The organism is Stutzerimonas stutzeri (assembly GCF_024448715.1).
Classification (GTDB): domain Bacteria; phylum Pseudomonadota; class Gammaproteobacteria; order Pseudomonadales; family Pseudomonadaceae; genus Stutzerimonas; species Stutzerimonas stutzeri_AR.
The window spans coordinates 57672-114842 of the sequence record NZ_JAMOHZ010000009.1 but is presented as its reverse complement, the minus strand read 5'-3'; the positions used below and the strand labels follow the sequence as shown (position 1 = coordinate 114842).

General features: G+C 61.4%; 51 protein-coding genes (2 of these 51 running past the window's edge). 27 read left to right on the top strand and 24 right to left on the bottom strand.

Annotated elements, in window-relative coordinates; all coding sequences use genetic code 11:
• Together NAV33_RS18565 and NAV33_RS18560 are read right to left on the bottom strand one after the other, a co-directional pair.
• Window positions 1-652, bottom strand: the 5' end (the start) of a protein-coding gene (locus tag NAV33_RS18565) for a PAS domain S-box protein (RefSeq protein ID WP_255982783.1). Its footprint begins 1757 nt before the window's first position; the window shows 652 of its 2409 coding nt (coding positions 1-652); the start codon lies at window positions 650-652; its stop codon lies beyond the left edge, outside the window.
• 46 nt (window positions 653-698) lie between these two features.
• Window positions 699-1085, bottom strand: coding sequence for a response regulator (locus NAV33_RS18560; protein ID WP_255982781.1), 387 nt, complete (start codon window positions 1083-1085; stop codon window positions 699-701).
• Window positions 1086-1425: 340 nt separating this feature from the next.
• On the opposite strand from NAV33_RS18560, the gene desA reads away from it, so the two are divergent.
• Both desA and NAV33_RS18550 read left to right on the top strand, forming a co-directional pair.
• A complete protein-coding gene (gene desA, locus NAV33_RS18555; RefSeq protein ID WP_255982994.1) occupies window positions 1426-2616 on the top strand; it encodes a delta-9 fatty acid desaturase DesA in 1191 nt (396 codons plus the stop codon).
• 136 nt (window positions 2617-2752) lie between these two features.
• On the top strand, window positions 2753-3751 hold the full coding sequence (locus NAV33_RS18550) for a GGDEF domain-containing protein (RefSeq protein WP_255982779.1): 999 nt from the start codon (window positions 2753-2755) through the stop codon (window positions 3749-3751).
• Between the two features lie 71 nt (window positions 3752-3822).
• Here NAV33_RS18550 and aguA read toward each other — a convergent pair whose 3' ends face one another.
• From aguA to NAV33_RS18535, 3 genes are all read right to left on the bottom strand, one after another.
• Window positions 3823-4938: an agmatine deiminase gene (aguA, locus tag NAV33_RS18545; RefSeq protein ID WP_255982777.1), complete on the bottom strand. Its 1116-nt coding sequence runs from the start codon at window positions 4936-4938 to the stop codon at window positions 3823-3825.
• Between the two features lie 106 nt (window positions 4939-5044).
• The gene (gene aguB, locus NAV33_RS18540) at window positions 5045-5923 is read right to left on the bottom strand and encodes an N-carbamoylputrescine amidase (protein ID WP_255982775.1); all 879 of its coding nucleotides are present in this window, start codon (window positions 5921-5923) and stop codon (window positions 5045-5047) included.
• Between the two features lie 323 nt (window positions 5924-6246).
• Entirely contained in the window at window positions 6247-7623 is a 1377-nt protein-coding gene (locus tag NAV33_RS18535; RefSeq protein ID WP_255982773.1) for a glutamine synthetase family protein, read from the bottom strand.
• Between the two features lie 251 nt (window positions 7624-7874).
• Here NAV33_RS18535 and NAV33_RS18530 point away from each other — a divergent pair, with 251 nt between their 5' ends.
• From NAV33_RS18530 to NAV33_RS18495, 8 genes are all read left to right on the top strand, one after another.
• Window positions 7875-8621, top strand: a complete 747-nt coding sequence (locus NAV33_RS18530; RefSeq protein WP_255982771.1) for a gamma-glutamyl-gamma-aminobutyrate hydrolase family protein — start codon at window positions 7875-7877, stop codon at window positions 8619-8621.
• Between the two features lie 44 nt (window positions 8622-8665).
• Window positions 8666-10024 carry a glutamine synthetase family protein gene (locus NAV33_RS18525; protein ID WP_255982769.1) on the top strand — a complete coding sequence of 453 codons (1359 nt, stop codon included), beginning with the start codon at window positions 8666-8668 and terminating at the stop codon, window positions 10022-10024.
• 77 nt (window positions 10025-10101) lie between these two features.
• Window positions 10102-11460 (top strand): aspartate aminotransferase family protein, encoded by a 1359-nt coding sequence (locus NAV33_RS18520; RefSeq protein ID WP_255982767.1) that lies wholly within the window; start codon window positions 10102-10104, stop codon window positions 11458-11460.
• 262 nt (window positions 11461-11722) lie between these two features.
• Window positions 11723-12820, top strand: a complete 1098-nt coding sequence (locus NAV33_RS18515; protein ID WP_255982765.1) for a polyamine ABC transporter substrate-binding protein — start codon at window positions 11723-11725, stop codon at window positions 12818-12820.
• 231 nt (window positions 12821-13051) lie between these two features.
• On the top strand, window positions 13052-14137 hold the full coding sequence (locus tag NAV33_RS18510; protein ID WP_255982763.1) for a polyamine ABC transporter substrate-binding protein: 1086 nt from the start codon (window positions 13052-13054) through the stop codon (window positions 14135-14137).
• Between the two features lie 79 nt (window positions 14138-14216).
• Complete coding sequence (gene potA, locus NAV33_RS18505) at window positions 14217-15368, top strand: polyamine ABC transporter ATP-binding protein (protein WP_255982761.1); 1152 nt, start codon at window positions 14217-14219, stop codon at window positions 15366-15368.
• On the top strand, window positions 15365-16261 hold the full coding sequence (locus NAV33_RS18500; protein WP_255982759.1) for an ABC transporter permease subunit: 897 nt from the start codon (window positions 15365-15367) through the stop codon (window positions 16259-16261). Before potA ends, NAV33_RS18500 begins: the two co-directional genes overlap by 4 nt.
• Window positions 16262-16337: 76 nt before the next feature.
• Window positions 16338-17234, top strand: a complete 897-nt coding sequence (locus tag NAV33_RS18495) for an ABC transporter permease subunit (RefSeq protein ID WP_255982757.1) — start codon at window positions 16338-16340, stop codon at window positions 17232-17234.
• A 20-nt stretch (window positions 17235-17254) separates the two neighbouring features.
• Here NAV33_RS18495 and NAV33_RS18490 read toward each other — a convergent pair whose 3' ends face one another.
• Window positions 17255-17833 carry a DUF6436 domain-containing protein gene (locus NAV33_RS18490; protein ID WP_255982755.1) on the bottom strand — a complete coding sequence of 193 codons (579 nt, stop codon included), beginning with the start codon at window positions 17831-17833 and terminating at the stop codon, window positions 17255-17257.
• An 86-nt stretch (window positions 17834-17919) separates the two neighbouring features.
• Here NAV33_RS18490 and NAV33_RS18485 point away from each other — a divergent pair, with 86 nt between their 5' ends.
• A complete protein-coding gene (locus tag NAV33_RS18485) occupies window positions 17920-18858 on the top strand; it encodes an alpha/beta hydrolase (protein ID WP_255982753.1) in 939 nt (312 codons plus the stop codon).
• Here NAV33_RS18485 and NAV33_RS18480 read toward each other — a convergent pair.
• The gene (locus NAV33_RS18480) at window positions 18814-19635 is read right to left on the bottom strand and encodes a hypothetical protein (RefSeq protein WP_255982751.1); all 822 of its coding nucleotides are present in this window, start codon (window positions 19633-19635) and stop codon (window positions 18814-18816) included. The two genes, NAV33_RS18485 and NAV33_RS18480, sit on opposite strands and share 45 nt — an antisense overlap.
• 153 nt (window positions 19636-19788) lie before the next feature.
• On the opposite strand from NAV33_RS18480, the gene NAV33_RS18475 reads away from it, so the two are divergent.
• A complete protein-coding gene (locus tag NAV33_RS18475) occupies window positions 19789-20397 on the top strand; it encodes a 2OG-Fe(II) oxygenase (RefSeq protein ID WP_255982749.1) in 609 nt (202 codons plus the stop codon).
• 80 nt (window positions 20398-20477) lie between these two features.
• On the opposite strand, the gene dctM is transcribed toward NAV33_RS18475, so the two are convergent.
• The 9 genes from dctM to rfbB all read right to left on the bottom strand — a co-directional run bounded on the left by dctM (window position 20478) and on the right by rfbB (window position 30888).
• A complete protein-coding gene (gene dctM / locus NAV33_RS18470) occupies window positions 20478-21758 on the bottom strand; it encodes a C4-dicarboxylate TRAP transporter large permease protein DctM (RefSeq protein WP_255982747.1) in 1281 nt (426 codons plus the stop codon).
• The gene (locus NAV33_RS18465; protein WP_255982745.1) at window positions 21759-22385 is read right to left on the bottom strand and encodes a TRAP transporter small permease; all 627 of its coding nucleotides are present in this window, start codon (window positions 22383-22385) and stop codon (window positions 21759-21761) included.
• A gap of 225 nt (window positions 22386-22610) precedes the next feature.
• On the bottom strand, window positions 22611-23603 hold the full coding sequence (dctP, locus tag NAV33_RS18460; protein WP_255982743.1) for a C4-dicarboxylate TRAP substrate-binding protein DctP: 993 nt from the start codon (window positions 23601-23603) through the stop codon (window positions 22611-22613).
• Window positions 23604-24204: 601 nt separating this feature from the next.
• Complete coding sequence (locus tag NAV33_RS18455) at window positions 24205-25596, bottom strand: sigma-54-dependent transcriptional regulator (protein WP_255982742.1); 1392 nt, start codon at window positions 25594-25596, stop codon at window positions 24205-24207.
• 1 nt (window position 25597) lies between these two features.
• A complete protein-coding gene (locus NAV33_RS18450) occupies window positions 25598-27397 on the bottom strand; it encodes a sensor histidine kinase (RefSeq protein ID WP_255982740.1) in 1800 nt (599 codons plus the stop codon).
• Window positions 27398-27498: 101 nt separating this feature from the next.
• Window positions 27499-28410 carry a dTDP-4-dehydrorhamnose reductase gene (gene rfbD / locus NAV33_RS18445; RefSeq protein WP_255982738.1) on the bottom strand — a complete coding sequence of 304 codons (912 nt, stop codon included), beginning with the start codon at window positions 28408-28410 and terminating at the stop codon, window positions 27499-27501.
• A complete protein-coding gene (gene rfbC / locus NAV33_RS18440; protein WP_255982736.1) occupies window positions 28407-28952 on the bottom strand; it encodes a dTDP-4-dehydrorhamnose 3,5-epimerase in 546 nt (181 codons plus the stop codon). The genes rfbD and rfbC overlap by 4 nt, the downstream gene beginning before the upstream one ends.
• Window positions 28949-29821 carry a glucose-1-phosphate thymidylyltransferase RfbA gene (gene rfbA / locus NAV33_RS18435; RefSeq protein ID WP_255982733.1) on the bottom strand — a complete coding sequence of 291 codons (873 nt, stop codon included), beginning with the start codon at window positions 29819-29821 and terminating at the stop codon, window positions 28949-28951. The genes rfbC and rfbA overlap by 4 nt, the downstream gene beginning before the upstream one ends.
• Window positions 29818-30888: a dTDP-glucose 4,6-dehydratase gene (gene rfbB, locus NAV33_RS18430; RefSeq protein WP_255982731.1), complete on the bottom strand. Its 1071-nt coding sequence runs from the start codon at window positions 30886-30888 to the stop codon at window positions 29818-29820. The genes rfbA and rfbB overlap by 4 nt, the downstream gene beginning before the upstream one ends.
• A 334-nt stretch (window positions 30889-31222) precedes the next feature.
• Between rfbB and NAV33_RS18425 the strand changes: the two genes are divergently transcribed.
• On the top strand, window positions 31223-31531 hold the full coding sequence (locus NAV33_RS18425) for a hypothetical protein (protein ID WP_255982730.1): 309 nt from the start codon (window positions 31223-31225) through the stop codon (window positions 31529-31531).
• Window positions 31532-31645: 114 nt separating this feature from the next.
• Here the strand turns inward: NAV33_RS18425 and NAV33_RS18420 are convergent, their stop codons facing one another.
• The 4 genes from NAV33_RS18420 to NAV33_RS18405 are packed head-to-tail and all read right to left on the bottom strand — an operon-like array spanning window position 31646 to window position 35118.
• Window positions 31646-32275 (bottom strand): ABC-type transport auxiliary lipoprotein family protein, encoded by a 630-nt coding sequence (locus NAV33_RS18420; RefSeq protein WP_255982728.1) that lies wholly within the window; start codon window positions 32273-32275, stop codon window positions 31646-31648.
• Complete coding sequence (locus NAV33_RS18415) at window positions 32272-33210, bottom strand: MlaD family protein (protein ID WP_255982726.1); 939 nt, start codon at window positions 33208-33210, stop codon at window positions 32272-32274. The genes NAV33_RS18420 and NAV33_RS18415 overlap by 4 nt, the downstream gene beginning before the upstream one ends.
• Before the next feature lies 1 nt (window position 33211).
• On the bottom strand, window positions 33212-34000 hold the full coding sequence (locus tag NAV33_RS18410; protein WP_255982724.1) for an ABC transporter ATP-binding protein: 789 nt from the start codon (window positions 33998-34000) through the stop codon (window positions 33212-33214).
• Window positions 33997-35118 (bottom strand): ABC transporter permease, encoded by a 1122-nt coding sequence (locus NAV33_RS18405; RefSeq protein ID WP_255982992.1) that lies wholly within the window; start codon window positions 35116-35118, stop codon window positions 33997-33999. Before NAV33_RS18405 ends, NAV33_RS18410 begins: the two co-directional genes overlap by 4 nt.
• A 359-nt stretch (window positions 35119-35477) precedes the next feature.
• Between NAV33_RS18405 and NAV33_RS18400 the strand changes: the two genes are divergently transcribed.
• Complete coding sequence (locus NAV33_RS18400; protein ID WP_255982990.1) at window positions 35478-35885, top strand: VanZ family protein; 408 nt, start codon at window positions 35478-35480, stop codon at window positions 35883-35885.
• 20 nt (window positions 35886-35905) lie between these two features.
• Here NAV33_RS18400 and NAV33_RS18395 read toward each other — a convergent pair whose 3' ends face one another.
• The gene (locus NAV33_RS18395; RefSeq protein WP_255982722.1) at window positions 35906-36559 is read right to left on the bottom strand and encodes a DUF2238 domain-containing protein; all 654 of its coding nucleotides are present in this window, start codon (window positions 36557-36559) and stop codon (window positions 35906-35908) included.
• 155 nt (window positions 36560-36714) lie between these two features.
• Between NAV33_RS18395 and coxB the strand changes: the two genes are divergently transcribed.
• Genes coxB through NAV33_RS18365 form a run of 6 tightly spaced genes read left to right on the top strand, consistent with a single transcriptional unit; the run spans window position 36715 to window position 43138 of the window.
• Window positions 36715-37725 (top strand): cytochrome c oxidase subunit II, encoded by a 1011-nt coding sequence (gene coxB / locus NAV33_RS18390; RefSeq protein WP_255982720.1) that lies wholly within the window; start codon window positions 36715-36717, stop codon window positions 37723-37725.
• Window positions 37722-40268, top strand: coding sequence for a cytochrome c oxidase subunit I (gene ctaD / locus NAV33_RS18385; RefSeq protein ID WP_255982719.1), 2547 nt, complete (start codon window positions 37722-37724; stop codon window positions 40266-40268). Before coxB ends, ctaD begins: the two co-directional genes overlap by 4 nt.
• A complete protein-coding gene (locus NAV33_RS18380) occupies window positions 40265-40678 on the top strand; it encodes a hypothetical protein (protein ID WP_255982717.1) in 414 nt (137 codons plus the stop codon). Before ctaD ends, NAV33_RS18380 begins: the two co-directional genes overlap by 4 nt.
• A complete protein-coding gene (locus NAV33_RS18375; RefSeq protein ID WP_255982715.1) occupies window positions 40675-41304 on the top strand; it encodes a cytochrome c oxidase assembly protein in 630 nt (209 codons plus the stop codon). The genes NAV33_RS18380 and NAV33_RS18375 overlap by 4 nt, the downstream gene beginning before the upstream one ends.
• Before the next feature lie 4 nt (window positions 41305-41308).
• Window positions 41309-42529, top strand: a complete 1221-nt coding sequence (locus NAV33_RS18370) for a c-type cytochrome (protein WP_255982713.1) — start codon at window positions 41309-41311, stop codon at window positions 42527-42529.
• Between the two features lie 3 nt (window positions 42530-42532).
• On the top strand, window positions 42533-43138 hold the full coding sequence (locus NAV33_RS18365; RefSeq protein WP_255982711.1) for a DedA family protein: 606 nt from the start codon (window positions 42533-42535) through the stop codon (window positions 43136-43138).
• A 219-nt stretch (window positions 43139-43357) separates the two neighbouring features.
• On the opposite strand, the gene NAV33_RS18360 is transcribed toward NAV33_RS18365, so the two are convergent.
• From NAV33_RS18360 to NAV33_RS18350, 3 genes are read right to left on the bottom strand one after another with little or no spacing between them, the layout of a single operon-like run.
• The gene (locus NAV33_RS18360) at window positions 43358-44542 is read right to left on the bottom strand and encodes a polysaccharide pyruvyl transferase family protein (RefSeq protein ID WP_255982709.1); all 1185 of its coding nucleotides are present in this window, start codon (window positions 44540-44542) and stop codon (window positions 43358-43360) included.
• A gap of 8 nt (window positions 44543-44550) precedes the next feature.
• Window positions 44551-45609, bottom strand: a complete 1059-nt coding sequence (locus tag NAV33_RS18355; protein WP_255982707.1) for a nitroreductase family protein — start codon at window positions 45607-45609, stop codon at window positions 44551-44553.
• Window positions 45606-46934, bottom strand: coding sequence for a flippase (locus NAV33_RS18350; RefSeq protein ID WP_255982705.1), 1329 nt, complete (start codon window positions 46932-46934; stop codon window positions 45606-45608). The genes NAV33_RS18355 and NAV33_RS18350 overlap by 4 nt, the downstream gene beginning before the upstream one ends.
• Before the next feature lie 895 nt (window positions 46935-47829).
• Here NAV33_RS18350 and NAV33_RS18345 point away from each other — a divergent pair.
• From NAV33_RS18345 to NAV33_RS18315, 7 genes are all read left to right on the top strand, one after another.
• Window positions 47830-48993, top strand: coding sequence for an acyl-CoA dehydrogenase family protein (locus NAV33_RS18345; RefSeq protein WP_255982702.1), 1164 nt, complete (start codon window positions 47830-47832; stop codon window positions 48991-48993).
• Window positions 48990-49733 (top strand): hypothetical protein, encoded by a 744-nt coding sequence (locus NAV33_RS18340; protein ID WP_255982700.1) that lies wholly within the window; start codon window positions 48990-48992, stop codon window positions 49731-49733. Before NAV33_RS18345 ends, NAV33_RS18340 begins: the two co-directional genes overlap by 4 nt.
• A gap of 62 nt (window positions 49734-49795) precedes the next feature.
• Entirely contained in the window at window positions 49796-51853 is a 2058-nt protein-coding gene (locus NAV33_RS18335) for a response regulator (protein WP_255982698.1), read from the top strand.
• A 361-nt stretch (window positions 51854-52214) separates the two neighbouring features.
• Window positions 52215-52925 carry a (2Fe-2S)-binding protein gene (locus tag NAV33_RS18330; RefSeq protein WP_255982696.1) on the top strand — a complete coding sequence of 237 codons (711 nt, stop codon included), beginning with the start codon at window positions 52215-52217 and terminating at the stop codon, window positions 52923-52925.
• A 9-nt stretch (window positions 52926-52934) separates the two neighbouring features.
• The gene (locus NAV33_RS18325; protein ID WP_255982694.1) at window positions 52935-53921 is read left to right on the top strand and encodes an FAD binding domain-containing protein; all 987 of its coding nucleotides are present in this window, start codon (window positions 52935-52937) and stop codon (window positions 53919-53921) included.
• A gap of 26 nt (window positions 53922-53947) precedes the next feature.
• Entirely contained in the window at window positions 53948-56179 is a 2232-nt protein-coding gene (locus NAV33_RS18320; protein WP_255982692.1) for a xanthine dehydrogenase family protein molybdopterin-binding subunit, read from the top strand.
• A gap of 484 nt (window positions 56180-56663) precedes the next feature.
• Window positions 56664-57171, top strand: the start of a protein-coding gene (locus NAV33_RS18315) for a tyrosine-type recombinase/integrase (RefSeq protein ID WP_255982690.1). Its footprint extends 893 nt past the window's final position; 508 of the gene's 1401 nt are visible here — the first part of the coding sequence; its start codon is at window positions 56664-56666; the stop codon falls past the right edge of the window.

The following is a 57171-nucleotide window of genomic DNA, read 5'->3' as shown; positions in this document are numbered from 1 at the left end:
TCTGCTCTGGGTAGCCGAACAGGCGCTCGGCGGTCGGGTTGACGCCCGAGATCAGCCCTTCAGCTGTGGTGACCAGCATGGCGCTCGCGGCGCTGTTGAGCAGGGCCTGCTGCAGCGCCGCCTGTTCGGCGTAGCGGTGCGCCTGCAGCCGTTCTTCGAAGAGCCGCATGATCTGCCGGCTCAGACGTACCAGCGCCTCGCGCTGCGCATCGCTGAGCTGACGCGGCTGGCGGTCGATCACGCAGAGGGTACCGAGGTTGTAGCCATCCGGCGTCGTCAATGGGGCGCCAGCGTAAAAGCGGATGCTCGGATCGCCGGTCACCAGTGGATTGTTGTGGAAGCGTTGGTCTTGTTGCGCGTCGGTGACCTCGAAGATGCCCTGGCCTTCGATGGCATGGGTGCAAAAGGAGATCTCGCGCGGGGTTTCGCTGACGTTCAGGCCGAGGCGGCTTTTGAACCATTGGCGACGGTCATCGACTAGCGAGATCAATGCGATAGGGGTGTCGCAGATGTACGAGGCGAGTTGGGTGAAATCGTCGAAGGCGGAATCGTCGGGGGTATCGAGAATCTCGTAACGCAGCAGCGCAGCGAGTCGGGACAATTCGCGGGTTGGCAGAGGGGAGGGTGCCCGCATCGCTTTCTGTGAATCCATCTGGCTAGCCTATCTCGCTGGGTGAAGGGGCAGGTTGCCGGCGCGCCTATTGTAGGCTGGCTTCCCAGATTGCCTGGATCTGACCGGCCAGGCGCATCGGATCGAACGGCTTGACGATCACATCACGCGCGCCTAGGTTACGCAGGTGTTCGATTTCGACGGGCTGGACCTTCGCGGTCATGAATGCCACCGGCACCTGTGTCAGATCGATCCGCTCGCTGAGCCTGGTCAGGGTTTCCGTGCCGCCCATGCCGGGCATCATCACATCGAGCAGGATGAAGTGTGGGACGAATCGTTCGACTTCTTCCAGCGCCTGCTGGCCGGACGAGCAGGACAGCACCTGGTAACCGCCGACTGCCTCCAGCGCCACTTTTACAACCGCCTGGATGGACGGATCGTCCTCGACATGCAGAATCCGTTTTAACTCGATCATGCGGTGCCTCCGTCGACAGGTGGGTTATCAATCGGCCGAAAGTGGGCAGTTTGCCAGCTTGCTAGGCTGCTGACGTAGCGTTCGATGAAAATAGCCCACCGATATATGTCGCGGCAGGACGCCGACGCTTGCCGTCCAAGTTCGACTTTGCCCCCCGGCGATAATTCTCATGGCAAGTCGAGGTGCGGCTGCATTCACCCGCCCGGTGCGCGTTCCGTGGCACCTGTCGACAAACCACTCTTGTGCGACGGGCGGGTGCGGCAATACGCCGCCGTGAGAAGATAATGTCGTTGGCTGGCATCTGCCGACCATGGTTCCTTCACTGCGAGGCTGCAGCACTATGTGGTACACCGGTTTTCTCGATCTTTCTGCCTGGCAGGTGGTTGCAGCCACCTTGCTTATGACGCACGTGACCATCGTCGCCGTCACCGTTTATCTGCACCGTTATTCGGCACATCGCTCGCTCGAGCTGAACACTGGGCTCAAGCACTTTTTCCGTTTCTGGCTGTGGCTGACCACGGCAATGAACACCCGCGAGTGGACTGCTATTCACCGCAAGCACCACGCTAAGTGCGAAACCTCCGATGATCCGCACAGTCCGGTACAAAAGGGGCTGATGACCGTTCTGCGCAAAGGCGCCGAGCTCTATCAGGAAGAGTCGAAGAATCCTGAGACCCTGCGCATCTACGGCAAGAACTGCCCGGACGACTGGATCGAGCGGAACCTCTATTCGCGCTATCCCAATCTCGGCATCGTGCTGATGCTGAGTCTCGACCTGGCGCTGTTCGGCGTTATCGGCCTGACCGTCTGGGCCGTGCAGATGATCTGGATCCCGTTCTGGGCCGCCGGCGTGGTCAACGGGTTGGGGCACGCGGTGGGCTATCGCAACTTCGAGTGTCGCGACGCGGCCACCAACCTGTTGCCCTGGGGCATCCTTATAGGTGGCGAAGAGCTGCACAACAATCACCACACCTACCCGAATTCAGCCAAGTTGTCCGTGCGCAAGTGGGAGTTCGACATGGGTTGGGCCTGGATCAAGCTATTCAGTCTGTTCGGGCTGGCGAAGGTGAATCGCATTGCACCTATCGCGCACCGCGTCACGCCCAAGCCTCAGTTGGACATGGACAGCGCCATGGCGATTCTCAACAACCGTTTCCAGATCATGGCGCAGTACCGCAAGCTGGTGATCAAACCTCTGGTGCGCCTGGAATTGCAGCGCGCCGATGCGTCGGTACGTCATCAGTTTCGCCGAGCCAAGCGTCTGCTGGCGCGAGAACCGAGCCTTTTGCAGCATGAGCAACACGCGCGCATCGCGGTGATCCTCGAGCAGAGCCAATCGCTGCGAGTGATTTACGAGCATCGTCTGGCGCTGCAGCAGATCTGGACCCGCACCAGCGCCAACGGCCACGAAATGCTCGCGGCGGTCAAGCAGTGGGTGCAGGATGCCGAGGCCAGCGGTATCCAGTCGCTGCGCGAATTCGCCGATCACCTGAAAACCTATTCGCTCAGGCCGGCCGCCGCCCACGCGTGACCTTCTATCGGCGCGACCATCGGCTGGCGCGCCGCCTGGAACTTTGCTCAACCGGCACTCTCTGAACTGCAATCTTGTTGTCAGCGACAGCTAAGCGGGTCTCCGCCAGTGCCTGACGCTCTTTTGGAACGCAGGTATGAATCTGGTGAAGCAGCGAAGCGAAACGAGGGGTGGCATCGTCCCCCCGACCGAAGCGCAGACCCTTTTGGCGTTGATGCATGCTCGCGCCGAGGCCGATCGTCTGAGCGAACGCGAGCAGCTTTTCAGCACGCTGATGGGCGCCGTCAATGCGGTGCTCTGGGCCTTCGATTGGCAAGCCCAGCAGATGATTTACGTCAGTCCTGCCTACGAGCAGATTTTTGGCCGCTCCGCCGCGCTATTGCTGTCGGACTACGGCGAATGGCGCAACAGCATCTATCCGGACGACTTGGAATACGCGCAGAAGAGCATGCTCGACGTGCTCGACAAGGGCGCTGTCGAGGAGCGCGAGTACCGCATCATTCGCGCTGACGGGCAACTGCGTTGGCTCAGCGACAAGTGTTTCATCGCACGCAACGCGGACAGTACACGCGGGCCGATCATCGTCGGCATCGCCGAAGACATCACGGAAAAGAAGCAGCTCGAAGGCGAACTGCAACGTCTGGCCACCATCGATGTGCTGACCCAGAGCAGCAACCGCCGACACTTCTTCGAATGCGCCCAGCGCGAATTCGATCTGGCCCGGCAGTACGCCACGTCGCTGGCGTTCCAGCTGCTGGACATCGATGACTTCAAGCGGATCAACGATACCCACGGTCACCAGATGGGCGACCAAGTGCTGCAACGCGTTGCCCAGTGCGGCTCGTCGGTGTTGCGTCGGGGTGATCTGTTCGGGCGCATCGGTGGCGAGGAGTTCGCTCTGCTCTTGCCGGGCTGCCAGCCAGACCTCGCCGAACAGATCGCTGAACGCTTGCAGCGGGAGATCCAGCGTCTGGTCTTCTCCAGTCCAGATGGCCAGCGATTCGGCGTCACTGTCAGTCTCGGCGTGACCTATCTCCGGGCCAGCGATCCAGACCTCAGCTCACTTTTTGCGCGCGCCGACGCGGCGATGTATACCGCCAAGCGTCTGGGCAAAAATCAGGTGATTGTTGCCTGACGCTATCCATGGCCTACAAAAAACCGCGGCGAGCCTGAGGCCCGCCGCGGTTTCTGTTTGGCTGAGAGCAATTAACACTTGTGAGTCAATGTCGCGATCGGCTGCTGCTGAGTGATGCAATGGATATTGCCGCCACCCAGCAGGATTTCTCGGCCGGGCACCATCACCACCTGATGCTGCGGGAACAGTCTGGCAAGAATGGCTTCAGCTTCGGTATCCAGCGGGTCGCCGAAAGAAGGGGCGATGATGCCGCCATTGACGATCAGGAAATTGACATAGCTGCCGGCCAGGCGGATCGATGGATCGCGCGGTTGGCTACCAATCAACGGAACCACGCCAGCGCATTCTTCTTCGGTGGCGTGAAGCGGTCCAGGAATCGGCATTTTGTGCACGGTTAACTGCCGGTCCCAGGCGTCACGTGCCTGTTCAAGCACCTGCATGGCCGCCTGGCAGCGTTCGTAGTTGGGGTTGTCCCGATCATCGGTCCAGGCCAGCAGTACTTCACCGGGGCGCACGAAACAGCAGAAGTTATCGACGTGGCCATCGGTCTCATCGTTGTACAGGCCGTGCGGCAGCCAGATCACCTTGTCGATCGCCAGGTAATCGGCAAGAACCGCTTCGATCTGTTCGCGGGAGAGATGCGGATTGCGGTTGCGGTTGAGCAGGCACTCTTCGGTGGTGATCAGCGTGCCTTCGCCGTCGACATGAATCGAGCCGCCTTCGAGCACGAAGCCTTCGGTGCGGTAGCGGTCGCAGCGCTCGATCTCGAGGATCTTTTGCGCAACCTCGTCGTCGCGCTGCCACTCGCTGTAGAGTCCGCCTTCCAGCCCGCCCCAGGCGTTGAATGTCCAATCGACTCCGCGCAGTCCGCCCTTGCCATTGATCAGGAAGGTCGGTCCGGTGTCGCGCACCCAGGCGTCATCGGTGCTGATTTCCACCACACGAATGCGTGGATCGTCCAGCTGCGCCCGTGCCGTCTGGTATTGCTCGGCCGCAGCACACACCGTGACCGGCTCGAAGCGGGCGATGGCCTTGGCGACTGCGGTAAACGCTGCCTGTGCCGACGTGCCCTGGTCGCGCCAGTTGTCCGGACGCTGCGGCCAGACCATCCAGGTCTGGCTGTGCAGCGCCCATTCGGCAGGCATGTGGTAGTCGTCGGCACGCGGCGTGGTGGTGAGGGTGGTCATCGGTATTTTCCGTGAGAGCGCTTTGTAGGAGCGAGCTTGCTCGCGAACAGTTTGCATAGCCGAATTCGCGAGCAAGCTCGCTCCTACGATGGGTCAAAATGTTCGGTCAGGATTCCAGCGAGCCATCGAGTGTCTTGATCGGGCTGTACAGGTTCGGCCGGCGATCACGGAATACGCCCCAGGCGCTGCGGATGTGCTCCAGCTTGTCCAGGTCAAATTCGTGTACCAGCACGCCTTCGCTGGTTTCGTCCATTTCCTCGACCTTGGCGCCGAACTGGTCGGCGATGAACGAAGAGCCGTAGAACGTAATGTCGTAGCCGTCCTGCTCCTCGGTGCCGATACGATTGCTGGCAATCAAAGGCATCAGGTTGGCGCCGGCGTGGCCCTGTTGCACGCGCTGCCAGTGGTCGCGTGAGGTGATGTTCGGATCATGCGGCTCGCTGCCGATGGCGGTTGGGTAGAACAGCAGCTCGGCGCCCATCAGCGCCATGCTGCGGGCGGTTTCGGGGAACCACTGGTCCCAGCAGATCGCCACGCCGATCTTAGCGTAGCGGGTGTTCCAGACCTTGAAGCCGGTGTCGCCGGGGTTGAAGTAATACTTCTCGTGATAGCCCGGTCCATCCGGGATATGGCTCTTGCGGTAGACGCCGAGCATCTTGCCGTCGGCATCGATGATGGCGATGGAGTTGAAGCGCGCACGCCCGGCGACTTCGAAGAAGCTGATAGGCAGCACGACCTGCAACTCGGCGGCGACCTTCTGGAAGTGCTGAATGGCCGGGTTTTGCTCGACTGAAGTGGCCAGCTGCAGATATTCCGGATTCGGCTTCTGGCAGAAGTAGGGCGTCTCGAACAATTCCTGAATCAGGATGACCTGCGCGCCCTTGGCGGCCGCTTCACGGACCAGCTTGTCGGCATTGGCAATGTTGGCTTTGCGATCCCAGGAACAAGCCATCTGGGTGGCGGCGACGGTGACGATACGGGACATGACGGCCTCGAAAAAGATTGGCTTATAGAAAGTGGATCGATTTTACGCGATGGGGTTCGCTGAAGCCTGGAAAAGACGACGACAGCGCTGGAGGCTGGAAGGCCGGACGAAAAAGCTGCGCTGGTCGTGGGGCCTACCACAAATACCGGAGCCGTAGGGTGGGCTTCAGCCCACCGTTGCCGACCTTGTTGAGCTGAAACGGAACGCCGCCCGGCCTACCCTACGATTCCCAGCCTTCAGCGATCATAGGTGCTCAACGTTTCAGGCATGGCAACCACTCAACCGGCCCGCCTTGCCTTCCGCGCTTTTCGGCTTTCCAGCCGTCAAACCGTATGCAAATACCAGTTGTATTCCAGGTCTGAGATCGAGTGTTCGAACTCGGCCAGTTCGCTCTCCTTACAGGCGACGAAGATGTCGATATAGGTGGAGTCGATGTAGCGCGCCATGATTTCGCTGTCGTCCAGTTCCCGCAGGGCATCGCGCAGGTTGGTCGGCAGGCTCTGTTCGACCTGCTCGTAGGAGTTGCCTTCGATTGGCTCGTCCGGTGCGATCTTGTTGGTCAGACCGTGGTGGATACCAGCCAGCACGCTGGCCAGCAGCAGATAGGGGTTGGCGTCGGCACCGGCCACGCGGTGCTCGATGCGCACGGCGTCCGAGCTGTCGGTCGGCACCCGAAGGGCTACGGTGCGGTTGTCCAGGCCCCAGCACGGTGCATTGGGTACGTAGAACTGCGCGCCGAAGCGGCGATAAGAGTTGACGTTGGGGCAGAGAAAGGCCATCGACGCCGCCATGGTCTGCTGAATACCGCCGATGGCGTGGCGCAACGTTTCGCTTTCCAGGGGGTTGTCGGTAGCGAATATATTGTTGCCATTCTTGTCGAGCAGCGAGATGTGTACGTGCAGACCATTGCCGGCCTGGCCCGGATAGGGCTTGGCCATGAAGGTGGTGTCCATCTCGTGGTCGTAGGCGATGTTCTTGATCAGGCGCTTGAGCAGCACCGCGTAGTCGCACGCCTTGATCGGGTCGGCGACGTGATGAAGGTTGACCTCGAATTGCGCCGGGGCGCTTTCCTTGACGATGGCATCGGCGGGAATGCCCTGCTCCTTGGCGCCTTCGAGGACGTCCTGCAGACAGTCGACATATTCGTCGAGGTCATCAATCAGATAGACCTGGGTGGAATGGGGGCGCTTACCGGAGATCGGCGAGCGTGGCGGTTGAGGCCGGCCGTTCACGTTTTCCTGGTCGATCAGGTAAAACTCCAGCTCGAACGCGGCGCAGATGGTCAACCCCAGCTCGTCAAACTTGCTCACCACCTGGCGCAGCACTTCGCGCGGATCGGCGAAGAATGGTGAGCCGTCGCGCTCGTGCATGGTCATCAGCAACTGAGCGGTCGGACGCTTCTGCCAGGGTTCGTTGCTCAATGTATTGGGAATGGGGAAGCAGGTCCGGTCCGAATCACCGATATCCATGCCCAGTCCGGTGCTTTCCACGGTGATGCCGTTGATATCGAGTGCGAACAGCGAGGCGGGCAGGTTGATACCTTTTTCATAGACTTTGTGCAGACTGGCGCGCTCGATGCGCTTGCCTCGAACGACACCGTTCATGTCTGCGATCAGCAGGTCGACGTACTGGACCTCCGGATGTTCCTTGAGAAATGCGTTAGCTTCGTTGAGCTGAACGGCACGCGGCTGCGGGAGCATGATGAAGCACCTTAATTGTTAAAAATTTCAATCATCAGACAGCTTGCTTTGGAGTCAATCGAAAACCTCTGTCGGTGTCAATAGCGCTTAAAAAAGCACCATGAAGGCCAGCTTTGGGCACTTTTGGGGCATTCTCGGCCTTTACAAAAATGAGCGACCGCGACTTTGCGTTCAAGATTTCGTCGGCTATTGTCTATAAAAACGAACAAGACTACTCTCCGACGAGCCCCATCTGGAAAGACGAGTATCCCATGCCTCGCGTGCCATTGATCGGCGTTTCCGCCTGTACCAGGCAGATAGGCCACCACAACTTCCACATTGCCGGCGACAAGTACCTGCGCGCGGCGGCAATCGCAGGTATGCCGCTGGTCATTCCGGCGCTGGACGATCTGATAGACCCCATTGCTCTTCTAGATAGCGTAGACGGCCTGCTCTTTACCGGCTCACCCTCCAATGTCGAGCCTCATCATTACGGCGGCCCGGCCAGCGCTGAGGGCACGCCACATGATCCGTCGCGTGATCGCCTGACGCTGCCGCTGATTCGTGCGGCGGTGGAAGTGGGTATTCCGGTATTCGGTGTCTGCCGCGGCTTCCAGGAAATGAACGTGGCCTTTGGCGGCAGTCTGCACCAGAAGGTGCACGAAGCAGGTCCTTATGCCGATCATCGCGAGCGCGCCGAAGATCCGCTGGAGGTGCAGTACGGCCTCAGCCATGCCTTGCATGTTCAACCCGGGGGGGTGCTTGAGCGGCTCGGGCTGCCGCCGCAGATCGAGGTGAATTCGGTGCACGGCCAAGGTGTCGAACGGCTCGGCAACGGGCTGCGTATCGAGGCGCTGGCGCCCGACGGGTTGATCGAGGCCTTTTCCGTTGAGGCCGCGCGTACGTTCGCACTTGGCGTGCAGTGGCATCCGGAATGGAAGGTGCATGAATACCCGCATTACCTGGCGCTGTTTCAGGGCTTCGCCCAAGCCTGCCAGGAACGCGCCGAGCGGCGCTGAGCGCAGGCCGGCACGGCGCTCGTCTCAATAGTCCCGAGGTTGATATGTCCAGCAAGCTCGACCAGCTCACCGGCTGGCTGAAAGAACGCAAGATTACCGAGGTGGAATGCCTGATCAGCGACCTGACAGGCATCGCCCGCGGCAAGATCTCACCTACAAACAAGTTTCTCGACGAGAAGGGCATGCGCCTTCCCGAGAGTGTGCTGTTGCAGACGGTTACCGGCGACTACGTCGAAGACGACATCTATTACGAGCTGCTCGACCCGGCCGACATCGACATGTTCTGTCGGCCCGATGCAGATGCGGTGTTCCTCGTTCCCTGGGCTATCGAGCCCACCGCTCAAGTGATCCACGATACCTACGACAAGATGGGCAACCCCATCGAGATATCTCCACGCAACATCCTCAAGCGGGTGCTGAAGATGTATGCCGATAAGGGCTGGCAGCCCATCGTCGCGCCGGAGATGGAGTTCTACCTGACCAAGCGCTGCGAAGATCCGGACCTGCCGTTCCAGCCGCCAATCGGCCGTTCGGGCCGTCAGGAAACCGGCCGGCAGTCGTTCTCCATCGACGCGGCCAACGAGTTCGATCCGTTGTTCGAAGACATGTATGACTGGTGCGAGGCGCAGGGGCTCGATCTGGATACCCTGATTCACGAGGAAGGCACCGCGCAGATGGAAATCAACTTCCGTCACGGCGAAGCGCTGCATCTGGCCGACCAGATCCTGGTGTTCAAGCGCACCATGCGCGAGGCCGCGCTCAAGCACAACGTCGCCGCCACCTTCATGGCCAAGCCCATGACGGGAGAGCCTGGCAGCGCCATGCATTTGCACCAGAGCGTTGTGGACCTGGAAACCGGGCGCAACATCTTTTCCAACAGCGACGGCACCATGAGCCAGCTTTTTCTGCACCACGTTGGCGGCCTGCAGAAATACATACCCGAGCTGCTGCCGCTGTTTGCGCCGAATGTGAACTCCTTCCGCCGATTCCTGCCGGATACCTCGGCGCCGGTGAATGTCGAGTGGGGGGAAGAGAACCGTACCGTCGGCCTGCGGGTGCCGGATTCCGACCCGCAGAACCGTCGCGTCGAGAACCGGCTGCCGGGCGCCGATGCCAATCCCTATCTGGCTATCGCCGCCAGCCTGCTCTGTGGCTACATCGGCATGATCGAAGAGCTGCCGCCGAGCCAGCCGGTCAAGGGTCGTGGCTATGAGCGGCGCAACCTGCGCCTGCCGCTGACGCTCGAGGCGGCGCTGGAACGGATGGAGAACTGTAAGAAGTTGGAGAAATATCTGAGCCCCAAATTCATCACCGGCTATGTCGCGGTCAAGCGCGCCGAACAGGAGAACTACCACCGGGTAATCAGTTCCTGGGAGCGGGAATTCCTGATGTTGTCGGTATAAGCGGCTTCAAGCGTCGTAGGGTGGATGGCGCTTTTCTCATCCACGATAAGCAAACAAATATAGCCAAGAGGTGACTGATGAGCGATTCGCAAACCCTGCATTGGCAAGCCCTGAGCCGCGACCATCATCTGCCGCCGTTCACTGATTTCAAGGCGCTGAACGCCAAGGGCACGCGCATCATCACCCGCGGCGAGGGTGTCTATCTCTGGGACAGCGAAGGCCACAAAATCCTCGATGCCATGGCCGGACTCTGGTGCGTCAACCTCGGCTATGGGCGCGAAGAGCTGGTCGAAGCGGCGACCCGGCAGATGCGTGAGCTGCCGTACTACAACCTGTTTTTCCAGACCGCCCATCCGCCGGCCTTAGCGCTGGCCAAGGCCATAGCCGAGATCGCGCCGGACGGTATGAACCATGTCTTCTTCACCGGCTCCGGCTCGGAAGCCAACGACACCGTACTGCGCATGGTGCGCCATTACTGGGCAACCAAGGGGCAGCCTTCGAAGAAGGTCGTGATTGGCCGCTGGAATGGCTACCACGGCTCGACCATCGCCGGCGCCAGCCTCGGCGGTATGAAGGCGATGCACGACCAGAGCGACGGCCCGATTCCCGGTATCGAGCATATCGACCAGCCCTACTGGTTCGGCGAGGGCGATGATCTCGATCCGGAGGAATTCGGCGTTCGCGTGGCCGAGCAGCTGGAGCGCAAGATTCTCGAAGTTGGCGAAGACAAGGTAGCCGCCTTTATCGCTGAACCGATTCAGGGCGCGGGCGGAGTGATCATCCCGCCGGACAGCTATTGGCCGAAGATTCGCGAAATCCTTGCCCGCTACGACATTCTTTTCATAGCCGACGAAGTCATCTGTGGTTTCGGCCGTACCGGCGAATGGTTCGGTAGCGACTATTACGGCAACGCGCCGGATCTGATGCCCATCGCCAAAGGCCTGACCTCCGGCTATATCCCAATGGGCGGGGTAGTGGTGCGCGACGAAGTGGTGCATACGCTCAACGAGGGCGGCGAGTTCTATCACGGTTTCACTTACTCGGGTCATCCGGTGGCCGCCGCCGTAGCGTTGGAAAACATTCGCATCATGCGTGAAGAGAAAGTCGTCGAAAGGGTCAAGACGAAAACGGCACCTTATTTGCAGTCACGGTGGCAGGAGCTGGTCGAGCATCCGCTAGTGGGCGAAGCCCGCGGCGTCGGCATGCTCGGCGCGCTGGAGCTGGTGAAGAACAAGAAAACCCGCGAGCGCTTCGCCGATCCGGGCGTGGGCATGCTCTGTCGCGAGCATTGTTTCCGCAACGGTTTAGTGATGCGCGCGGTGGGCGACACCATGATCATTTCGCCACCGCTGGTGATAAACGAGGAGCAGATCGACGAGCTGATCGGCAAGGTTCGGCAATGCCTGGATGCAACCGCCAAGGATGCTCTGGCTTGACCGGCATGGGTGCTGGTCGCGGCGCTCTCCGAGCGGCATGTACTAATGTTACGAACGTATGTGCAAAGCTCGTTCGGGTTGTTGAAAAACAGCCATCGACCTTGCCAGACTGCGCGCGTGCTTTGGCCTGACTTACCGAGGGGTGTGTCGATGCCGGCACAGCCACTTAACTGTCCAGGAGCGGTGAGACCGGCGTTGATCGCCGCGCCAGCGTGACCTGTTCCTAGCCCCGACATAAACGATGACAACAGGAGCTGCACGGATGAAACCCTTTGCCAAGACCCTACTTGCACTGACGCTGACGGGCGCGGTCGCCGGCGCTGCGCAGGCCGAAGACAAGGTGCTGCACGTTTACAACTGGTCCGACTATATCGCCGAAGACACCTTGGAAAATTTCACCAAGGAAACCGGCATCGAAGTGGTCTACGACGTTTTCGACAGCAACGAAGTGCTGGAAGCCAAACTGCTCGCCGGCAGCTCCGGTTACGACGTGGTAGTTCCGTCAAACCCCTTCCTGGCCAAGCAGATCAAGGCTGGTGTGTTCCAGAAGCTCGACAAGAGCAAGCTGCCGAATTGGGAAAACCTCGACAAGGACCTGCTCAAGGCGTTGCAGCCGAGCGATCCGGGCAACCAGTACGCCGTGCCCTATATGTGGGGCACCATCGGCATCGGCTACAACCCTGCGAAGGTCAAGGAAGTTTTGGGTGAAGACGCGCCGGTCGATTCCTGGGATCTGGTGTTCAAGCCTGAGAACATGGAAAAGCTGAAAGCGTGCGGCGTGTCCTTCCTTGATTCGCCCACCGAAATTCTTCCAGCTGCGCTGCATTACCTCGGCTACGCACCGGACAGTACCAAGTCCGATGAGCTGAAGAAGGCCGAAGAGCTGTTCATGCAGATCCGCCCGAACGTAGCCTATTTCCACTCTTCCAAATACATCTCGGACCTGGCCAACGGCAACGTCTGCGTCGCTATCGGCTATTCCGGCGACATTTACCAGGCCAAGGCGCGTGCGGAAGAGGCGGGCAACAACGTCACGGTCAGCTACAACATTCCCAAAGAAGGCGCAGGCACCTTCTTCGACATGCTGGCCGTACCGGCCGACGCGAAGAACGTCGACAACGCCCATGTGTTCCTCAACTACCTGATGAAGCCCGAAGTGATGGCGTCCATCACTGACTACGTGCAATTCCCCAACGGCAACGCCGCAGCCACCCCGCTGGTGGATGAAGCGATTCGCACTGACCCGGGCATCTACCCGAGCCAGGCCGTGCTGCAGAAGCTCTACACCTTCCCGGACCTAGATCCCAAGACCCAGCGCACCATGACCCGCAGCTGGACCAAGATCAAATCGGGCCGTTGATACCGAAACCGGCTTGCCAGGCCCGATTGCGGGTCTGTGCAGTCGGCACCAGACCCTGAAGGGAGCTACGTACGAACCCGCAGCGCTGGCTTGCGATCCGCGTGCAGCACCTCCCTTCGGGCATGGCCGCATCGCCAGTTGCGTCTTGCCAGTTGATTTTTAGAGGTTTTTCCAATAAACAGCCCGCCTTTCGCCCGCTGATCGCGCGGCCTGCATCAAGAGGACACTCTCATGCGCTCGACATTGAAGTCACTTCTTATCGCCGCTGCGGTCAGCGGTGCTGCATCCGCTCAGGCTGCCACGGTGCATATCTACAACTGGTCGGATTACATCGGTGAAACGACGCTGGAAGAGTTCGAAAAGGAGACCGGCATCAAGCCCGTCTACGATGTCTTCGACTCCAACGAAACCCTTGAAGGCAAACTGCTCGCCGGCCGCACCGGTTACGACGTCGTTGTGCCTTCCAACCATTTCCTCGGCAAGCAGATCCGCGCCGGCGCTTTCCAGAAACTGGACAAGAGCAAACTGCCGAATTGGAAGAATCTTGATCCGGCATTGCTCAAGCAACTGGAAAAGAACGATCCGGGTAATGTCTACGCCGCGCCTTATCTCTGGGGCACCAATGGCATCGGCTACAACGTCGAGAAAGTAACCGCCGCGCTGGGCATCGAGAAGGTCGATTCCTGGGCCGTACTGTTCGAGCCGGAAAATGCCAAGAAGCTCGCTGACTGCGGCATCGCATTTCTCGATTCGGCCGATGAGATGATTCCGGCCATGCTCAACTACCTGGGACTGGATCCCAACAGCACCGATCCGGACGACTACGCCAAGGCCGAGGCCAAGCTGCTCGAAGTGCGTCCCTATGTACGGTATTTCCACTCGTCCAAATACATTTCGGACCTGGCCAATGGCAATATCTGCATCGCCGCCGGGTTCTCCGGTGATGTCTTTCAGGCTGCGGCCCGCGCTGATGAAGCGGGCAAGGGAATCGACATCGCTTATTCGATTCCCAAGGAAGGCGGCAACCTCTGGTTCGACATGCTGGCCATTCCGGCGGATGCGCAGAATGTCGACGAAGCCCATACGTTCATCAACTACCTGCTGAAGCCGGAGGTAATCGCTTCGGTTAGTGATTATGTCGGCTACGCCAATCCCAACCTCAAGGCCGGCGAGCTCATGGATCAGGAAGTGCGTAACGACGCTTCGGTTTATCCGCCGCAGGAAGTGCTGGACCGGCTGTATGTATCGGCTGAGTTGCCGCCGAAAGTGATGCGCCTGATGACCCGGACCTGGACGAAGGTCAAGTCCGGCCAATAGCAGGCTGTTGAAAAACTAGCTGCGTTGCCACCATTTCCCGGCACCGTCCGGGCCCATTTTTCCAATCGGGAGTTCGCGCATGGCTGTTGCCTCCAGCGCCTACAAAAAGGCCCTCACCGGTGAGAGCCAGAACAAGCAGGTGCTGCTGAAGATCGATCGCGTCACCAAGAAGTTCGACGAAACGGTGGCGGTCGATGATGTCTCGCTGAGCATCCACCAGGGCGAGATATTCGCGCTGCTGGGTGGCTCTGGCTCGGGCAAATCCACGCTGCTGCGCATGCTCGCGGGATTCGAGCGGCCCACCGAGGGGCGCATTTTTCTCGACGGTCAGGACATCACCGACATGCCGCCTTACGAGCGGCCGATCAACATGATGTTTCAGTCTTATGCGCTGTTCCCGCATATGACCGTCGCGCAGAACATCGCCTTCGGCCTCAAGCAGGACGGCCTGTCCAAAGACGAGGTGCAGACGCGCGTCGATGAGATGCTGACGCTGGTGCAGATGAGCCAGTACGCCAAGCGCAAGCCGCATCAGCTCTCCGGTGGCCAACGGCAACGTGTGGCTCTGGCCCGATCGTTGGCCAAGCGGCCCAAGCTGTTGCTGCTCGACGAGCCCATGGGCGCGCTGGACAAAAAGCTGCGCTCGCAGATGCAACTGGAGCTGGTGCAGATCATCGAGCGGGTCGGTGTGACCTGCGTGATGGTCACTCACGACCAGGAAGAAGCCATGACCATGGCCGAGCGCATCGCCATCATGCACCTGGGCTGGATCGCCCAGGTCGGCAGCCCGATGGACATTTACGAGACGCCCGCGAGCCGTCTGGTCTGCGAGTTCATCGGCAACGTCAATCTGTTCGAGGGTGAACTCGTCGAAGACATGGAAGACCATGCCGTGATCGCCTGCCCTGGCCTGGAAAATCCGATCTACGTGGGCCACGGCATCAGCACGCGCGCCCAGGACAAGCAGATTACGTATGCACTTCGCCCCGAAAAGCTGCTGATCGGCACCGAGCTGCCTGACCTGCAGCGGCCCGGCTACAACTGGGCCAAGGGCGTCGTTTACGACATCGCCTATCTGGGCGGGCATTCGGTCTACTACATCCAGATGCCGTCCGGCGGCATCCTGCAGGCGTTTATGGCCAATGCCGAACGTCACGTGAAGCTGCCGACCTGGGAGGAAGAGGTGTTCGTCTACTGGTGGGACGACAGCGGCGTGGTGCTGCAGGCATGAGCCGCTCACGCCTGAACGCGGGTCGCCGCCTGGTCATCGGCGTACCCTTCCTGTGGCTCGCGCTGTTTTTCCTGCTGCCATTCATCATCGTACTGAAGATCAGCTTCGCGGCGGCAGACGTGGCGATTCCGCCCTACACGGAGATTTTTGCCTACGCCGAGCAGCAACTGCAGGTGGTGATCAATCTCGGCAATTACATCTTTCTCAGCGAGGATGATCTGTACTGGGCAGCCTATGCAGGCTCGCTGAAGATCGCCTTTTTCAGCACCTTGATGTGCCTGCTGATCGGCTATCCGATGGCCTACGCCATCGCCCGCGCGCGCAAGGATCTGCAAACCGTGTTGTTGCTGCTGATCATGATGCCGACCTGGACCGCGATTCTGATCCGTGTCTACGCCTGGATGGGTATTCTCAGCAGCAACGGCATCCTCAACGGATTGCTGCAGGGCATGGGACTGATCGACGAGCCGCTGCGCATTCTCAACACCGATCTGGCGGTATACATCGGGGTGGTCTACTCCTACCTGCCGTTCATGATCCTGCCGCTCTACGCCAACCTGGTGAAGCACGACCTCAGCCTGCTGGAGGCGGCTTCCGACCTTGGCGCGCGTAACCTCACCAGCTTCTGGAAAATCACCGTGCCGTTGTCGAAAAACGGCGTCATCGCCGGCTGCATGCTGGTATTCATTCCGGTGGTGGGTGAGTTCGTGATCCCCGAACTGCTTGGCGGGCCGGAGACACTGATGATCGGCAAGGTGCTCTGGCAGGAATTCTTCAACAATCGCGATTGGCCGGTGGCGTCGGCGCTGGCGGTAGTGATGCTGGCGATCCTGTTGGTGCCGATCATTTTGTTCAACCGCAACCAAGCCAAAGAATTAGAGGGCAAGCTATGACTCACCTGAGTGGCTGGCTGCCCTGTTCAACCGGCTTTCTACCCACAAGAATGGCCAAAGAGCTGGAGGGCACGCTATGAAGCGCTGGAGCTTTTCCAACGTGATCCTGGTGCTCGGGTTGCTATTCATCTACCTGCCGATGGTGCTGCTGGTCATCTACTCGTTCAACGCCTCGCGGCTGGTGACGGTGTGGGGCGGCTGGTCGTTGAAGTGGTATGCCGGCCTGCTCGACAACAGCCAGTTGATGGGCGCGGTGATGCGCTCGCTGGAAGTGGCGACCTACACCGCGATCGCTGCGGTGGCGCTGGGGACCATGGCGGCGTTCGTGCTTACACGGGTCCCGGTGTTTCGCGGCCGTACGCTGTTCGGTGGGTTGGTTACCGCACCACTGGTGATGCCGGAGGTGATCACCGGCCTGTCGTTGCTGTTGTTGTTTGTGGCCATGGCGCAACTGATTGGCTGGCCGGCACAGCGGGGCATCGTCACTATCTGGATCGCGCATACGACCTTCTGCTCGGCCTATGTCGCCGTGGTGGTGATGGCGCGACTGCGTGAGCTCGACCTGTCCATCGAGGAAGCGGCGATGGACCTCGGCGCACGGCCGTGGAAGGTATTCTTTCTGATTACCATGCCGATGATCGCGCCGTCGCTGGCCGCTGGCGGCATGCTGTCGTTCGCCCTGTCGCTGGATGATCTAGTACTGGCCAGCTTCGTTTCCGGACCGGGCTCGACCACGCTGCCGATGGAGATCTTTTCCGCCGTACGCCTGGGCGTGAAGCCGGAAATCAACGCCGTTGCCAGCCTGATTCTGCTGGTGGTGTCGCTGGCGACCTTCATCGCCTGGTACACCTCCCGCCGTGCCGAGAAACGCCGTGTTCGCGCGCTGCGTCAGGCCATGGACGATGGAGGTGATCGGAACTGGCGCCCGGCGATCGATAACACGGTCGCGGCACCGCCATCGGCGCATAGCTGATCCCAGGCAGACGCGCCGCCTTACAGCGTGCCTGCCTGCCAATCACAGAAACACGCCACCGCCAGCGAGTGAGTTGCACGAACCTGGCGGCCCGCCAGTATGGCTTCGAGAATCGGTTCGACGAAGCTGTTGTCAGAACTGCAGACAGCGCCTTCGCTGTACGGGCCGATATAAGCAAGCCGACCGCGTCTGTCCCAAATTCCAACCGCCGGGCTGGCTGGTAATTGCTCCGAGCCTGCCAGGCCGCTCAGCGGCTTCAGCGCGGCGAGCTGCTGCGGCAGTCGGCCTTTACTGCCCGGTTTCTGCACCACATAGAACTCCACATCAAGCCCGGCGAAGCGCTCCAGCAACTCCTGCAGGTGTTGCTGATTACCGACGTTGCACGGGCAGCCCGGATCCCAGAAATGCACGAAACGCACTGGCCCCGGTCCTTGGAGCTCCGTCGGCAACTGCAAGGCGTCACCGGAGAACAGCTTGGCACGTTCGTTTTCGAAGGGGCGCAGGTAGCGCGCCTCGAACCACCAGAAGGCAGTGAGCATGGCACCGCCCCAAAGCAGGGCGATGAGCGCTGCGATCAGATATTTGCTGCGTAAGGACATAGCGGCGCTCGTCAATGGGGGCGCCAGCTTGCCATGCTGCGCGACAGAGCTGAATATCCTACCCAACCAGAGCAAGAAAACCCGCTATGCCCTCGCGAATCGATCCCGACGCCCTGCGCGCCCAACTGCGCCCTTTCAGTCAGGGCGCCGAACTCACCCCCGACGCACGCTTCTACCAAGCTTTCTACGGTCTGGATCTGCCTCACTACGGTGATATCCAGCGGCGTCTGGGTTGCTTCCCTGTGCACGATTACGAGCTGGTCGCGCAGGCGTGGTGTCCTGACCAGCCAGTGGCAACGTTGCTGATCCTGCATGGCTACTACGACCATATGGGGCTTTACCGGCACGTGGTGGATTGGGGGCTGCAGATGGGCTTCGCCGTGCTTGCCTGCGATTTACCCGGGCATGGTTTGTCCAGCGGACCGCGGGCGAGCATCAACGAGTTCGACGAATATCAGGCGGTGCTACAGGGCCTGCTCGGCGAAGCCGAGAAGCTCGGGCTGCCGCGGCCCTGGCATCTGCTGGGGCAAAGCACCGGCGCGGCGATCATCCTGGATTATCTGCTGTGCCAGCCGAAACATTCGCAGCTAGGGCGCAGCATTCTGCTGGCACCGCTGGTGCGGCCGTGTGCCTGGGGCTGGTCACGGTTCAGCTATGAGGTGGTGCGCCGCTTCGTCAAGCAGATCCCTCGGCGCTTCAGTGAAAACTCGGGCGACCCAGCGTTTCTCAAGTTCATCCAGTCGGGCGATCCGCTGCAACCGATTATCCTGCCGACCGCCTGGGTGGGCGCTCTGTCGCGCTGGATACCGCGTATCGAAGGTGCGCCCGCCAGTCCACACAGTCCGATCATCATTCAGGGTGAAGCCGACATGACCGTTGACTGGCGACACAATCTCCCGCTTCTCGAGCGCAAATTCGCAGCGCCCGAGATTCTCCGTCTGCCCGGCGCGCGCCACCATTTGGTCAACGAACGCGAGGCTCTACGCCGCGAGTACTTCGATTTTCTCAGCCAGCAGTTGAAGTAGTTCAGCCGATTGGGCAGCAGTTCCTGCTGCCTGAATATCGGCGCTGCTCATGCCGACCGCAAGGCCCGCACGCAGGGCTTGCAGAGCGGCCTGGTAGTAGTCTTGGCCCGCTTGCGATTGGGCGAACTCGACGAACTCTTGCAGTTCGGCATCGGAAAGGTCGCGGTAGATGTACAGCAGCGTGTTGTCCAGGTCGCTTTCGACCTGCTGCTGCAAGCGCTCGCGCTGGCCGTCCAGCAGTCCCTGGGCCTGGTTGCCACCGAGCAGCCCGGGGATCATCTGACTGAGACTGTCTGCTGCGACTCCGGCGAGCGCAAGGCTGACCTCGGCTCCGGCCTCGGCGGCTGGCAATGCTTGGGCCAGATGACGAATCAGCAATTGTCGATTGCTGCCGGCTTCCATTCGCGGCAGGCCGTTCTCGTAGCGGGCAAGCTGCTCGCGGCGGGCTGCCAGCGTTTCGGCCGCGACCACCTTATGGCCCAGCGGCGACTGAAAGAACTCCAGCGCCGCTTGGGGATCCGGCAGATTCTGCCGCAGCGCCTGCTTGGCACGCTGATCGATGGCGTTAACGGCGAAGCGTCGGTTGCTGTTGGTCACCAGCGCTTGATAAACCGCCGGTGGCAGGCTGTTCTTGTAACGTTGTTGCGCAGCCGTCAGGGCATCGGAAAAGTTGGTGCGTTGTTCGGTCCAGCCAGCGGTCTCATAAAGTTCGTCGTAGGTATCGGCGAGACTGTTCAGGCTGAAGGCGAGTAATACACATGTAAGTAGGGCGCGCATGGAAGCTCCTGTCTGGCGGGCGGTTTATTTTCGGCGCCACGACATGGGCTTGTCGAGGAGCGAAAGCGCGGCTGCTAGACTCCGCTGCTGTTCCAGAGCGGGCCCGCCAAAGGCTGCAATGAAACGTCATAAGACCCCATCGGAGTCACTTCCTTGCCGTTCTCTACGATTATCGACGACCTGGCCGAGCGTGGCTGGTCGCTGCAGAGTTCCTTTCTTTCCAGTGATGTGACCCGAAAGCTGGCCGACGAGTGCCGCAGACGAGACACCGAGGGCGCATTGGCGCCCGCCGGAGTCGGGCGCGGCGAAGAGCAGACAGTGCGTGAAGGCATTCGTGGCGACCATATTCACTGGTTGGAAGCGGGACAGGCCGAGGTCTGCGATGCCTATCTGGCTCTGATGGACGAGCTGCGGCAGACGCTCAATCGCGAGCTGTTCCTCGGTCTGGAAGAGTTCGAATGCCACTTTGCCCTTTATCCGCCCGGAGCCTTCTACCAGACCCACCTCGATCGCTTCCGCGACGACGACAGCCGTTGCATCAGCGCGGTGCTCTATCTTAATTCACACTGGCAGCCATCCGATGGCGGCGAGTTGCGCATGCACTTCAGCGACGGTTCGCAGCTGGATATTCCTCCGCTGGCTGGCGATCTGCTGATGTTTCTGTCCGCCGACTTCCCGCATGAAGTACTGGTCACCCATGCCGACCGCCTTTCCCTGACCGGTTGGTTCCGTCGTCGCCCGGCGGATGTGCTGGCGCTTTGATTTCTGGATAGTAACGGCAGCTCAAAAAAAAAAGCCCGGCACAAAGGCCGGGCAGAAAGAAGCTAGCTTGCTGGTGCGTGTTACATACCCAGCAGGTTCGGCAGCGCCAAGGAAATCCACGGCACATAGGTGATGAGAATCAGGAAGGCCAACATCAGCGCCAGCCACGGCATTACGGCGCGGATCACCTGAGTCACCGGCATGCCGGTCACGGCCGAGGCAACGAACAGGTTCAATCCCACCGGCGGTGTGATCAGGCCGATCTCCATGTTCACTACCATGATGATGCCCAGGTGGATCGGATCGATGCCCAGCTGCACGGCGATCGGGAACAGGATCGGCGCCAGGATCAGGATGATCGCCGACGGTTCCATGAAAGCTCCGGCGACCAGCAGCACGATGTTGACGACCAGCAGGAACATCCATGGCTGCAGTCCGGCCTCGAGCACCATGGCGGTGATCTGTTGCGGAATCTGCTCGGTGGTCAGCACGTGGGCGAAGAGCATCGCGTTGGCGATGATAAACATCAACATGATGGTGAGCTTGCCCGACTCCAGCAGCACCTTCGGGCAATCGCGAATGGTGATGTCCTTGTAGACGAACAGTGCGATGAAGGCCGAGTACACCGCCGCCACCGCCGCCGCTTCGGTCGGGGTGAACATGCCGGAGTAAATCCCGCCGAGGATGATCACCATCAGCAGCAGGCCCCATACCGCCTTGCGTGCGGATGACAGCCACTCACGGAAGGTCGCGCGCGGCATGGCCGGCAGGTTTTTCTTCACTGCGATGATGTAGATCGCGATCATCAGCCCGACGCCCAGCAGAATGCCTGGCACCACACCGGCCATGAACAGCTTGCCGACCGAAGTTTCGGTAGCGGCTGCATAGACCACCATGACGATGGAGGGCGGAATCAGAATGCCCAGCGTACCGGCATTACAGACGATGCCAGCACCAAAGGCCTGCGGGTAGCCTGAGCGGACCATGCCGGCGATGGCGATAGAGCCGACCGCAGCCACGGTCGCTGGTGACGAGCCCGAAAGCGCAGCGAACAGCATGCACGCCATGACCGCACCGATGGCCAGGCCACCGCGGATATGGCCGACGGTGGCGTTGGCGAAGTCGATCAGACGCCGTGCTACGCCACCGGTGGTCATGAAGGCGCCGGCCAGCAGGAAGAACGGAATGGCCAGCAGCGTGTAGTGCTCGGAGGTCTCGAACAGCTTGATCGCCAATGACGTGACCGAATCCGGGCTGAACAGCAGAATGGTCAGCGAGCCGGCGAGGCCGAGAGAAACGGCCACCGGCACACCGATGAACATCAGCACGAAAAGCGCCACGAAGAGGAACAGGATAGTCATTTATTTCGGCTCCTCTTCACCGAGCTTGAGCGCGTCGGCTGCCTCATCGGCGAGCCCCAGTCCGGTTTGTTCGTTGCGCAGGATGCGCACGAGGATTTCGGCGAAACGGATAAACACCATGGCAAAACCAATGGGCACGATCATGCCGATATGCCATTGCTTGATGCCGAAATGACCAAGGTCCTCGGCGCCGATGTTGGCGGTGAACAGGGCCTGGATCCATTCGAAGCTGGCGATCGCCAGCAAGCCTGCATAGCCGAGGCAGAACAGACAAGCGACGATACCGATGTAACGCTGTACCGGTCGCGATGCGAGCTTGACCAGCGCATCGACACCGATGTGGCCGGCGGTACGCACACCGTAGGCCAGGCCGGAGAAGATCAGCCAGGCGAACAGGGCCTTGGTCAGCGCGGTACTCCAGGTCATCGCCTGAGCGAAGCCGATAACGAAATCGCCGATGGCGAAAAAGAAGTCTTCAGCCTGTGGAAAGCTGTCCGCCAGGCTGTAGAAAACGGTGTAGAGGTTGTTCAGAACCACGTAAACGAAGGTCACCAACGTCATGGCGGCCAGCAGGAAGGCGATAAAAGCCTCCTCGAAGTGGTCCCAGACGCGCCAGAGGGCGTTCATGGATGGCATCTCCCGATGGAGCATTGTGTTTGTTGACGGGCGTACAGAGCGTGCGCCATGAACCGGTCTGGTGACCGGGTTATAGAGCAATGAAAAACTGTTGTTCGTCCAAGCGCCGAATCGTCTCGCCTTGATAACCGCCTGGTTGGTTTTGTTTTTCACTGATCTATCGGTGTGCAACTACCGGAACGGAGAGGGCGGGTTATGCCCGCCCTCTCGACAGGCTTACTGAGCGTTGGACGCCTCGGCGGCCTTGATCAGGTCAGCACCGATGTCGTTCTCGAATTTCTTCCAGACCGGCTTCATGGCTTCGCGCCACTTGGCACGCTCTTCCGGAGTCAGCACCAGGATTTCGGTGGTGCCGGCTGCCAGAATGTCCGCCTTGGCCTTCTGGTTCAGCGCATCGGCCTGCTTGTTCACCTCGACGGTTACCTCTTCCAGAATGCTTTCCAGCTCGCCGCGAACATCATCCGGCAGGCCGTTCCAGAACTTGGTGTTGGTGATCAGCATGTAGTCGAGCAGACCGTGGTCAGACTCGGTGATGTGCTTCTGAACTTCGTGCATCTTCTGCGAGTAGATGTTCGAGTAGGGGTTCTCGGCACCGTTTACTACGCCGGTCTGCAGACCCTGATAAACCTCGGCGAAGCTCATCTTGCGCGGGTTGGCGCGCAGGGCCTTGAACTGCTCGTCCAGTACGGCGGAAGCCTGAACGCGGAACTTCAGACCACGGGCGTCTGACGGCTCGCGCAGTTCCTTGTTGGCGGACAGCTGCTTCATGCCGTTGTGCCAGTAGCCCAGGCCGGTAATGTTCTTGTCTTCCATGGAGTGCAGCAGCTTTTGGCCGGCATCGCTCTGCTGGAAGCGGTCAACCGCCTGGATGTTGTCGAACAGGAACGGCAGGTCGAATACCTGAACGCCCTTGGAGTAATGCTCGAACTTTGCCAGCGAAGGTGCGATCAGCTGGACATCACCCAGCAGCAGCGCTTCCATTTCCTTGCCGTCGCCGAACAGCGACGAGTTCGGGTAGACCTGAACTTCGACCTTGCCGGGCAGACGCTCTTCCACCAGCTTCTTGAACAGGTTGGCGCCCTGGCCTTTCGGCGTGTTTTCGGCAACTACGTGGGAGAACTTGATCAGGATCGGGTCGGCGGCTTGGGCCAGACCGGCGATACCCAGGGACAGCGCGCAGGCAAGCGCCGTGGCAGTCAGCTTGAACATTGTTGTGTTTCCTCTTGTTGTGGATTGAGCCGCCGCATCGAAGCGGAAAGCTCGGCTGTAACCAGCAAGACAAGTCTAGGCGTCATTAGCAACATGCGCCCCTAATCGGCTCGGCTTACCGGTTCACCGTTTAGCGAGAGCAAGCTCTGTGCCAAAATGCACAGGACGATGCGACTCGTAACGCGGGAGTCTACTCGCAGGATGGCAAAATACCGACGAATAATTCTCAACCGGCCCGTCTGGCTCGCAGGTTTTGCTGTCGTTAGTAGGTCACTGCCAGAGGCAGCAAGTGGCGCGAATTCCGAGATAGCGATCGGCTCCTTTCATCGCTCAAGTGATCCATGTTTTGGATGACTCTACTCGGCGCTAATGACCGCTGGAATTCATCATTAAACAAGCCAGGCTTCGTCTTCCGCGAATGCAGAGGCCAGAGAATGCGGGTTCTCGGGAAGAGGGTTCACGATTCATGAGCGCTTGGCCACTGCGGTTCAGCTGTCGTGAAGCGTAATGGCGGCGCCTCGATCTCTGCTGGGGACCCATTACGACAGGCGCCAGCTCAGCTTCATGAGTCGTTCGCCAATGCATGGCGGAAAACCGCCAGCTACTCGCTTTCCTCTGGCGAGGTCCCGCCAGCATCGCTGAAGACCAGGCCATGCTTGCGCACTTTGTCGTGCAGGGTTTTGCGTGGCAGTCCAAGTGCCTCGGCGACACTGCGCAACGAGCTGTGCGGGCGCGCCAGCTCGGCGGCAATCAGGGCTCGTTCGAAGGCATCGACCTGCTCGTTGAGCGCGCTGCCAGCGTTGCTGGGCGTGCCTTCGACGAGGCGTGCCGGATCGTCGAGCCCCAGCTGAAGCCCCAGGGCGAAACGCTCCGCGGTGTTCTGCAGTTCTCGCACGTTGCCGGGCCAGGTGTGACGCAGCAGATGAGCACGCTGCTCCGGACGCAGCTCGCGAATCGGCAAGCCGTGGCGGCTGGCGGCGGTTTCGGCGAAATGCTGAAACAGGAACAAGACGTCCTCGCTGCGCTCTCGAAGCGGCGGGATACGCAAGGGTGCGACATTCAGCCGGTAGTAGAGGTCTGCGCGGAAACGGCCCTGGTCAGCAGCTTGACGCAGATCTTCCTTGGTGGCGGCGATAACGCGGATGTCGAGCGGGATCGACTGATTGCCACCGAGGCGCTCAACGATCCGCTCCTGCAACATGCGTAGCAGCTTGACCTGCACGTCCAGGCTCATGCTTTCGATTTCATCGAGGAACAGCGTGCCGCCATTGGCGAACTCGAACTTGCCGATGCGGCGCTTTTGCGCGCCGGTGAACGCGCCGGCTTCATGGCCGAAAAGTTCGCTTTCCACCACCGATTCGGCCAGTGCACCGGCATTGATGGCAACGAACGGGCCGCTTCGGCGGCTGGATAGATCATGCAGTGCACGCGCGACGACTTCCTTGCCCGCGCCGGTTTCGCCGAGAATCAGCACATCGGCCTGCGTTCCGGCGAGCGCGCCGATCTGTTCGCGTAGGGCCCGCATTGCCGGCGATTGCCCCAGCAGGCGCGTCGATAACTGCTGACGGTCGGCCAGGGCCATGCGCAGGCTGCGGTTGTCCAACACCAGCTGACGCAGGGCGAGGGCGCGACGCACGCTGTCGAGCAGGGCCTCGCTGGGAAAGGGTTTCTCGAGAAAATCATAGGCCCCGGCGCGCATCGCCTGCACAGCCAGCTGGATATCGCCATGACCGGTGATCAGCAGCACCGGCAGCTCGCTGTCGATGGTGTGCAGTTGTTGCTGCAGTTCGAGGCCATCGATACCTGGCATACGGATATCGCTGACCACCACGCCGGGCCAGCCCATCGGTAGTAGCGATGCTAGACCGCGCGCATCGCCCAGACTGAGTACCTTGAGCCCGGCGAGATCGAGCGTCTGGCTCAGCGCCTTGCGTAAATGGGGATCGTCGTCGACCAGAATTACCTGAGTCTGCGGGTCGATCTGGCTGGTCATGCTAGTCCTCGCTCGGGAAGGCGACGCCGGGGTCGGCGAATTGCAGGTAGAGGCTGAGCTGGGCGCCGCCCTCGGGATGGTTAGCGATGATCAGCTCGCCGCCCAGGGCGCGTGTCAGCGTATCGCAGATCGCCAAGCCCAGGCCCAGCCCCTGCGCGCTGGTCTTGGTGGTGAAGAAGGGTTCGCGGGAGCGCTGCAATGCCTCGGCGGAAAACCCCGAGCCATTGTCGCGCAAAGTCAACAGCACGCCATCGCCCTGGCGCTCGGCGCGCAGCCAGATGCGCCGTACCGGCGGCCGCTCGTTGAGTGCGTCGAGCGCATTGGCCAGGAGATTTGAAAGAATCTGCCGCAGTCGCGTTTCGCCCGCCTGAACCCAGAGCGTGGCTTCCGGCAGGTCGCGGATCAGCTCGACACCCATTGCCTGCCGTCTTTTGGCCAACAGCGCCAGCGCATCATCGAGTGCCGGTTGCAGCGCCACCCGCTCCGGCGCATGGCGGTCGCGCCGGGCGAAGGCGCGTAGGTGAGCGATGATCGACGCCATGCGCGCAGTCAACTCACTGATCAGCTTGAGATTGTCGCGAGCCTCCTCGTTGCGCTGCTGGTCGAGCAGCACGCCGGCGTTGTCCGCATAGCTGCGGATAGCCCCCAGCGGTTGATTGAGCTCATGGCTGATACTCGCCGACATCGTGCCAAGCGCCGACAGCTTGCCGGCTTGCAGCAGCTCATCCTGTGCGCGAACCAATTCCTGTTGCGCCTGCTCGCGCTCGAGCACCTCCAGCTTGAGTCTGCTATTGAGCGCTTCCAGGTCCTGGGTCCGCTCCTGTACGCGGCGCTCCAGTTGCTGGCGCGCCTTGGCGTCCAGCGCAATGCGCTCGAGATAATGCCGGCGTCGCTGCATCATTAACCCGATCAACAGCAACAGCGTCGCCAGGGTTGCCGCACCGATCGCCACGACGGTCTGTACCGGCCGCTCGACCAGGCTGATCGGCGCCAGGATGCGTACCGTCCAGCCGATTTCCTTGAGTTCTCGGCTCTGGATCAACCAGGCGTCGATATCGAGTGTCAGGTCCAGGGGCTCAAGGGTCGGGTACGGGCGGTCGGATGCGATCTGCTCGCGGTCGTCGGCATCCAATGCTCGGCTCGCGCGGAAACGCCATTCAGGCTGCGACGTCAGAATCACCACACCGAGGTTATCGGTCACCATGAGTTGCTCCGGGGTGCTGCCCCACAGCGTCTCGGTATGGTCCAGTTCGACTTTGACCACCAGCACGCCGAGCATTTCTGTGCCGTCGCGCACGGCCGCGCCGAAATAATAGCCACGCTTGCCGGAGGTAGTACCCAGGCCAAAGAAGCGCCCCAGCCCGCCGGCCATGGCTTCCCTGAAATAGGGGCGAAACGCGAAGTTTCGATCGACGAAGCTGTCTTCATCGTTCCAGTTCGACGCTGCCAGGGTATTGCCGTCCGGTGCCATCAGGTAGATCACGTCGGCACCGGTTTCCTTGCGTAACCGGTTCAACAGGCGATTGGCCTGATCCTTGGCGGTTGGGTTGTCGGCCTGGCGAAGAGCGGTACGCAGAGTCGGCAGGTCGCCGAGGATGCGCGGCAGCACTTCGTAGCGCCGCAATGAGCCGAGCAGATTGGCCACATAGAGATCGAGTGTCTGCCGATTCTGTTCGATCAGCTCGTTGCTGTAGTACCGCTCGGCCAGATGCTGCAACGGCCACAGCAGCGGTGCGAGCAACAAGGCCAGCAAGGCCAGGTTGCGCCAGCGTGGACGACGAGGAGATTCAGGAGGAGTCATGCGGATGCGCCTGTGATTCGGGCACATTATGCACGTTCAGGGAATTATGGGCGCCACCAGGACGGGGGCTGGACGGCTTGCCTCAGCAGCGCCGGCCTCAATCAAACACCCTGTGTAGCCTCGAAACTGTGCTCTGCCGGGCTGTTGCGCGGGTTGTCGAGACACTGATGCAGAGCGGTTTCCCAGTCCGGCAGTTCAACGTTCCACTCACGCTGCAAGCGTGCGCAGCTAAGGCGCGAATTGAGCGGGCGCTGAGCGGCTGTGGGGTAGTCCTTGGACATGATGGGCTCGAGTGTGGCGCGCAGGCGACCTTGCTGATCCAACTGCTCGGCGATGCAGCAGGCGAAACCGTACCAGGACGTCTCGCCAGTGGCGGACAGATGATACAACCCACTGGGTCCGCCGCTACCGTCACGCCACTTGCGCACCATATCAGCCGTAACCGCGGCGATGGTGCCGGCCCAGGTCGGTGCGCCGATCTCGTCGTCGACGACCGACAGCGAGTCGCGTTCTTGCAACAGGCGCTGCATTGTCAGCAGGAAGTTGCGACCGTGCAGCGAGTAGACCCAGCTGGTGCGCAGAATCAGGTGCTGGCCGCCAATCGCCTGGATCGCCTGTTCACCGGCCAGCTTGCTCGCGCCATAAACGCTCAACGGGGCTGGCTGATCCTCTTCGTCATACGGCTCGAGCTTGCGTCCATCGAAGACATAGTCGGTGGAATAGTGAATCAGCGGCACGCCAAGAGCTGCAGCTTCCTCTGCGAGCACGCCAGGGCCGGTGGCGTTCACCGCGAAGGCCTGATCACGATCGCCCTGTGCTGGGTCGACGGCCGTGTAGGCGGCTGCGTTGATGATCATGTCAGGGCGTAGCAGGCGCACTTGCTGGCGAATCTGCCTGGGCTCGGCCAAGTCCAGCGCCTTGTGTCCCAAGGCGAGCACTCTCCCTTCACCGGCCAGCGCCAGTTGCAGCTCCTGAGACAGTTGCCCCTTGCTACCGGTGATGAGGATTTTCATGCAAACAGCTCCGCTTCACTGAGTATCTTGCCCGCGGCGTCTTTCTGCGATAGCTGCGGTAGTTCCTGAAACGGCCACTCGATGCCGATCTGCGGGTCGTTCCAGAGCAGCGAGCGTTCATGGGCCGGTGCGTAGTAATCGGTGGTCTTGTAAAGGAACTCGGCGCTTTCGCTGAGTACCACGAAGCCGTGGGCGAAACCCTCGGGAATCCACAGCATCCGCTGGTTCTGGGCGCTCAGGCGGGTACCGACCCAACGTCCGAAGCTCGGCGAGCTGCGGCGCAGATCCACGGCTACGTCGAACACTTCGCCAGCCACGACCCGCACAAGCTTCCCCTGCGGCTGCTGGATTTGGTAATGCAGCCCGCGCAGTACGCCGCGCTGGGACTTGGAATGGTTGTCCTGAACAAAGGTGCGCTTGAGGCCGGTTGCGGCCTCGAAGGCGGCGGCGTTGAAGCTTTCGTAGAAAAAGCCGCGCTCATCACCGAACACCTTGGGCTCGATGATCAGCACGTCGGGAATGTCGGTTTCGATGATCTTCATGCGTCTTCACCGGCCAGCTTGAACAGATACTGGCCATAGCCGGTCTTGCCCAGGGCATCGGCGCGTTGTAGCAGCTGCTCGCGGTCGATCCACTTGTGCTGATAGGCGATTTCTTCCAGGCAGGCGACCTTCAATCCCTGGCGGTGCTCGATGGTCTGCACGTACTGCGAAGCTTCAAGAAGACTGTCGTGGGTGCCGGTGTCGAGCCAGGCGAAGCCGCGGCCGAAGCGTTCGACGTTGAGGTCGCCGCGCTTGAGGTAGGCATTGTTGACGTCGGTGATTTCCAGCTCGCCACGCGGCGACGGTTTGATCGACTTGGCGATCTCGATCACGTCGTTGTCGTAGAAGTACAGACCGGTGACGGCATAGCTGGATTTCGGCTTCGACGGCTTCTCTTCGATCGACAACGCCTTGCCTGACTCGTCGAAATCGATAACGCCGAAACGCTCCGGATCCTTGACCCAGTAGCCGAACACCGTGGCACCCTTTTTCTGCGCCGACGCGCGCTGCAGCTTCTCGGTGAAGTGCTGGCCGTGGAAGATGTTGTCGCCGAGGATCAGGCACACCGAGTCGTCGCCGATGAATTCTTCGCCGATCAGGAAAGCCTGGGCCAGACCGTCTGGCGAAGGTTGTTCGGCGTAGCTGAAGTTGACCCCGAACTGGCTGCCGTCGCCCAGCAGGTTGCGGTATTGCGGCAGGTCCTGCGGTGTGGAGATCAGCAGAATGTCGCGGATGCCGGCGAGCATCAGTACCGAAATCGGGTAATAGGCCATCGGCTTGTCGTAGATCGGCAGTAATTGCTTGGATACGCCCAGGGTGATGGGATGCAGACGGGTGCCGGAGCCTCCGGCGAGGATGATTCCTTTCATGCGTTCTCCAGGGCGCCAAGGCGCTCACGTTGATAGCTGCCGTCCTGAACGCGACGGCACCATTCGAGGTTGTTGAGGTACCACTGCACCGTCTTGCGCAGGCCGGTCTCGAAGGTTTCCTGCGGGACCCAGCCCAGCTCGCGCTCGATCTTGCTGGCGTCGATGGCATAACGCAGATCGTGGCCAGGGCGGTCTTTGACGAAGGTGATCAAGTCTTCGTAACGCGCCATACCTTCCGGCTTCTGCGGCGCCAGTTCTTCGAGCAGGGCGCAGATGCCGCGCACCACGTCGATATTCTTCTGCTCGTTATGGCCGCCGATGTTGTAGGTCTCGCCTACTTCACCTTCGCTGACGACCTTGAACAGGGCGCGGGCGTGATCCTCAACGAACAGCCAGTCGCGTACTTGGGCGCCATCGCCATAGACGGGCAGCGGCTTGCCATCCAGTGCGTTGAGGATAACCAGCGGGATCAGCTTCTCGGGGAAGTGATAGGGGCCATAGTTGTTCGAACAGTTGGTGATCAGTACCGGCAGGCCATAGGTCCGCTGCCAGGCCCGGACCAGGTGATCCGACGAGGCCTTGCTGGCCGAATACGGCGAGCTGGGCGCATAGGGCGTGGTCTCGGTGAACAGGTCGTCGACACCGTGCAGGTCGCCGTAGACCTCATCGGTAGAGATGTGATGGAAACGAAAGGCCTGGCGGCGGCCTTCGGGCAGTGTCTGCCAGTAAGCACGAGTCGCTTCCAGCAATTGGTAGGTGCCGACGATGTTGGTTTGAATGAATTCGGCCGGGCCGTCGATTGAACGATCGACGTGGGATTCGGCGGCCAGGTGCATGATGGCGTCCGGTTGGAATTCCAGCAGCGCTTCGCTTACCCGCTCGCGATCGGCGATGTCGGCCTGAAGAAACTGATAGCGATCGCTGCTCTGCACTTCCGCCAGCGACTCGAGATTGCCGGCGTAGGTCAGCTTGTCCAGGTTGAGGACGCTGTGCTCGGTGTCTTGGATGAGATGGCGGATCAGTGCAGAGCCGATGAATCCGGCTCCGCCGGTGACGAGAATGCGCATGATGATAGGCTTCCTTGGCGCGCTACAGAGCAACGGGCTCTTTGGCATGTCGGCAGGATAGACCTGCCGAAAATATAAAAATTCCCAGCTGTGGGCTGGAGAGGATAAGGCTTCGGCGAAAGTCTGCCGCGGCGCTGCCTGACAGACAATGACGACGATAGATCGGTCGCATGTAACGGCCCATGACGCGGCGAAGTCGGCCGCTCTTTTGTGCAGATTTTGCGCAGAGCAGCACACTGGCTCGCTCAGCGGTCCTCACGATACAAAGGGATGGGTGGCGCAGTTGGCGCAAATGAGTAATATCGCCTCGGAATTCACGACAGGTAGCAATGGAATGCCCACCCGTAACGCACAGCTCGCCGAGTTGCTTAGCCTCACTGCGCAGAGTATTTCCCAATTATCCGAAGCGCTGACGACCTTTTCTTTCGAACTCATGGCCAGCGAGGATCCCGCTGCGCGCATCGCCAGCCGCCGCATGGTGTCCCGAGTCTCGACAATCCAATCGACCTTCGACCAGAAGTGGCGCGAGCTCAGCGCCGTCGCTGGGATTGCGCCGAACACATCTGGCTCGGAACCCGGGGTGGTCACGCATTCTTCGCCTGAGAACCCTGGTTCCGCCAAGTCTACTCGTAGCGAAAGCTAGCGCAGCGAGGCGTGTTGACGTAGCCAACTCAATCCGTGAACCCCGGCTATGACGAACTGCTCGGGTCTCTAGACTCCCGGCGAACAACTGCTGGGAAGCGAGGCGGTGAACGCTTCAGCCTTGCGGCATTTGCTTTGCGTGGGAAAGGGTCCATGCGAGAACCTCTTGGCTCAACGTGTCGCTGGCCTGACCGAACGCCTCGACCACACTTTCGACGCTCGGATCGGCGCTGGACTGGCGAACCTCGAAACGCCGGCTGGCCAGGGTGTGCTGGTTCTGGCGGTTCACCAGGCGCGCATCGAGTCGAATCAGCACCTGTGGCTCGCCGTCGACGTATTCACTCTGGAACGCGCGCAAATCGCTGTGCAAGCTGATATCGGCATAAAGATTGACATCCTCGTTGCTCACCGAAGGCATGCGCCCGTCACGCTGGAACGCTTCGATCAGACGGTCGCGCAGCAGCACTGGCGCCGCATCGCTCCAGCGTGCACCCTGGTAGGCGCTGATCTGATTGCCCTGCGGGACCACGGCAATGCGCTGGCCGGACAGAATGCGGCTGGCCTGTGGAGTATTGATGCGCAACGCGTGCTGCAGCGTCGGCTCGCTGGCCCGCTGCGGTGTCGTCGCGGTAGGCAGAAGGAAAATTCGCAACGGCTCGGAATCCGGCAATATCGAACATGCCGATAGCACTGCGAACAGCCCGAATAGAGCGAGGCGGGGCAGAGGACGACGGCGAAGTCTCATGGGTTGAACTCCTGCAGTTTGTCACGGCCGAGCAGGAACGCGCTCGGGTTGTCTTCCAGGCGCTGAGTGACCCGGCGCAGCGCGCCGAGGGTCGAGCGCAGCTCGTTGATCGCCGGCCCCAGTTCGTTGAAGCCCTGCATGCCGTTATTCAGCGCGCCCTGGTTTTCTTCGAGCAGCGTATCCAGGCGGGAGGTGGTGCGATCCAGCGCACTCATCGACTGCGCAGCACTGTCGAGCACGCTGCGGCCTTGTTCATCGAGCAATCCGTTGGCATTGCGTGCCAAAGTCGATAGCTCACCCATGACGGTATTGGCCTGCTGGCTGAGTTGATTGAATTGCTGCAGCGTCTGGGCCAGGTCGCCGCGCTGGTCGGACAGCACGCTCGTCGCTTGCTCCAAATGTTCCAAGGTGCTGCTCAGGCGCGTTGTGTTTTCCTCGGAGAAGACCTTGTTGGCGCTGAGCAGCAGGTTGTTGATATTGCTCATCAGGTCCTCGCCGTTTTCTAGCAGCGCGCTGAGCGAGGACGGGTCGGCGACAATCAGCGGCGGGTTGTCGGAATCGCCTTCCAGGCGCGGGCTTTCTGGGGTGCCGCCGTGCAGCTGGATGACCATGCTGCCGGTGATGTTGGCCAATGCCAGGCGCGCCTGTGTATCCGTCTTGATTGGCGTGCCGCCATAGACGCGAATGCGTGCGCGGACCTTACGTGGATCATCCGGCTCCAGCCACAGCTGGGTCACGTCGCCGACCTTGATGCCGCTGTATTCCACCGAACTACCGCTGGAAAGCCCGCTTACCGCCTGGCTGAAACCGATGTCGTAGTAGCTGTATTCGCGGTCCATGCTGGACTTGCCCAGCCACAGCGCGAAAACCAGCGCGCAGCCGACTGCGATAACGGTGAACAGTCCGATCAATACATGATGGGCACGGGTTTCCATCTTAGAAATTCTCCAGCTTTAGCGCCGCTTCGTGCGCCGCGCGGCCACGCGGGCCGTGAAAATATTCACGAATCCAGTCATCGTCGGTAGCGGCGACCGCTTCCAGTGTATCGACCACCAATACGCGCTTTTGCGCCAGCACCGCGACGCGGTCGCAGATGGTATAGAGCGTATCCAGATCATGAGTGACCAGAAACACGCTGAAGCCCAGGGCATCGCGCAGGGTCAGGATCAGCTGATCGAACGCTGCGGCGCCGATGGGATCCAGCCCCGCGGTTGGCTCGTCGAGAAACAGCACTTCCGGGTCCAACGCCAATGCGCGGGCCAGCGCGGCACGCTTGACCATGCCGCCGGACAACTCGTCGGGATACTTGCAGGCAGCTTCCGGTGGCAGGCCAGCTAGCGCCAGCTTCTGCCGCGCCAGGTGTTCGGCATCGGCACGCTTGAGCCCGGCGTGTTCGATCAGCGGCAGCGCGACGTTTTCCTGCAGATTCAGCGAGGTGAACAGGGCGCCGCGCTGGAACAGGACGCCAAAGCGGCGCTCGACCTCTGAACGGCGCTGCGTAGAAAGCTTCAGCAGGTTCTCGCCGAATACCTTGACGCTGCCGGCGTTGGGCCGACGCAGGCCGACGATGCTGCGCAGCAGTACCGACTTGCCGGTGCCGGAGCCGCCTACCACGCCGAGAATCTCACCGCGGCGGATATCCAGGTCGAGGTTGACGTGCACCGCCTGGCTGCCGAAACGGTTGACCAGACCGCGGACCTGAATCACGGGTTCGTCTGATTTCACCAGCCCATCTCCATGAAGAACAGCGCGGCGATGGCATCGAGCAGGATCACCATGAAGATCGATTGCACCACGCTGGAGGTGGTGTGCTCGCCCACCGACTGCGCGCTGCCGCTAGCCTTGAAACCTTCCAGACAGCCGATCACAGCGATCAGGAAAGCGAACACCGGCGCCTTGCCGATGCCGACTAGAAAGTGATTGAGCGGAATGTCGCGCTGCAGGATGGTGAAGAACATCGCCGGCGAGATATCCAGCGCCAGCGAACACACCACCAGCCCGCCAACGATGCCACTGAGTATCCCGATAAAGGTCAGGATTGGCAGCGTAATCAGCATCGCCAGCACCCGCGGCAGCACCAGCAGTTCGATCGGGCTGAGGCCAAGGGTACGGATCGCGTCTATTTCCTCGTTGGATTTCATCGCGCCGATCTGCGCGGCGAAGGCGCTGGCGGTGCGCCCAGCGAGCAGGATCGCAGCCAACAACACACCGAATTCCCGCAAGAAAGAGAACGCTACCAGGTTGACCGTGTAGATGGTCGCGCCGAAATCGGCCAACACTGTGGCGCCGAGAAAGGCCACCACCGCACCGACCAGAAAAGTCAGCAGCGCGACGATAGGGATGGCGTCCAGGCCGGTCTGCTCGATATGCGCCACTAGTGCGGTCACGCGCCAGCGCCGTGGGTTGAGGATGACCGTGAACAGCGTCTGCAGAGTCAGGCCGATGAAGCCGAGCAGGGTGCGCTGCTGATTCCAGACGGCGGCCACGGTGCGCCCGACATGCGCCAGAACATCGGTCAGGCCATTGGTATCCGGGGTCTGCTCGGCTTCCGGCTGGTCCAACGCCACGGCGACTGTCTTCAGCAAAGCCTGGCGCTCGGGGGCAAGTTGCGGCGCCCACTCGTTCAGCCGGGCGATTCGAGCGGGACCGAGCAGTTCGACCAGCAGACCGGCGCCAGCGGTATCCAGCTCGCCAATGGCATCGAGCTCAATTCTGTCGGTCTCGGTTACCTGGCGGTGCGTCCGCTCGATCTCTCGCCGGAGTGTCGCGTAGTGCTGCAGCGTCCAGTCGCCGCCGATGGCCAGGGTGGCGGCCTGCGCGTCGCTAGTCGGTTGCCGCTGCAGACTGCCCGGCGGCGAAGTGGATTGCGTCAAGGGTTGGGTCCCGTTTACGTGTGGCGTGCGAGGCTCGTGCCTGTCGCCGCGGCTTTGGCGAATGCTATCAGTTCGACCAGATTCTGGTGGTTCCGTTTTGCCAACCGTCCTGGTTGTGGCAACGAGCCCGTCGGCGAGGTGCATTTTGTTACAGCGCGCCGCGAACTATCGCACCTGTTCGGCCTCATAGCGTGCAAGCCGCATTCGACGGCGTACGCATCGCGTCATGCGCTGGTAGCTCAAGCGGCCAGTCTTCCGTAACGGCCCTGTTTCGGGCCCTGTCGTTCGTATCTCCCATCTACCGACCCGCGAGAGCTTTTAATTTGTCGATGAATAATCTGCGCTATCTGCCATTTCTCGCTGTGCTGGCGGTGATCCTGTTTACCGGGCTGCGTCCGGACCCCATTCCACAGGCGTTCGATCAACAGGACAAACTGCACCACCTGCTCGGTTTTGCTGCATTGATGTTCACCATGCGGCTGGCATTCCCGCAGTGGCGCCTGCTCTGGCTGATCGTGCTGAGCCTCACCGCAGCGTTGATGATCGAGATTGCACAGGGATTGCTGCCGAATCGGCAGGCGTCGCTGGCAGACATGCTGGCCAACACCTTGGGCGTGCTGCTTGGCTGGGCCAGTTCGTCCCTGGCGTATCGCTGGTACCTGCGGCGTATCGGCGTGACTACCGATCCGGAAGCATCGGAGCAGGTTGAGCGCGCCGCGGAAGCCACGCGACCCTGAAGCTTGGTCGGCGTAGCGCATCAGCTGGCCGAATCGTTGTGTGAGCGCTGTGTTTTGACGACAAGCGCAGTGACGATCATGGCGACAATCGCTCCGGCTGTCGCCAGAGCCATATCCTTTTGCGGGTCCCATCTATCGTTCTGTGTCGCCAGGAAGGTGCGTCCCAGCCCACCGCCGAGCATCTCGGCGCCAAACCATTCGATCAGCTCGTAGACCGCTGAGGTCGAGAGCACGATGTCTACTGGCAGCACCAGGCTCCAGAACCCTGGGCGCAGGCCCAGGCGGATCAGCACTTCGCGGATGGGATAGGCCAGCAGCAGCCCATAGCTGAAGTGCGCCAGCCGGTCGAACTGGTTGCGTTCCCAGCCCATCTGGTCGTTCAGGCTCTCTCCGGTCAGTGCCTGCCACCAGGCGTCGTAAGGAACGTTGGCATAGGTGTAGTGCGCGCCTAACTGATGGACACAAAGGTAGAGAAAAATCAGCGTTGCTGCGCTACGCGATGGCAGGTAGTGCTTGTGACCAAACAGCAGGGCGGCAACCAGGGCCAGCACTAGCAGGTTTTCCAGCAGCCAATCGTGGCGGTTGAACGGTGCGATGGCCAGCGCCCCCCAAACCATCAGAAAGAGCCCAGCCAGCGTCAGTAGGAAGCGTCGGTGGCTTCGGTCTGTCTCCATGTTCTCTCCTGATCGATAACTGTCTCCCTTGTGGGACCAGCGCAGCGGCAAGAGGGTCCGTCCAGCGGCCGGGGCCGATATTGCAGCCGGCCGCTATCCAACTTTTTTCGCCTGAGAGGGGTCACAAAAGCTGGACCCTTAGCGAGGCGGACTATGTGCCCACTCTGACCGGCAGCATCCGAGCGAGGCTATCGCCGCATGGCCTCGGGCTGGCGCTGCTCACGCTGCTGACTGGCTGTGACGGACAACAGTCCGCGCTGAATCCCGCCGGCGTGGGTGCACAGAGCATCGCCGAGCTGTTTTGGTGGATGAGCGGTGGCGCGCTCGTCATCTGGGCGGCGGTGATGGGCATCGCCATCTACGCGACCCAGGCGCACCCGGAAGCGCACGGCATTCGCGGTGCACGCTGGCTGATCATCGGTGGCGGGATCATTTTCCCGGTGGTGGTACTGACCGGCCTGCTGATTTACGGGCTGATGCTGATGCCACAGCTGCGCTCCACCGAGGCTATCGGCCTCAGAGTCGACGTGGCCGGCGAGCAGTGGTGGTGGCGCGTGCGTTATCAGACTGAGGCGGGCGACAAGGTGGAGCTGGCCAACGAGATTCGCCTGCCGGTGGGCCAGCGGGTGGCCTTCAGCCTGACCAGCCCGGACGTAATCCACTCGTTCTGGATTCCTTCGCTTGGCGGCAAGGTCGACATGATTCCCGGCCGCACCAACAAGCTTGTGCTGGAGCCGACACGCACCGGCACCTTCCGCGGCGCCTGCGCCGAATACTGCGGCGCGTCCCATGCACTGATGAATTTCGCCGTGGTGGTGATGGAGCCGGAAGCCTTTACCGACTGGCTTGCGGGACAGGCGCAGCCGGCACGGGCGCCAGATTCGGCTTTGCAGCAAGCAGGCCAGCGCGCTTTTCTCAGCAACGGCTGCAGCGCCTGCCACAGCGTGCGCGGCACCGAGGCCGACGGCACGGTCGGACCGGATCTGACCCACGTTGGCAGCCGCCTGAGCCTCGCGGCCGGGACCCTGCCGGCCGATGTCGAGGCGTTCCAGCGCTGGATCGGCCACACCGGCGAGATCAAACCGGATGTAAGAATGCCCGCTTTCGGCATGTTGCCCGGTGAGCAATTGAACGCCATGGCCCATTACCTGAGCGGACTGAAATGAGCGAGCCGATGGACGTGACCGAGCCGGAGAGCAATCGCGACCCGCACGACGAAGCTCACGCCAAGGCGCAAGCCGAACGCCTTGCCGCCGCCTGGAAGACGCCCACCGGCTGGCGCTACTGGTCGGCGGTGAACAACACCGAGGTCGGGCTCTGGTACACCGGCGTGTCCTTTTTGTTCTTCCTCTTTGCCGGCGTGCTGGCCATGCTGATCCGCGCCCAGCTGGCGGTGCCGAACAACGACCTGCTGTCTGCCGACACCTACAACCAGGTCTTCACCCTGCACGGCTCGGTGATGATGTTCCTGTTCGGCGTGCCGATCTTCGAGGCGTTCTCGATCCTCATCCTGCCGCAGATGCTCGGCGCGCGGGACCTGCCATTCCCGCGGCTGTCGGCCTACGGCTTCTGGTGCTTCATCATCGGTGGCGTGTTCGTCTGCGGCTCGATCTTCTTTGGTGTCGCGCCTCAGGGCGGCTGGTTCATGTACCCGCCGCTGACCACCACCTACCAGGACGGGCTCGGCGCGGATATCTGGCTGCTGGGCCTGTCGTTCATCGAGGTGTCGTCGATTGCGGCGGCGGTGGAGCTGATCGTCGGTGTGCTGAAAACGCGCCCGCCGGGCATGCGCATCAACCTGATCCCGCTATACACCTGGTACATCCTGGTGGTGGCGGGAATGATCCTGTTCGCCTTCCCGCCGCTGATCGCCGGGGACCTGTTGTTCGAGCTGGAGCGCGCGTTCGACTGGCCGTTCTTCGACCACACCCGCGGCGGCGATCCGCTGCTGTGGCAGCACCTGTTCTGGATCTTCGGCCATCCCGAGGTTTACATCATCTTCCTGCCCGCCGTGGCGCTGGTGGCGACCATCGTGCCGACCGCCGCCCAGCGGCCCATTGTCGGTTACACATTCATAGTGCTGGCCGCGGTGGGCACCGGGTTCATCAGCTTCGGGCTGTGGGTGCACCACATGTTCACCACCGGCATGCCAGGCATCTCGCTGGCGTTCTTCTCGGCGGCGTCCGAGGCGGTGGCGATCCCCACCGGGGTGCAGATCTTCTGTTTTCTCGCCACGGCGCTGGCGGGGCGGTTCGTCAAATCGGTGCCGATGCTGTTCGTCGCCGGCGCGCTGGCGATCTTCGTCCTCGGCGGCTTGACCGGCGTGATGGTGGCGCTGGCGCCGTTCGACTTTCAGGCGCACGACACCTACTTCATCGTCGCCCACCTGCACTACGTGCTGATCGGCGGGATGCTGTTCCCGGTAATCGCGGGTCTCTATTACTTCTTCCCGCTGACGATGAGCAAGACGCTGTCGGACCGCCTCGGACGCATCGCCTTCTGGCTGATGTTCATCGGCTTCAACATCGCCTTTCTGCCGATGCATTTCACGGGGCTTCTGGGCATGCCGCGGCGGGTCTATACCTATGCGCCGGACATGGGCTTCGACGTGCTTAACATGGTCTCCACGGTCGGCGCCTTCATTCTCGCCGCCGGAGTCGCGGTGCTGGTCTGGGACGTGCTGCGGCCCAAGGGCAAGCAGCCTTACAGCAAGCGCAACCCGTGGAACGCCGGCACTCTGGAATGGCTGGCCGAAATGCCCGGCAAGTCCTGGGGTGTGCGCTCGATTCCGATCATCAAGAGCCGCTACCCACTGTGGGACCAGCCGAATCTGATGCGCGACGTCGATGCCGGGCGCTTTTATCTGCCCGATGCCGAAGAGGGCAAGCGCGAGACGCTGATCAGCAGCATCATCGATGCCGAGCCGATCCAATGCCTGCGGGTGCCCGGGCCGACCTTTCTCAGCTTCTGGGCGGCGGTCTTCACTGGCGGCCTGTTTATCTTCGCCACCTACAGCTGGTACGTCGCAGCGCTGACCAGCGGCTTTCTAGCCCTGGTAACCATTCTTATCTGGCTGTGGACGGGTACTGCGGTGATTCCGGAGAAGCCGCGAAAAGACATCGGCCTGAACGTGTCGGCGCCGCTCTATGCCTCAGGCGCCAAGTCGGTGGGCTGGTGGGCCATGTTCATCACCATGATCGGTGACATGAGCGCCTTCGCCAGCCTGGTGTTCGGCTACTTCTTCTTCTGGACGGTGCATGAGGATTTCCCACCCGCGGACGCCGCCGGTCCCGGTGTGGTCTGGCCGTTGATCGCGCTTGGTCTAATCCTCGCCTCCTGGGGCCTGACGCTACTGGCACGCCGCTGCAATGATCGTGATCAGGCGCCGGGCTTCTACCTCGCGCTGGGGCTGGCCGTCTTGCTGACCCTGGCGGGCGCCTACTCGCTATGGGCCGGGCCGCATTTCAGCGGACTCGATCCGACCAGCAATGTTTACCCGGCGACCGTCTGGGTGCTGGTGCTCTGGTGCCTGCTGCACCTGGGCATCGGTCTGATCATGCAGCTGTACTGCCTGGCGCGCCGGGCTGCCGGGCGGATGACCGCCGAGCACGATATCGATATCCGTAATGTCGCGCTCTACTGGCATTTCATGGCGATTACCTTGGTCGTGACCGTCGCGGTCATTGCCGGCTTCCCGGAGGTCGCATGAGCGAGCGAACCGAAATCCGGCCGGAAGATAACGCCGAAGCACCGCCTGACGAGCGGGTTACGCTCTGGCTACTAACCTTCGGGCCGGCCATCTGGGCGGTGCACTTCGTGCTGTCCTATGCTGCGGCCGCGGTCTGGTGCGCCAAGGTCGCGGGGCGTACGGGAGCGTTGGCTGACGTGCGCATCGTCATCGGTGTGCTAACGCTGCTAGCGCTCATCGGTATAGCCGCGACCGGCTGGCGCGGGTGGCGCATGCACAGCTTCGGTAACGCCACCGCACCGCATGATTTCGATACGCCCGCCGACCGCCATCGGTTTCTCGGCTTTTCGACATTGCTGCTTAGCGGTTTGAGTTTTGTCGCGACGGTTTTCGTCGCCCTCTGTGTGGTCTTCATCCGGAGTTGCGCATGATCTGGCGTCCGTTGTCATTGATGCTGGGCCTGACCACACTGGCGGCGGTGTGGCTCGGCCCGCTGCCGGCGATGGCCGATCGGTTGTTCGTCGGGCACATGCTCATGCACGTGATGGTGGTGGCAGTCGCGGCGCCGTTGCTGGCGATCGGCCTCGCTGGCAGCCGGTTGGATTTCTCCAGCCGAATCCCATTTCTGTTCTCGCCGGTTCTGGCGTCGGTGATCGAGCTATTCGTGGTCTGGGCCTGGCATATGCCGGCTCTGCACCATGCCGCACGCACATCGCAGTCCGCCGAGTTGCTGGAGCAAGGCAGCTACTTGGTCGTCGGCCTGCTGGTGTGGCTCGCGGCGTTCGGCGGCGTCCGGCATCACCGTGCGCTGGCCGGTATCGCCGGGTTGCTGCTGACCTCGATGCACATGACGCTGCTTGGCGTGCTGCTGACGATGGCGAACCGACCGCTGTTCGAGCACACCGGCTCAGCGTTGTCGGGCCTCGGCCCGCTTGAGGATCAGCAACTGGGCGGCGTGATCATGCTGATATTCGGCGGCACGTCCTACCTGATCGGCGGGCTGTATTTGCTAAGTGGCCTTCTACAGGACAAGCGCCATGCCGCTTCGGTCAGCTAGGCGAATGTTGCAGCGACTCTCGACGCCCCTGCGCCGGTGGCTGCGCTGGTTGACGGGCGGCTCGTGGAAACGCGTTCTGGCGGCAGTGGCGCTGATGATTGCGCTCGCAGGCTCCGGCGGCTTCTTGCTGATCTCGCTGGGGTTGGTGTCGATCAGCGCCAGCTCCGGCCACTGGGCGGCGACCGGCTGGGTGCTGCATTACGCCATGCGCCGCGCGGTGAGCACCCAGTCGATGGGCATCGAGGTGCCGCCGCTCGACGATCCGGCACTGGTGCTCAAGGGCGCCGGCCATTACGAAACCGGCTGCGTCACTTGTCATGGCGCGCCGGGGCGAGAGCGCTCTCTGATTGCGCAGCAGATGACGCCCGAACCACCGCTTCTGCCGCCGCGTATCGAGCACTGGGAACCACAGGAGTTGTTCTGGATCGTCAAGAACGGCGTCAAGTACACCGCCATGCCGGCCTGGCCGGCATCCAAGCGTGAGGATGAAGTCTGGGCCATGGTGGCGTTTCTCCAGGCGATGCCGGAGATGTCCACCGCGCGCTACCGGGAGCTTGCGCTGGGCGAACGTGCCGCTGATGTCGCCGAGCCGGTGACGCCCGATCATTTGCGCTCGCTCGGTGATCCGCTGGGCCCGGTCTTGGCCAACTGCAATCGCTGCCACGCCGCCGATGGTGGCGGACGCGGGCAAGGCGCCTTTCCGCGGTTGGCAGGGCAGAGCGAGGCATATCTGCTTGGCACGCTGCAGGCTTACGCCAATGGAAAACGTTACAGCGGCATCATGCAGCCCATCGCCGCTGGGCTTGAGCCGTCAGTTCTGCAGGCGCTGGCCAGGCACTTCGCCGAACTGCCGACGGTCAGCCGAACGGACGCTCCAGCACCGACGCCTGCTGCGCTCGCCGAAGGCAAGACATTGGCCGAGCGAGGCGTGCCTGAGCGCGGCATCCCCTCCTGCGTGCATTGCCACGGTCCGAAGACCGGTCCGCGCAACCCGATGTACCCCAACATTGCCGGACAGTACGCCAGTTATCTAAAGCAGCAGCTGGAGCTGTTCACCTCCGGCACACGTGGCGGCGGCGAATACGCGCAGATCATGCATAGCGCCGCGCAGCGGTTGACGCCAGAGCAAATGCAGGCGCTGGCGGATTACTATGCATCGTTGCCGCAGCAGGTGGCATCGACATTGGCTACCAAACCGGCCGCCGTATCACCACAACAGAGGTAACCGATGTTCGACAAAATCGTGGAAGTGGTTTCGGCGTTTGGCTATGTGGGCGTGTTCGCGCTGATGCTGTTGGAGAATATTTTTCCGCCGATTCCGTCCGAGCTGATCATGCCGCTGGCGGGCTTCGTGGCGGCGCGCGGTGAGCTGAATTTTGCCGGGGTGATTGCTGCTGGCACCGCTGGCTCGGTGGTGGGTGCGCTGCCTTGGTATTACGCCGGCGCCAAGCTCGGCAAGGAACGCATGAAGCGCCTCGCCAAGCGTTGGGGGCATTGGCTGACCCTGTCGCCGGAAGACGTCGACAAAGCGAGCAACTGGTTCGACCGGCACGGCAAGGGCGCGGTGTTTTTTGGCCGTCTGATGCCAGCGGTGCGCACGCTGATTTCCGTGCCGGCCGGTATCGTCGGCATGCCGATGACGCTGTTCCTGATTTACTCGACGCTGGGGTCGTTGCTCTGGACGGCGCTGCTGGCGTTGGCGGGCTTTATGCTCGAATCGCAGTATGAAAAGGTTTCCGAGTACCTCGATCCGATTTCCACCGGCGTGGTGGTGCTATTCGTGCTCTTTTACCTGTACAGGCTGCTCCGCCAGCGCTTCGCGCGGCGCGACTGAGCAGATGGGCTGAAGCGGAACGCCGCCAGGCCCCACCTACAAGCCGCTACAAGCCGCGCAGGCCCTGGTAGGGTGGGCCGGGCGGCGCTCCGCTTCAGCCCACCGTTTGCTTGCTGGCTCCGATTTTTGGTGGGCTGAAGCCCACCCTACAAAGAGTGAAGCGGAACGCTTGCTCGCTCAAGCAGCTCTTCAATATCTCGCCAGGCCTGTCCGCGAGACTCAGGCGGCGCCGGCGGTGTGGTGCTGCGTCTGGCGCGCGCGCTCGCACTGGTCGATCACGGCATACACCCGCTGCCACATTTGCTCGGATTGCTGTTTGAGCTGCGCAGTGCGAGCTTGAATCAGTGCCTCGATCCGCGCGCTTTCGTCGGTGACCAGATCGATCTTGCGCTTGATCTCCGCTTCGTCGGTGGTCACCTCGACCAATCCATCCAGAAATCCGTAATCCTCGAAGAGCATCTGGTATTTGTGGCTCCAGCCGGTCGCCAGCGCCGGCACGCCCTGCGATAACGCACTGACCAGGCCATGGAAGCGACTGCCCAGCGTGCCGCTGCAGGCACCGAGGATGCCCTTGATTTCCAGCGCACCGCTTTCCCTGACGATCGGGATACCGCCAACGGCCGCCGAGAGTTTCTCGGCCAGCATCAGGTCGTCCTTGCCCTCGTGAACCAGCACGAACGGCTTGGCATCCTTCTCCAGCAAATAGCGGGTGCACGTGATGAGGAAGGGCAGATAGGCGTCGCGCGTCTTCTGGTCGGTCTTGTCCAGCATTCGGCAGTTGGGAACGATGCAGAAGCGATTCTGCACGGCGTCGAAATTGGGCGGAATCACGCCGGAGATCAGATTGGTGAAATCGGGCGACTGGCGAATCTTGCTCTGCTCACCGACCAACCCGGTCAGGTGTTCGTAAGAGATGCGCTCGCGTGGAAAGATCAGATCGACGTTATCGACAACGGTCTTCATCGCCGCCTGGTTCTTCTCCGACTTGAACGGGCCCAGCGCCTGCGGCAACAAAATCACTCGAGTGCCGTGCTTGCTCCAGCGTTTAGCCGATTGCGCCAGCTCTGCGCAAGGGCTTTCACCCCACTGATCGCTGTAGGCGAAGCCGGCCGCGTCGATGACTACGTCGACTTCCTTGTCCAGCACCACGCCGTACATTTCGCGTAGCGGACGCGGCACGAAATTCGCCAGGCCGCCCCACTGGATGCCGTAGCGCCACAGCCATGCCTTCGGATAGAAACCCAGCTGAACGAGTTTGTGGAACGGTTGTTCAGCCTTTTTAGGTGTCGGTGCCATGACGTAGGTAGCGTCGGGATACCGGGTCTTCAGCTTCTGCAACGCCGCGTGCAACATGAGCTCGGCGCCTTTATTGACGAAGCCTGCCTTTCTGATCTCGATAATCATCGCTTACCTCAGTTGAATACGATCAAGTCTTGCTCGGTCTTCTTGTCCGAATAGGGAATCCCTCCAGTTGGATCGGCATAGCCCACCGCCAGTAGCATCACGGTGCGTTCGTGGTAGGCCAGGCCTAGTTTTTTCGCCAGCAATCGTTCCTTTTCTTCCACGTCCGGCCAGTTGATCGAGCAGGTGGAAAGGCCGAGGCTTTCGCACGCCAGCATCAGCTGCATAGCTGCTAGCGAGCCGTCGATATAGACGACGTGGCGGTCGCGCGCTTCTGGGTAGCAGCTAAGATCGCCCACCACGGCTATCACACAGGGCAGGTTGTCGTGGAAACCCGCCGTGCCGCCAGCGCACTTGGCGACATCGGCAGCCTTGGCGGGGTCATTGCTGACATAGAAGCGAAATGGCTGCCGATTACAGGCAGAGGGCGCCAGCGCGGCAGCTCTGACTGCCTGCTCAATCAGCTCGTTGCTGACCGGCTTGTTCTGATACCAGCGCACCGAGCGCCGACGGCGGAACAGCGTCATCAGCTCTTCGTAGCTGACCGGACATTCCGGCAACTGGCTATGCGGGTACGGCACGCGGCGGTTCGATTCATCGGGGTTCTGCGCACTGGAAAACGCGCGCTTGGCCGAATCGATGCGCGGCGTACTACCGACCGCGGAAAAATAGTCGGTGAGCACGTCGTTAGCCCAGCGCTGCTGGCCATTGACCTCTCCGGTCTGCGCCGCATCGGCATAACAGCGGACCGTCGGGCCGATGTAATCCTCGGCAAAGGTGCTGCGGCGGGGGCGCATGATCAGGCCCTTCTCCAGCCGGTGCACGTTGCGCCGCAGAAAGGCGTCGTTCTCGCCCTTGCTACGCATCAGCCTGGCGAATTGCAGGCGGCCGAGCAGTACGGCACGGTGCTCGCGGTCGAATTCGCGGCTGATAAAGCAGTAGTACAGCGAAGACAGGAAACCGTTGCCGGAAAACAGCCGGACCATAGCCAGTCCAGTATTGTCCCGAGTGGCTTTGATCGCCGTCTTCACTGGGTCGGGCAGGGCGCGGGCAAGGGACATGAGGCTCATCGGGTGGCTCCTACGGCGCTGAATGCATAGCGAAATGGACTGAAGATGGATCGGGTCATCATGTAAAACACCGGCCGGGTTTTCTTGTGCACCAGCAGCGCGGCGTAGGAAGCGATTGCGTATGAAATCAGCGTCGCCATGGCTGCGCCCTCACCGCCGTAATGCGGAATCAGCAGCAGGTTCAGGCCAATATTGGCCAGGGCGCCGAGGCCCTGTGTGACCAAGGAAAACATCAGCGCGCCCTCTATGAGGATCCAGCGGCTGAACAGCGCGCGCATGAAGATGAACACGCCACCCCAAATATGGATAACGAGGATTGAGGCGGAGTTCTGGTATTCGGCACCGAACAGCAGCGAAATCAGCGGCCCGGCGACGAGCGTCACCAGCACCGCAACGGCGACGGCGAGGAGGAACAAAACATCGAACAGCTGCTGTAAACGCTGATTGAATCTCGTCGTGTCGGCGGCGTGCAGTTTGATCAGCTTGGGAAAGAAAGACGCGACGATGGCGGTCGGCAGGAAGTACCAGGCTTCCGATAGTTGCGCCGCGACTGCATAGACTCCGACCTCTTCGGCGCCAACCATCCACTTGAGCATCACCTGATCGATCTTCATGTAGATCACCGCGAAGATCGAACCGACATAGATGATCCAGCCTTGGCTGAGCAGCTCCTTGGCTTTGGCGAAGCTGGCTTTCCAGCTCATCACCGAGACGGTCGTGGTGCCTTTGTAGAGGATTGCCAATATCACTGCGGCCAGCATGAACTGCGCGGTGTGGGCGAAGGCGAAGGCCACCACCCCCGCGCCGCTGAGCACCAGCAATAGCTTGAGCCCGGCCGAAAGCAGGATCGCGCTGGACTTTGCGATGGCTGGGTATTTGGCCTGTACCTGCGACTGGAACCAGTACTCCACCACGTCGAAGGTCTGAAAGAAGATCGCCGAAGCGACGATCAGCAGCATCCAGAACTCGGTGCCGCCGATCTCTTCGAACAACAACGAATAGATCAAGATCAGGATGAAGCCGAGCGTCATCCCGGTCAGCTTCAAAAGAAAGGTGGTGCCGAGGGTCTCCGGGACCTTGTCCGGCTTCCTCACCACCTCGCGCACCACCAGACCGGCCAACCCCATATGGCCGGCCGAGGCGAAGATGGCGGTCATCGAGATCGCATAGGAGAGGATGCCGAACTGCTCCGGGCCCAGATACCGCGCCAGCAAGATTGCCGTGAGAAAGCCCACGCCGATATGCAGCAGCCGTTCCGCCATCATCCACGAGGCGTTGAATAGATAGAGCTTGAGTTTGTTGAAGAGGGTAGTAACTGCGGTCATTGAGTAGCCCGGCTCCCAAGGCTGGCTCCGTGGTGGCAAGCTTGCCTTCAGTTGCGCTGGAGTGTGGCGACGGACAGCTGACCGCGATTCGCTCGGCATGTTCCGGCTACAAGTAGCGCGAAATATATCGAGGTCGTTACCTTTGGTTCGCCTCGGCGAAAGGCCATTAGCGGCCGAATTACGCCGAGACGCGGTCTGGCGGGGCTTTGGCAAATTCGCTGCGGCCGCGAAGGCGTGGGGTCTGAAAACTATGCAAGGCGACCTATGGCACACGCCTCGCCCAGCTACATTTACTGGCGTTTGGCTAGGTCACGCTTAATCTGATGGCGTTTTCATTTCAAAAGTGGAACTTTTGCCATCACGGCCGCTCATAACCCTGCTGCCGCTGCTAGCCGGTCAGTGACCCATCATGATGCGTCACGAATCGCCTAGCACGGCGCGCCCACAACTTTCGGGTTGTCGGTTGTGGCTGCCGCGAAGGATGTCGCAAAGCGCCTGGACTGGCGTGAGGAAATGCCGCTTGGAGCGGCCAAAGGGATAGGACTCAGCCTTGCACAGAAAAGCCCCGCATCGCTCGATGCGGGGCTTTTTTGTGTTTGTTGGCACGGGGCGTTCGCTGCCCGGCCTATCGAGTGGCCGCATGGGATCAGATCGATGCGGAGCTCATACATGAACAAGATGCTTTGCCGCGAGCTGTCAGGGTAACGCTTTGGCAAAACCCCGAGCGAAAAACCGGGCCCCGATGTGGCGCGGCAAAACGAGAAGTGAAGGGCATCGATCGAGCACTTCACGCTTGGGCCCTGCAGGGACTTTTCCGCCGGTCAAGGAGTCGGTGGCATAGATGCGGTGTCCATGCACTGTATTGCCTCAATACTTCGACCAGGATTCTCTCTGTATGCCAACCACCCTCACGCCCAAGCTCTCGGCGCTCAAGGCGACCACCGAACAGCTGGTCGACCAGGTCGTCGCTCCCAACGCCGAGCGCGTGGACCGGGAATGTCTGTGGCCGGCACATACCCTTGAAGCGCTGGCGCAAGCCGGGCTGTTCGGTCTGCAGGTGCCCGTCGCGCAAGGCGGCCACGGCCAGGGCCTGTTGGCGCTGAGTGTGCTCACCGAAACGTTGAGCAAGGCCTGTCCGTCTTCGGCGCTGTGTTTTGGCATGCATTGCGTTGGCACGGCGGTGATCGCAGCCAAGGCGACATCTCACCACCGCCAGCATTACCTCGAAGCCATCGCATCGGGTGAGCATCTCACTACGCTGGCGCTTTCGGAAGCCGGCTCGGGTGCGCACTTTTACCTGCCTGGCACGACGCTGCGCACCGACGGCGAGCATTTCCATCTCGACGGCACCAAGCAGTTCGTGACCAACGGCGGGCATGCCGACTCCTATGTGGTCTCGACGGTAGCCGGCGGCGCAGATAACGAAACCGGCGACTTCAGTTGCGTGATTCTCGATCGCGACACGAGCGGCATGACCTGGCTCGAACCTTGGGCGGGCTTCGGCATGCGTGGCAATTCCTCGCGGGGACTTCGGCTCGACAATGTTCGGGTCCCCCGCGCCAACTTGCTGGGCGAGGCCGGCGATCAGGTCTGGTACGTATTCGAAGTGGTAGCGCCGTTCTTCCTCATGGCGATGGCGGGTACTTACCTGGGCATCGCCCAGTCGGCGCTGGACGCAACCGGCGACCACCTGCGCAATCGCCGCTATGCCCATTCGGGCGCCGCGCTGCGTGAAACGGAAGCCTTGCAGATCCGCTTCGGCGAGATGTGGGTCGCGCTGGAAAAATCCCGAGCGCTGGTGCGCGAGGCCGCGCGGTTGGGTGATAGCGGCCATGCCGATGCACTGCCCTATATTCTCGCGTGCAAGGCTGACGCTGGCGAAACGGCGGTCATGCTGGCGAACGAGGCCATGACTCTCTGTGGCGGAAGCGCCTATCGGGAAAACAGCCGCGTCGCCCAGATGTTGCGCGACGCTCGGGCCAGCCATGTGATGTCGCCGACGACCGATCTGCTCAAGCTGTGGACCGGACGCAACCTACTCGGCCTGCCGCTGCTATGAGTGCCACGGCACCGCTTCAATCGATCATTATCGTTGCGACGGGTGAGCCCGATCACGACCGGATCGACGACATCCATGCGCTGGCCCGCCGGCATGCCAGCGAAACGCACCTGCTGAACGAACAGGCGCTGGCCGAATGGCTCGGCCGGGCTGACGCCGACAGCGAACCCGCCGTACTGATCTTCGCCCCTTCGCTCGAGCGTCCCGCGGGTCTGGCTCGAACCGCCCGGCAACGTTGGTCACGTTGCGAGCTGCTGTTCGTGCGCGAGCCATCGACCTTGGCGGACTTCAGACGGCAGCTGGGCATGGCGCCGATGCTCGGCATTCATTGGGCGGTGGTGCCTGATGACGACACCCTGGAAGATGTCCTGGCGCTCGCCAGCCAGACCGCCCGGCGCCGCGCGAGGCTGCGTACTACGCTAGACACCGCCAATCTCAGCCTGCCCTCACGGCCTGACAGCCAGGCACAAAAGCGTCAGGCGATGGCCGATCATTATCTGGCGAACTTCATCGACTTCGCCCAAGAAGCGATCGTCGGTCTCGATGCCGACCAACAAGTGATGTTCTGGAGCGCTGGCGCCGAAGAGCTGTTCGGCCTGCCTTCGGCCGTTGCCGCCGGTCAGGACGCGCGCAGTCTGCGCTTCTGGAATTCGGATCTCGACGAGGCCCTGCGAGCGCTGAGCGCCGGTAAGCGCTCGGTGCTGGTCGAAAGCACCCTGTTGCAGGACGCCAGCCGATAGCGCTGGAAATACTCTGCTCGGCCGTCCGCGACGAGACCCAGACGCTGATCGGCGTTTCGTTGATGATTCGCGATGTGTCTGCCATCGCCACGCAGCGATTGGCCCACCAGGCCGAACTGCAGGCGGAACGACAACACCTGCACCAGCTGTTCCAGCAAGCGCCCGGCTTCGTCGTCGTGACGCAGGGGCCACGGCATTTGGTGGAGCTGGCCAACCGCGCGTTCTATCAGCTGGTCGGGCATCGTGATGCCATTGGTCGGCCCGCCGCCGATGCCTTTCCGGAAATGGAAAGCCAGCCGGTGCGCGACCTGCTCGACCGCGTTTATGCCACCCGTCGTCCGTTCGTCGGGCGCGGCGTGGCGGTGCATATACCGCGCGCACGGCAGGCCCCGCGCCAGCTGCGCTATGTCGATTTCGTGTTCCAGCCGGTGCTGTCCGAGCATGGGCTGATCACCGGTATCTTCTGTCAGGGCCATGATGTCACCGCGCAGCGATTGGCGCAGGAGCAGTTGCAGCGCTCAGAGGAGCATCTGCAGGCGCTGGTCGACCAGCGCACCTGCGAACTCGAGCGCAGCCAGCAGGCCCTGCACCAATCACAGAAGCTGGAAGCGATCGGCAAGCTGACCGGCGGCGTGGCGCATGACTTCAATAATGTGCTGCAAATCATCGGCGCCAACCTGCAATTGGTACGTGAGACGGTTTCGCACAACGAGCGTCTCGGCGGCCGGATCGACCTGGCCTCGGCCGCGGTGGAGCGTGGCGCCAAGCTTTCTTCCCAGCTGCTGGCCTTCGCTCGCCGGCAGCCGCTGAGCCCGGCGCCGACCAATCTGGCTCGCCTGTTGCGCGACATGGACGGCTTGCTGCGCCGCGCGCTGGGTGAGTACGTGGAAATCGAAACGGTCGTCGCTGGCGGCCTGTGGACCACCCTGGTGGACCCGAACCAGCTGGAGAACGTGGTCCTCAATCTGGCCATCAATGCCCGCGATGCGATGCGCGGCGGTGGCCGGCTGACCCTCGAACTGAGCAACGCCATGCTCGACGACGAATACGCGCACGCAGCTGGCGACGTGACGCCTGGACAATATGTGCTGCTGGCGGTCTCCGATACCGGCATCGGCATGTCGGTCGAACTGACCGAGCGTGTATTCGAACCCTTCTTCACCACCAAACCGGAAGGCGAAGGCACCGGCCTCGGATTGTCGATGGCCTACGGCTTCGCCAAGCAAAGCGGAGGGCACATTCGGCTGTACAGCGAGGTCGGCCACGGAACCACGGTCAAGGTCTATCTGCCGCGCACGCTGCAGGCGGAGCGGGCGCCGGCACCGCCGCCGAGCGGGCCGATCACCGGCGGGCACGAAACCGTGCTGGTGGTTGAGGACGACCTGGCGGTGCAGGCGACCGTAGTCGATCAACTGGGCAGCCTTGGCTACAGCGTGCTGCGCGCCAACGATGCGCAAAGTGCCCTGAGTATCTTGCAGAGCGGACTGGCGATCGACCTGCTGTTCACTGACGTGGTGATGCCAGGCCCGCTGCGCAGCCCCGAGCTGGCGCGCCAGGCCCAGCAGCTGTTACCAGATATCGTGGTGTTGTTCACCTCCGGTTACACGCAAAACGCCATCGTTCACGGCGGCCGGCTCGATCCCGGTGTCGAGCTGATCAGCAAGCCGTATCGCCTCGAGCAATTGGCGCGAAAACTGCGACATCTGCTGGCCAATCGGCCCAAGCGACAACAGCCGTCAATCTCGAGCGGCGTCGTCGAGGCAGTCGACTCGACGGCAACGTCGCCGCAGGTTCTGGTCGTCGAAGACGAACCGGCGATACTCGAAATGACCTGCGAAATGCTCGACGTGCTCGGACATCAGGCGACGGGCGCCGCCGATGCGGAAACGGCTCTGCAGCTGTTGGGCAGACAACGCTTCGAGATCCTGCTGACCGACATCACGCTACCCGGCCAGTCAGGGCTTGAACTGGCAGCGCAGGCGCGTGATATGCAGCCGGGCTTGAAGGTGGTGTACGTGTCCGGTTACGGCGCGACGGTTGGCGAACCTGGCACCCCGACACTGGCCAAGCCGTTTTCCATGCAACAGCTCGAAGTGCTCCTCGACCACCTACTGGCTTGAGCCGCCGGGCACCTGCAGGTCGGCATTGAGCTTGAGTCAGGATGGGTGCGCCCCATGGTTCTGTGGCTCAAAGCCTTATTCGGTATTGGCGCAAAGTTGTCATATATCCGCCAGCGACGAACAGCCCCTGCTGCTCGTACCGGTCGGAAAAGGGCACATGACAATGCAGGCGGTTGCGCAGCTCCGGCCCGATCGCGGGAATTATCTCAATCGCCAGTGATCGGACGAATCACGGAGTAAATGTTGGTCGCAGGGAATTAGGAGAAGTCGGGGTAAGGCTCGCATTCGCGCTACAGGCGAAATGCGAGGCGCTCAGTCCAGCAAATCCGCTGCCTCAAGGCAGCCCAGCGATGAGGCAACCATGGCAGACGATAACCGTAATTCTCCTGGGCAGAGCGCCGAAAACAAGGACGACAGCGAGGTGGGGATCCATGATCCCGACACTGCTTCCAGGTCGCGCCGTGCCTTTCTCAAGGCAGTCGGGGCCACAGGCCTGGCAGCAGCCGCTGTGCCAGCCTGGGCACGGGTCGGATACGTCAATGACGCCGAGGAGCCAGCAGCACAGCGCCCCGATGGCGAGGCGGCCCCGGCGGCAGGCCACCAGCGCATCACCCTCAAGGTCAACGGTCAACCCCACACGCTCGATGTCACGGCCAACATGGTACTGCTCGACGTGCTGCGTCACCCGCTCGGTCTTACCGGCACCAAGAAGGGCTGCGATCACGGCCAGTGCGGGGCGTGCACCCTCCATGTCAACGGCCAGGCGGTCAATTCCTGCCTGAGCCTGGCCATCGCCCATGACGGCGATGAGATCACTACGGTCGAAGGGCTCGAACGCAATGGCCAGCTGCATCCCATCCAGCAGGCGTTTCTCGAACACGACGCCTATCAGTGCGGCTACTGCACCTCGGGCCAGATGATGATGGCGGTAGCCATCCTCAACGATCCCAGCGTCGGCAAGGACGATCTCTCCGTGCGCGAAGCAATGAGCGGCAACATCTGCCGTTGCGGTGCCTACAAGAACATCCTCAGCGCCGTCCAGTCGGCGCGCAAGCAGATGAAGCTCGCCTAGGAGGTCGACATGCGCCATTTCGATTACAGCCGCGCCGAGAGCGTCGACCAGGCGGTAGCCACTTATGCTGGCGCCAAGGGGGCCTCATTCCTGGCCGGTGGCACCAACCTGCTGGACATGGTCAAGCTCGACATCATGCGCCCCGAGCTGATGGTCGACGTCAATCGACTGCAACTCAATCAGGTCGAGGAACTCGATGATGGACGCCTGAGGATCGGGGCGATGGTCAGTAACGCTGCGCTGGCCCGCCATCCGCGTGTTGAGAAGCACTACACCGTGCTTTCCGAAGCGCTGCTCTCCGGGGCCTCGACCCAACTGCGTAACAAGGCCACCACTGGTGGCAACGTCATGCAGCGGGTGCGCTGCCCCTACTTTCGCGACGGCCACTCGGCGTGCAACAAGCGCGACCCGGGTTCGGGCTGCTCGGCCATCGGCGGCTTCAACCGCTCGGTGCACGCTGTGCTGGGCACCAGCGATCAGTGCATCGCCAGCCATCCTTCCGACATGTGTGTGGGGATGGCAGCCATCGGCGCCACGGTTAGCGTGATCGGTCCCGATGGTCCGCGCGACATCGACTTTCTCGATTTTCACCTGCTGCCAGGCGACAAGCCCTGGGAAGAGTTCGCGCTCAAGGACGATGAGCTGATTACCCACGTCACCCTCGATGCGCCGATCCAGGGCGCCAAATCGACCTACCTGAAGCTGCGCGATCGCTCGTCATATCAGTTTGCGCTGGCCTCCAGCGCGGCAATCGTGGCACTCGACGGCCATATCATCCGCGATGCGCGCCTGGCACTCGGCGGTGTCGGCACCAAGCCGTGGCGAGCACGGGAAGCTGAACAGGCACTCAAAGGGCAACCGGCGAATACCGCTACCTTCGAAAAGGCCGCGCGCATCGCCATGCAAGGGGCCAAGGGCTACGAGCACAACGCATTCAAGATTCCGCTAGGACAGCAGGCCATCGTGCGCACGCTGACCAACCTCACCGCGGGTTGACGGATAGCCAAGACAGGATTGCAACCATGAGCGAAAAGATCATCGGTGCTGCCAAACCACGCATCGACGGGCCGCTGAAGCTGACCGGCCGTGCCAAGTACTCTTCGGACAACAACCTCGACGGGATGGTGCATGCCTACGGCGTGTTCAGCACCATCGCCCGCGGCGAGATCACCAATATCGATACCAGCGTGGCGAAACAGTCGCCCGGCGTGATCGATATCTTTCACCACGGCCACTTTCCGAAGCTTTATCACACGCCGAGCAGCATGGCGCAGGAGAACAAGGTCGACGAGGTGCGCCTGCCGTTCGAGGATAACCACGTCTATTACGCCGGCCAGTTCGTCGCGCTGGTGGTCGCCGATACCTTCGAAAATGCGCGTGCGGCCGCCTACAAGGTCAAGGTCGATTATCAGCAAAGTCCGGCCATCGCCAACCTCGACCAGGCCGTCGAGCAAGGCGGCACGCAGATGCAGGAAAAATCCAACCATACCCGAGGCAATCCCGAGCAGGCCTTCCAGAGCGCTGCCCATACCATCGATGCGACCTACTACACGCCCGTCGAGACCCATAACCCGATGGAAATGCACGCCGCAGTGGCGGCCTGGAACGATGGCAAGCTGACCATGTACGACACCGCCCAGGGCGTGGTGAACGCACGTAACGTCTACGCGAAGGTGTTCGGCCTGTCGCCGGATCGTGTCGAGGTGCTGACGCCGTTTCTCGGTTCGGGATTCGGCGGAAAGCTGTGGCCCTGGCCGCACGGCATCGCTGCGGCCGCCGCAGCCCGTGAGATTGGGCGGCCGGTGCAGGTGGTCGTGCCTCGACAGCAGATGTTCACCACGACCGGCCACCGCCCCGAGACCCGCCAGCGTCTACGGCTGGGCACCGATGGCGATGGTCGCTTGGTGTCGGTGCGCCACGAGACGACTTACACGACATCCACGATCGACCAGATGCAGACGTACGTGGAATCGTGCGGAAAGATGACCCAGGCCCTGTACAGTTGCGAAAACCTGAGCGTTACCCACGCCGTTGCCCGTACCAACCGTGGCACGCCAACCTCGATGCGCGCCCCCGGTGCGGCGCCGGGCCTGTTTGCGCTGGAGTCCGCGATGGATGAAATGGCGCTAAAGCTCGGCATGGACCCACTCGAATTGCGCCGTCGCAACTATGCCGATTCTGACGAGAGTAAAGGCTTGCCCTGGTCGAGCAACCATATCCGTGATGCCTACGACCAGGCTGCCGAGCGCTTCGGCTGGGCCAAGCGCAACCCGAAGGTCGGCTCGATGCGCGACGGTAACGAGATCATTGGCTGGGGCATGGCGAGCTGCAACTGGGAGGCGATCCGCCGGCCATGCGACGCACGCGTTTCGCTGCGTGCCGATGGCTCGGCCTTCGCTTCTTGCGCCACTCAGGATATCGGTACCGGCACCTACACCATCGTGGCCCAGGCGGTCAGTGAGGTTACCGGCGTGCCATTGGACAAGGTCGAGGTCGAGCTGGGCGACTCTTCCTATCCCTCGGGGCCGATCTCTGGTGGTTCGTGGGCCACGGCGACCACCCTGCCGGCAATCGCCGCGGCCGGGCGCAAGGCCATCGACGCGCTCAAGGAATACGCCACGTTGGAAGGCGGCGCCTTCCCCGATGCCAAGCCAGAAGACCTTACTTACGAAAACGGCCAACTCAAAAGCAGTGATGGTAAGGCGATCGGCTTCGCCGAGGTGCTCAAGGCCCGTCAGCTCGCCAGTGCTGACGGCGAAGCCCACACCGAAGGCGCGTCCACCGATACCTATGCCTTTCGCTCGTTCGGGGCGCATTTCGTCGAGGTGCGCTGGGACCCAGGCGTTTCCAATTTGCGCGTTACCCGCGTGGTCAGCGCCATCGACGTTGGGCGCGCCATCAACAAGCTGACCTCGCTCAATCAGGTCGAGGGTGGCATTGTCATGGGGATCGGCATGGCGCTCTTCGAGCAGACCGAATACGACCCCCGTGATGGGCGCCCGGTCAACAACAACTATGCCGAGTATCTGGTGCCGGTACATGCCGACCAGCCGGAGATCGACGTTATCCTGCTCGACCACCCAGACTTCAAATTCAACGAGTTCGGCGCGCGCGGCATCGGTGAGATCGGCATCACCGGTGTGCCTGCCGCCATTGCCAACGCGGTCTACCATGCCACCGGCAAGCGCATTCGCGACCTGCCGATCACCCTGGACAAGCTGATGGACGTTGGGGCGGCGACCCAGCGGGCATGAATGCATGTGGTGCCAAAAGGCAAGCTGTCTGGAAGAGGCAGCTAGGCTACAACATGGGGCTCTGGTACTTGCGCCAGAGCCTTGTGTATTTGGCACCGCAGTGGCTGCACACGATCCTAATTGCGCAGGCCATACGCGAAAAGCCAATTTCAGTACAGAGACCGCCATCTGCCGAATCCACGACCGCAATGACGCTTCACAATGGCGCGCGGCTGGTCAACTCAGGGGCAAGGCCTGAAACGAAAAAAGCCCGCATCGCTGCGGGCCTTTCGTTTGTATGGTGCCGGCACCAAGAGTCGAACTCGGGACCTACTGATTACAAGTCTTCGATTTTGAAATTTCCAGTGTTTTCATGAAATATCGGAATCTATATAAATCAACGACTTAGTGATGTTTAACGTTTCGTACGCTTTCGAATAATTTCGTTGATTTCCATATAAGTGTTGAGCAAAGTGTTGAGCGGAACGGCATAGGAGCGCTCAACGTGGGATACAAACTGACCGATGCTCAGGCTAAAAGCTGGGCAGTAACTGGGGCGATCAAGAAAGGTGGAGTTCATACGCCCACCCGAACATTTTCCGAGCAGTTAGGAGTGCGCGGGTCTGGTTCGATGCTTCTAGAGCGCCGCCCCAACGGGGGCATTGAGGTGTATCTGGCGGTACGCCGGGGTGGTCGGCAGGAACGCAGGAAATTGGGTCATTTTGGAGAGCTTTCATCTGAAGGCCAGAGCAGGGGGCTTTCGTTCTGGCGATTAGAGGCAGAGCGAGTGTCGGCTGCAGCACGCGACTTCCCCACGCTGGAAGCCTACGAACATCATCTCCTGCAGAGGACTGCAGATCAGCGAAGGGATGAGAGCCTGGCCGCCCGTCAAGGATCTCTTGAGCAGTTGTTAATGGCTTACGTCGCAGATATGGAGCGACGCGGTAAGACAAGCGCTAAAGGTGTATTAGGTGCGTTGCGCCTCGACGTGATTGAGGCATTCCCGGCCCTGG

Excerpts from the sequence above, each read along its gene's own strand:
- NAV33_RS18560 (WP_255982781.1), bottom strand. The coding sequence starts at position 1,085 with ATGATCGAGTTAAAACGGATTCTGCATGTCGAGGACGATCCGTCCATC.
- desA (WP_255982994.1), top strand. The coding sequence starts at position 1,426 with ATGTGGTACACCGGTTTTCTCGATCTTTCTGCCTGGCAGGTGGTTGCA.
- NAV33_RS18550 (WP_255982779.1), top strand. The coding sequence starts at position 2,753 with ATGAATCTGGTGAAGCAGCGAAGCGAAACGAGGGGTGGCATCGTCCCC.
- aguA (WP_255982777.1), bottom strand. The coding sequence starts at position 4,938 with ATGACCACCCTCACCACCACGCCGCGTGCCGACGACTACCACATGCCT.
- aguB (WP_255982775.1), bottom strand. The coding sequence starts at position 5,923 with ATGTCCCGTATCGTCACCGTCGCCGCCACCCAGATGGCTTGTTCCTGG.
- NAV33_RS18535 (WP_255982773.1), bottom strand. The coding sequence starts at position 7,623 with ATGCTCCCGCAGCCGCGTGCCGTTCAGCTCAACGAAGCTAACGCATTT.
- NAV33_RS18530 (WP_255982771.1), top strand. The coding sequence starts at position 7,875 with ATGCCTCGCGTGCCATTGATCGGCGTTTCCGCCTGTACCAGGCAGATA.
- NAV33_RS18525 (WP_255982769.1), top strand. The coding sequence starts at position 8,666 with ATGTCCAGCAAGCTCGACCAGCTCACCGGCTGGCTGAAAGAACGCAAG.
- NAV33_RS18520 (WP_255982767.1), top strand. The coding sequence starts at position 10,102 with ATGAGCGATTCGCAAACCCTGCATTGGCAAGCCCTGAGCCGCGACCAT.
- NAV33_RS18515 (WP_255982765.1), top strand. The coding sequence starts at position 11,723 with ATGAAACCCTTTGCCAAGACCCTACTTGCACTGACGCTGACGGGCGCG.
- NAV33_RS18510 (WP_255982763.1), top strand. The coding sequence starts at position 13,052 with ATGCGCTCGACATTGAAGTCACTTCTTATCGCCGCTGCGGTCAGCGGT.
- potA (WP_255982761.1), top strand. The coding sequence starts at position 14,217 with ATGGCTGTTGCCTCCAGCGCCTACAAAAAGGCCCTCACCGGTGAGAGC.
- NAV33_RS18500 (WP_255982759.1), top strand. The coding sequence starts at position 15,365 with ATGAGCCGCTCACGCCTGAACGCGGGTCGCCGCCTGGTCATCGGCGTA.
- NAV33_RS18495 (WP_255982757.1), top strand. The coding sequence starts at position 16,338 with ATGAAGCGCTGGAGCTTTTCCAACGTGATCCTGGTGCTCGGGTTGCTA.
- NAV33_RS18490 (WP_255982755.1), bottom strand. The coding sequence starts at position 17,833 with ATGTCCTTACGCAGCAAATATCTGATCGCAGCGCTCATCGCCCTGCTT.
- NAV33_RS18485 (WP_255982753.1), top strand. The coding sequence starts at position 17,920 with ATGCCCTCGCGAATCGATCCCGACGCCCTGCGCGCCCAACTGCGCCCT.
- NAV33_RS18480 (WP_255982751.1), bottom strand. The coding sequence starts at position 19,635 with ATGCGCGCCCTACTTACATGTGTATTACTCGCCTTCAGCCTGAACAGT.
- dctM (WP_255982747.1), bottom strand. The coding sequence starts at position 21,758 with ATGACTATCCTGTTCCTCTTCGTGGCGCTTTTCGTGCTGATGTTCATC.
- NAV33_RS18465 (WP_255982745.1), bottom strand. The coding sequence starts at position 22,385 with ATGAACGCCCTCTGGCGCGTCTGGGACCACTTCGAGGAGGCTTTTATC.
- dctP (WP_255982743.1), bottom strand. The coding sequence starts at position 23,603 with ATGTTCAAGCTGACTGCCACGGCGCTTGCCTGCGCGCTGTCCCTGGGT.
- NAV33_RS18455 (WP_255982742.1), bottom strand. The coding sequence starts at position 25,596 with ATGACCAGCCAGATCGACCCGCAGACTCAGGTAATTCTGGTCGACGAC.
- NAV33_RS18450 (WP_255982740.1), bottom strand. The coding sequence starts at position 27,397 with ATGACTCCTCCTGAATCTCCTCGTCGTCCACGCTGGCGCAACCTGGCC.
- rfbD (WP_255982738.1), bottom strand. The coding sequence starts at position 28,410 with ATGAAAATCCTCATCACCGGTAGCAAGGGGCAACTGTCTCAGGAGCTG.
- rfbC (WP_255982736.1), bottom strand. The coding sequence starts at position 28,952 with ATGAAGATCATCGAAACCGACATTCCCGACGTGCTGATCATCGAGCCC.
- rfbA (WP_255982733.1), bottom strand. The coding sequence starts at position 29,821 with ATGAAAGGAATCATCCTCGCCGGAGGCTCCGGCACCCGTCTGCATCCC.
- rfbB (WP_255982731.1), bottom strand. The coding sequence starts at position 30,888 with ATGCGCATTCTCGTCACCGGCGGAGCCGGATTCATCGGCTCTGCACTG.
- NAV33_RS18425 (WP_255982730.1), top strand. The coding sequence starts at position 31,223 with ATGCCCACCCGTAACGCACAGCTCGCCGAGTTGCTTAGCCTCACTGCG.
- NAV33_RS18420 (WP_255982728.1), bottom strand. The coding sequence starts at position 32,275 with ATGAGACTTCGCCGTCGTCCTCTGCCCCGCCTCGCTCTATTCGGGCTG.
- NAV33_RS18415 (WP_255982726.1), bottom strand. The coding sequence starts at position 33,210 with ATGGAAACCCGTGCCCATCATGTATTGATCGGACTGTTCACCGTTATC.
- NAV33_RS18400 (WP_255982990.1), top strand. The coding sequence starts at position 35,478 with ATGAATAATCTGCGCTATCTGCCATTTCTCGCTGTGCTGGCGGTGATC.
- NAV33_RS18395 (WP_255982722.1), bottom strand. The coding sequence starts at position 36,559 with ATGGAGACAGACCGAAGCCACCGACGCTTCCTACTGACGCTGGCTGGG.
- ctaD (WP_255982719.1), top strand. The coding sequence starts at position 37,722 with ATGAGCGAGCCGATGGACGTGACCGAGCCGGAGAGCAATCGCGACCCG.
- NAV33_RS18380 (WP_255982717.1), top strand. The coding sequence starts at position 40,265 with ATGAGCGAGCGAACCGAAATCCGGCCGGAAGATAACGCCGAAGCACCG.
- NAV33_RS18375 (WP_255982715.1), top strand. The coding sequence starts at position 40,675 with ATGATCTGGCGTCCGTTGTCATTGATGCTGGGCCTGACCACACTGGCG.
- NAV33_RS18370 (WP_255982713.1), top strand. The coding sequence starts at position 41,309 with ATGTTGCAGCGACTCTCGACGCCCCTGCGCCGGTGGCTGCGCTGGTTG.
- NAV33_RS18365 (WP_255982711.1), top strand. The coding sequence starts at position 42,533 with ATGTTCGACAAAATCGTGGAAGTGGTTTCGGCGTTTGGCTATGTGGGC.
- NAV33_RS18360 (WP_255982709.1), bottom strand. The coding sequence starts at position 44,542 with ATGATTATCGAGATCAGAAAGGCAGGCTTCGTCAATAAAGGCGCCGAG.
- NAV33_RS18355 (WP_255982707.1), bottom strand. The coding sequence starts at position 45,609 with ATGAGCCTCATGTCCCTTGCCCGCGCCCTGCCCGACCCAGTGAAGACG.
- NAV33_RS18350 (WP_255982705.1), bottom strand. The coding sequence starts at position 46,934 with ATGACCGCAGTTACTACCCTCTTCAACAAACTCAAGCTCTATCTATTC.
- NAV33_RS18345 (WP_255982702.1), top strand. The coding sequence starts at position 47,830 with ATGCCAACCACCCTCACGCCCAAGCTCTCGGCGCTCAAGGCGACCACC.
- NAV33_RS18340 (WP_255982700.1), top strand. The coding sequence starts at position 48,990 with ATGAGTGCCACGGCACCGCTTCAATCGATCATTATCGTTGCGACGGGT.
- NAV33_RS18335 (WP_255982698.1), top strand. The coding sequence starts at position 49,796 with ATGATTCGCGATGTGTCTGCCATCGCCACGCAGCGATTGGCCCACCAG.
- NAV33_RS18330 (WP_255982696.1), top strand. The coding sequence starts at position 52,215 with ATGGCAGACGATAACCGTAATTCTCCTGGGCAGAGCGCCGAAAACAAG.
- NAV33_RS18325 (WP_255982694.1), top strand. The coding sequence starts at position 52,935 with ATGCGCCATTTCGATTACAGCCGCGCCGAGAGCGTCGACCAGGCGGTA.
- NAV33_RS18320 (WP_255982692.1), top strand. The coding sequence starts at position 53,948 with ATGAGCGAAAAGATCATCGGTGCTGCCAAACCACGCATCGACGGGCCG.